This is a genomic window from Natranaerobius thermophilus JW/NM-WN-LF (assembly GCF_000020005.1).
GTDB classification, from domain to species: domain Bacteria; phylum Bacillota; class Natranaerobiia; order Natranaerobiales; family Natranaerobiaceae; genus Natranaerobius; species Natranaerobius thermophilus.
The window spans coordinates 1880001-1937671 of record NC_010718.1 but is presented as its reverse complement, the minus strand read 5'-3'; the positions used below and the strand labels follow the sequence as shown (position 1 = coordinate 1937671).

Below are 57671 nucleotides of genomic sequence, written 5' to 3'. Positions count from 1 at the left end.
TTATCACTCAGGCTCAGCGAGACGTCATTTCAGAGGATTTAATTATGAAGTTTTTCCAAAGTGAATTAGGGCAAGCTATCCTTGAAAGACCTAAAGGACTTAAAAGGGAACTTCCTTTTACCTTAGGTGTGCCTGCTTGGGAAATGTTAGCTGGATCTGAAGAATGTCAAGCAGAGCTTGAAGCGGAAAACATTGAAACAACAGAACTACAAGGTTTGTCTGATGAAACAGTAGTTATCCAGGGAGTTATCGATTATCTGTTTTGGGATGGAACAAATTATTACTTAATAGATTTTAAAACAGATAAATTAAATACAAGCAATATGGATGAAATTGAAAAACGGTTACAGGGAAAATATCGCATGCAAATTCAAATGTATCTCAGGGCAATTACCGAAATATTTAATATAACTCCAACAAAAGCTTATCTCTATCATGTGCCCACTGGGAATTGGATACAAGTAGAATAAAATGTGTTATTACTATTGAATCATCACCTACATTCGCCAATTAAGTGGGTGGTGATTTTTTATTGCTTTTTAGACTTGCATTCATTTTAATATAATATGGTAAATAGTACCATTAGATTTATTTGAAAACTTATGTATAATATAGATATAATCTGACAAAATTTGAGTTTGTTTTTGTATTAGTTTTTACGTAATTAATTGTGCTAATTTTCAAAATAAACAATGCAAATAAGAAAATTTAATAATAGTCCATGCAATAATTTCTACAAAATTAAATAGAAAGGAGGTATACTATTGCATTCTAATATACCAATTGATAGAGAGGAAATTTTGAATCTTGCATTTGAATTGATCAAAATAGAAAGTCACAAAGAAGTGGATTATCAAGAGAATAAGATTGCAGAATGGATTAAATCTAAATTTCAAAAAGAAGGTATTGAAAGTGAAACTGTAGCGGTAGATAATGCCGATGGTCGCCTAAATGTCATGGCTTATTTACCAAAGAAATCGGATCAGATAAGCCTGATGTTTAACGGTCATACTGATACTGTACCCCCCTATGGAATGAGCATTGATCCTTTTAAACCAGAAATAAAAGAGGGCAAATTATATGGTCGGGGAGCTGTGGATATGAAAGGTGGAATAGCAGCTTTTATGGCTACCATGTTTGCCTTAAAAAGGGCGAATATTGAATTACCGGGTGGATTAGCCTTTGCTGGAGTCATTGATGAAGAACAAAGCTGCAGAGGAACTGAGTACATTGTCAAAAATGGTCCAGTACCAGATATGGTCGTAGTAGCAGAACCTACTGACATGAAAGTCTGTCCTGCTCATAAGGGGATGGAGTGGATTGAAGTTACTTTCAAGGGACAAGCTTCTCATGGAAGCAGGCCCAGAGAGGGGATTAACGCAGTCCTATTAGCTTCAGAGTTTTCTCTCAAGGTACAAAATGAACTCTTGCCCAAATTAGAACAGAGACATCATGAAATTGCTGGTCAAGCTTCAATTAATGTCGGTAAGATTCAAGGAGGTGATGATCCTAATATTGTGCCTGATACTTGTGTGGTTCAACTAGATAGAAGATGGCTTCCCGATGAAACTATTGAAAGTATTACAGAAGAAGTAACAGAACTGGCTAACAAAGTGACAAAAAATAATAGTAAAGGCAAATATTCAGTAAGAGGGATGAGAGAAGCAACGGCTGCTTTGTTAAACACTCCTCATTCCACTGATGTAAATAGTTCGCTAGTGCAAGAAGCGTTACACATTGTTAGCCATGTTTTCCCAGACAGAGAGCCAGGTCCTGTGGCATTTAAAGGATGGAGTGATGCTGCACAGCTAAGCAATAATTTAGGTACTAAGGGGATAGTTGTTGGTCCAGGTAATATAGCTCAAGCACACGCAACTTTAGAGTACATTGATGTGGAAGAAATAGTAAAATCCGTGCATGTTTATTATGAGTTAGCTAAAAAATTCTGCACTTAACGAGGTGAAAAAATGTGAAGATAAAAGTACCACACACTTATGTGCTGCTTTTTGTAATAATCTGTATTACTGCTGCATTAACTTATGTTATTCCGGCGGGAGAATTTCAAAGAGAAATAGATCCTGAAACAGACAGAGAAATCGTTATACCGGGAAGTTACGAAACAGTTGAGTCAGATCCAATATCACCTTTTGGAATATTTGAATCAATACACCAGGGGATGGATGAAGTCGGGTTTATTATTTTCTTTGTATTGATTATTGGTGGATCTTTTAAAATGATAAGAGCAACAGGTACTATTGATGCTACAATAGGGGCAATAGTTAAAAAAGCTGCAGGAAAAGAAAAACTTGTTATTCCCATAATTATGTTTGTATTTTCGTTGGCAGGGGCTGTATTTGGTATGGCTGAAGAGTTGTTGCCATTCTATCCAATTATTATTGCCTTGTCCATAGCTCTAGGTTTTGATACTATTACCGGGGTTGCCATGGTACTACTAGGAGCTGGTGCCGGGTTTGCCGGTGCTTTTATGAATCCATTTACAGTAGGAATAGCCCAAGGTATTGCAGGCTTGCCACTGTTTTCAGGATTTGCATTTAGATTAATAGCTTATGTAGTTATTTTAGGTATTGCGATAGTGTATGTTTATAGATATGCAGACAAAATAAAGAAAAATCCAGAACTTAGCGTAACTTATGAAGAGGATAAAGAAAAACAAGGCAGCTTTGATATGGATAATTTACCCGAACTGACTTCAAAGCACAAGCGAGTTTTTGCAGTCTTTGTAGTAGGTCTATTAATTTTAGGTTATGGCCTAATCGAACTTGGATTTTATATTCCTGAACTAGCAGCACTGTTTTTAATAATTGGGGTAGCAAGTGCAATTGTCGGAGGAATCAAGCCAAATGATATTGGTAAGGAATTTGTTAGTGGGGCACAAGAACTTGTGTACGGGGCTCTGATTATTGGTGTTGCACGGGCAATAATGGTAGTTATGACGGAAGGTATGATTATTGATACAGTGATATACGGTATGGCAATGGCAATTGAAGGACTTCCACAAGCGTTATCAGGTGTCGGGATGTTTGTAGTTCAAACCCTTATAAACTTAATTGTACCTTCCGGGAGTGGACAGGCTGCTGTCTCTATGCCTATTATGGCACCTTTGGCCGATATTCTTGAAATTACTAGACAAACTGCTGTACTAGCATTTCAATTCGGTGACGGATTTTCCAATGTAATCAGTCCAACTTCGGGATATTTTATGGCAGCTATAGCTATTGGTGGTATTTCATGGGATAAATGGGCAAAATGGATGCTGCCACTCTTTGCGATTTGGACAGTAGTAGGTGCAATTTTTGTAGCGATTTCAGTTATGATTGGATACGGTCCATTTTAGAAAGTTTAGAATATGTGCTTCTTGAAAGATTCCACATTAACTGTTAGACCCCATATAAAAGGCCTGAGAGGGTTAATTGTTAATTAACTTCTCAGGCTTTTATAATTAAGTAAGTTATAGTAAAGTAACTCCCGGATAATCTCCTGTCAATTCACCATTAAATACTACTGGTTTTCCTTGTACTAATACGTATTCAATTCCAACAGGTGGTTTGACAGGCTCTTGGTATGTGGCTTTGTCAGTTATTTTATCAAAATCGAAAATGGTTATGTCGGCGATAAAACCTTCTTTTAAACGCCCTCGATCTTTTAAGCCAATCCTATTAGCAGGAACAAGTGTCATTTTGCTTATGGCATCTTGCAGGGACAATCGCTTATCTTCCCGAACATATTTACGAAGGACTCGAGGGAAAGTACTACTTGCCCGGGGATGTCCTTTGCCCTGTTGTAATAATCCGTCACTAGCAATCATGGTTAAAGGATGCTCTATTGCTTTACTTACTTCTTCTTCATCCATTACAAAAGCTATTGCCAAAGTATCAGGGTCATTGTTTCTTAAGTGATTAAACAATTTGTGATCACATGTAGTACCAGCATAAGGCCCGTTGCCGATTACTATAGAATCGTAATCTTTATTCCATCTTTCAAAACATCCTGAATCGAAAACGGCACTGCCAATCATGGTACTAAAAGCATCATAAGGGTATACATCTGCCATGATATCGATATTATTTTTCCTGGCCTCAGAAATCATCCGTAATGATTCTTCCATGTATCCAAAAGCCGAACAACTTCCTATATGAGATATTTGTAGTTTAACACCTGTTTCTCTAGCAACTATTATCATTTCAGCTATAGCTTCCAAAGATCTTGAGGCATCAAAACGGTAATGTATTGCCACCATCTTATCGGGATATTCTGAAACAATTTTGCTTAAATAAATAATTTCTTCTAAGGATGTTCCTGGAGCATATTCCAAACCAAACGCAAGTCCTATAGCCCCATCTTTAAGCTCTTTTCGCAGCATTTGACCCATGGATTTTAATTGGGAGTTAGAGGAAGGAGCGTAACAATCATGGTTTCCTACCGCCTCTCGTAATCGAACATTTCCTACAAATCCCAAATAATTGGTTGGTGCACCCTGTTTGTTAATTATGTTGTAATACTTTGAAATATTTAAATCTCCTAAACCGCAATTACCACCAATTGAAGTAGTAACTCCCATTCTGGCCATATGTTTGAATATTTCGTATTTTATTGATTTGACCTCATTCCATTCTACACAGTCTTCTGGCAGATCTTCATGCATGTGGATATCAATGAATCCCGGTGAAATATACTTATCTGTTGCATCAATATAATTGGTGCCTGTTAATTTAGTATTACTGATTGTCATTATGCGTCCATTTTCGATACCAACATTAGCTTTGTAACAACCATGGACCGGATCTACAATTGTACCATTTTTAATAACTATTTCGTACATCCTTGGCTCCCTCCAGTGTAATGTGTAATTATTAACTTTATTTCAATGTTTGAAATTTAAAGTTTATTAAATTATATCATAAAAACAAATCATACTCTTTAATCCATCAATTGAAAATTTTACAGTATTAACAACTTAATATAACAACGAATTTTTATAATATAAGCTGTGTTAAAGTTGAATGTTGATAGTTGAACTCTTCGATTTCAAATCAAATGTTTAGCAAATAACATCCTGTTATTTGACTTTAATTCTACTGTTGGATCGTTAAGATGTAATATCAACCTTACACAAAATTCGTTCAATCGAAGAATTCAACTATCAACAATGGAGTATAAAAGAGCTATAATATAAAGTAAAAGGCCTCCAAAAAAATGGAGGCCTTATTCTAAACATGCTTTATAGATAACCTTGATATTCTTTTTTAACAACGGCTGTAAATACGTGATCTATCATTGTGATGAAATCAAAAACAGGTAAGCCAGTAGCTTCTTGAACTGCTTTACCGTAAGGTGGTAGCATGCTGCACTCAATTAATATAGCCTGAACATCGGGATTTTCTTCTAATAGGTCTTCTACTGCAGAGATGACTTCTTGTTCAACGGCTTCAGTGTCAAGAATTCCCGTTTCTTCAACTCCAAATTTACGGAAGTTTTCTTTATCTTCAAGACCTTTCAGTGCTACTGACGAGCTATCGACATTGACAGCATCAAAGAAAGTCTCATCTAAGCTGCTAGCAACTGCACTTATAATACCTACTTTACTATTTTTTCCTATAATACTGGAGATGAAGGGAACCTGTAATAGACTTGATAAGAAGACAGGCACATCCAGGGCTTCTGCTACTTCTTTTTGAAATAGGGCAAAAAATCCGCAGTCAGCTGTTATCGCACGAACCCCTTGTTGTTCTAGTTCTTTAGCAGCTTTGATTAAGGAATCCAAAGCACTCTTGTCTTTGTTCAACAATCTGTCAAAAGTTAATCCTTCTACTAACTTGAATTTGACCGGATAATCATAGGTTGTGGCATTTCCTACGTCTCCAGGAATGAAAGGTGCATGAAAATCAAGTAATAAGATTCCAATCGGTTCACCATAACTTTTTTGTCCTTCTCTTGCTTTGTAGATCATTTGCAATCCTCCTTTAAAATATTTGTTTTTTATAATGTCATACCTGCTCCTTCTTCAGCAGATCTGCACATCTTGGAGTATAGTCGCATCATTCCTTGTTTTACTTTCGGTTCTGGTTGTTGCCAGTTAGCTCCTCGTCGTTTCATTTCTTCTTCACTGATGTCAATAGTAAGGGTAGCTTCTTTAATATCTACTGAGATGATATCACCATCTTCTACCAAGGCCAGAGGGCCGCCTTCAAAAGCTTCAGGGGTTATATGGCCTACTATGGGGCCGCGGTTAAATCCGGAAAATCTACCGTCTGTCACAAGTCCGACACTATCGTCGAGCCCATGAGCTACTAGAGCATCGGTACTCAACATTATTTCTTTCATTCCTGGGGCACCTTTCGGTCCCTCGTACCGAATAACCATAACATCTCCTGGTTGAATTTTGCCTTCTTTAATGGCCTTAGCACCGTCCTGATCTCTATGAAATACCCTGGCTCGGCCCGAAAACTTCTTCATGCTTTCAGGGACAGAAGAAGATCTGATAATAGCACTGTTAGGTGCTAGATTACCTCTTAAGATAGTTAGACCACCATCTGAAGTGATAGGATTGTCCATAGATCTAATGACATCGGGATTTTTATTGCTTGCTTTATTGATGATTTCTTGTAATGTTTCTCCGGTAATAGCTTTTGAATCTAAATAGAGTAAAGATTGTAGTTCTTTTAACATAGCGGGCACACCACCGGCGTTATGAAAATCTACTATTGTATAATCGCCTGATGGTTTTACACCACAAACACAAGGTACATTTCGGCCAATTCTATCAAAATCATCAACCGTTAATTCTACTCCTGCTTCTCTTGCAAGGGCAATTAAATGCAGGATGACATTAGTAGAACCACCCATGGCAATATCTGTTGTTACTGCATTTAAAAAGGTTTCTCTTGTTAAAACATTACTTGGCTTTAAATCTTCCTTGACCATATCTACTATTCTTTTTCCTGCTAGGCGTGAAGCCCTCTGTTTGTCAGCATAAACAGCAGGGATTGTTGAGACACCGGGTAATGTTAAACCTAGTACTTCCATCATAATTTGCATACTATTTGCCGTTCCCATGGTGGAACAAGCTCCAGGGCACATACAAGCAACATTTTCAATCTCTTTGACCCGTTCACTTTCCGCATCTTTACCCATAGTCATAACACCTACATCGCAGGGCAGAATTTCCTCTCCTTGGTATTCACCGACCAGCATAGAACCTCCGGTTAAAATGATAGAGGGGATGTTCATTCTAATAGCTCCTAGAGCAACACCGGGGATAATATTATCACAGCTTGCCAGTAATATAAGCCCATCAAACTGATGTACAGTTGAAACATACTCGACAGCCTGGGCGACTACATCTCTGCCTGCAAGTTCAAATTTTAATTCTTCTTCACCTACGATCATATCTCCACATGTAGAGGGAGCTCCAAACTCAAAGGGAACGCCCCCTGCAGCCCAAACTCCTTGTTTGATTACTTCGGATAATTGTTTGAGATGGGCGTGTCCAGGAGCACCTTCGTTGTAAGTGTTTACTATCCCAATATGCGGTTTGGTTTTGATATCATCATCACCGAATCCACAACCTTTGAGCATAGCTCGTCTCATAATCGCATCAGTACCGACAAACTTTTCGTTCATATTACTACCTCCCATCTTAGATTTTTATTAATTGTAATAGAGTTTTGGTTTATAAAGTTCTAGCCACTTCATACCCTTCCCAAATTCCATACATGATGTTTTGGACAGTTCTTGCATCTCCAATTAAGTGTGTTTTAGGGTGAATATCTTTAAGTTCTTCATAAAGTTTTGTATCAGACTCGTAACCGATTGCCAGTAGGACTGTATCTGCATTTAAATTTTGCTTTTTAAATTCTTTATTAATTGTCACAATTTCATTCTCTTGTACTTCTAATAGGCTAGTGTCAGTTTTAACTTCAATACCTTCATGTTTTATCATATCTTTTAGCATCATTTCATTAGCATGAGAGACGAATACAGCTCCCATTAATTCCTCTATCATTTCTACGATGGTAATTTGTTTATTTTGTTGAGCCAACCATATAGCGATTTCGCAACCTACAAGCCCTCCACCAATAATGGCTACGTTTTTGCCAACTTTATCTGGATTCATTAAAGCATCACAGGCTGTGAGGACATGGTCTTGATCGATACCTTGAATTGGTGGAATTTTTTCCTTTGCACCAGTAGCTAATATTATTTCATCAGGATTAATTTCTTTTACAAGTTGGCTGTCTACTTCAGTTCCTAAATTTAGTTCTACATCATTCTCTTTTAGTTCTTGTCCGTACCATCTCAATAGCTCTCGTTCATCTTTTTTAAACTCTGGGACAGAGGCTTCAACCACATGTCCACCTAGAGAGTTATTCTTCTCGTAAAGAGAAACTTTATGTCCGCGTATTGCAGCAACTCTAGCAGCTTCCATTCCTGCTATTCCACCGCCAACAACCATGACATCTTTTTGTTTCAATGGCGGATGAAGTTTGTATTCTTCTTCTCTTCCACAAGCAGGGTTGACAGCACATGAGATCACTTTACCGCTTTCCAATCTTCCCATACATCCGTCATGGCAACCGAGGCAGGGTCTGATTTTATCGGTTTCACCTGATTTAACTTTATTGGGCCAATCCGGATCAGCCAAGAGACCTCGACCGAGTAAAGCCATATCGGTTTTTTCGCTAGTGACAGCTTCGGCAGCTACTTCGGGATTGTCCATTCTACCTGCTGTTAAAACAGGAACATCTATTACTTCTTTGAGCTGTTTTGTATAAGGTAGATAACAACCGTGTTCAATATAGGTAGGGGGATGGGCCCAATACAGAGCTTCATAAGAACCTAAATCCGCATTAAATCCGTCATAACCCGCTTCTTCTAGAATTTTGGCAGCTTCTAGACCTTCTTCCAAATCTCTTCCGTGTTCTTGATAATCTTCTCCCGGCAAACCACCTTGATGTGGTGCTTTAATGCAGCTTTTAACACCATATCTTAAAATGACAGGAAAATCCTGGCCTACTTCTGATTTAATAGCTTGTAAGATTTCGATGGGTAGCTGCAAGCGTCCCCGTAAATCGCCGCCGTATTTATCAGTTCTTTTGTTGAAAGCCTTTAAAGTAAATTGATCGAGTAAATATCCTTCGTGCATAGCGTGAACTTCTACACCGTCATAACCTGCAGAAGCTGCAACTTTAGCCGCTTCTGCCATTTTTTCTACCATATATTCTACTTCGTTGGTTGTTAATTCACGACAAGTGACATCTGGCTCCCAAAAATGTGGGATGGCCGAAGGCGCTACAGGATGACTATCGACAAAATCTAGAAACAAAGATCTTCCAAATCCCATTGTCAGCTGTAAGAAGATTTTGGAGCCGTGGGCATGGACTCTTTCTATCATTTCACTGGAATTGAGAGCAAAGGCCACGGGATTTGTGGAGATGTTTTGGAAAATTCCCAGTTTGGTTTGTTCTATTTCATTTTCTACTTCTACTCCACCAGTTATGATTAGTCCGGCTCCACCTCGAGCTCTTTCCACATAGTACTCTGCAGCTCTTTTATCAAAACAGTTGTGAGGGGTTATCATTCCCGAGGCAGCCATAGGAGACATCCCAATTCGGTTTTTGATTTTGGTTTTTCCAATTTTCATTGGTTCGAAAAGACTAGCGTACTTGTTGTTCATACTTGACTCCTCCTTTCGCATTTTGGATAAATTAGAATTAGTTTTATAAATTTGTAAAATTGGAATGCTGAGTGGAAATCAAAATTTAGCTTTTTAATTTCACTTATACAAGTGCAAATTCTGTGCCAATATTAAACCAAGAAATAGGAGTGTAAAAAAATCTAATAAACAATTGAGTTAAGGCCTCTAGAATGCCTTGTGAGTAAAATTTCAAAAAAGATAATTAAAGCTATATCGATAGTTATCATCCTCAACGTGGGTGTAAAAAAAATGTACAACTGTCAAGGGGATTGACAGTTGTACATATGAAGTCAATCATTTAAAATATTGCATCACAAATTGTTCATTTGTTCTATAGCTCAATATTGTATTTTTTGATTTTATTATAAACAGATTGTCTCGGAACTTCTAGTAATTTAGCAGCTTGAGTAATATTGTTTTTTGATTCCTTGAGTGCTTTTTTTATCAAGTTTTTCTCCAAGGTTTCCTGATTCTTTTTTAACGATAATTCATTGTGAGAGAGAAAGTTCTCATTGATTCGGTCTTGAATGTTACTATCGCATTGGTTTTTAGAATTTTCGGCACAGGATCTTGCTTTTTTACTGATATAACTGGGCATGTCTTTTAACTGTATGATAGTACCTTCCACACTGTTAAAGGCGCCTTCTATGCAGTTCTTTAACTCTCTAATATTACCGGGCCAATCATAGTCCATAAAGATGTGTCTAACTTGACTATCTATTCCGTCAACATGTTCTCCGAAAGTAGCGTTAAAATCTTTAATAAAAAAATCATATAGGTATTCTATATCATCTTTTCGTTCCCTTAAAGGAGGAATTTCGACATTGACTACACTAAGTCTGTAAAATAAATCCTCTCTAAGTTTATTAGTTCTTAGCAAATAATCGGGAGCTTCATTTGTAGAGGCAATTATCCTGACATCTGTTTCATATTCGGTTTTGCCCCCAATTCTACGAACCTTGCCATCTTCTAGAACCCTTAATAGTTTTGATTGAAGTGTTAAGGGCATAGAATTGATTTCATCCAAATATATTGTCCCACCGTTTGCCAGTTCAAATAAACCCTTTTTATCTGTGGAGCCAGTAAAACTACCTGCAGTGGTACCAAAAATCAAACTTTCCATCAAAGATTCTGGAATAGCAGCACAGTTCTGAGATATAAAAGGCTTATTAGCTCGATTACTGGCATTGTGTATTGCGTGAACAAATAGCTCTTTACCTGTTCCGGTTTCACCATAGATAAATATATTAGAATTATTCCTGGAAACCTTTTTTAATTTGTTAATAATATTTAAAATTCCTTCATTTTGAGTAATTATATCGTCAAAGGTGTACTTGGCACCGAGCCTCTGTCTTTTTGGCTTGGTGTAGTTTGATCCCGAAGTACTGTTAATAGTGTTGATATTGTTTGATAAAAAAACCACTCCGAGGATTCCGTCTTTATTTTTGAGAGGGAAGGCCGTATTTATTGAATTGACATTTGTCCCATCACTGAGTTCCATAACTTGAGGTTGATTAATAATGGCTTGTCCAGTTCTTAAAACCGTTAAAGCTGTACTAGTCTTCTCAGTCAACCATGGATAAACTTCTAATAAATGCTTTCCCACTACATCTTCTGTTCCTAATTTATTATGAATATCGTTATAATTATTATAATAAAGTATTTTTCCATATCTATCTAAGATACAAATTAAATCTGTTTCTTTAAAGGCCTTTTTAATATGATGCAGATTTTTAGAATGAATGATAACTACCCCTCCTCATATACAGGTTGACTGTCAAAAATATTGACAACTTTATTATATCACAGGAGTATAAAGTGTTAAACTTAACAAGCTATATTAAATTTGAATTTTGATAGCTATAAAATTTTTAATTTTACTTAAAAAGGAAACAATAAAACCTAAACATCAGCGATCGAAAGTGATTTATGTATAGCTAGGAGGATATAAATGAATGACCGAATGGTAGTAGCAGTATATACTGGAAGCCTTTCAGCGCTAGCCGCCAATTTGTTTCTGTACATAATAAATTCATTAATTGCTGTACCCAGAATAAATATGCCACAGCTTACAGTTCAATTAATGTTTGAACAGCCTGATTTAACAAATATTTTTGTGATAATTTTGGGTATTGTTTGGAGTATGATAATAGGAGGAGTGTATACTTTTATATATCTAATAGTTTTAGACTTTACTGGTTGGAATAATTTGTTATTAAAATCCATTGCTGTAATAACTGGTCTTTGGTTGTTAGGGGCAGGTACAATCATGAAACTTTTTAATATTTTACCTGAAGCAAGGGCTGAACCTCTAGCTGTAGCTGCTTTTTTTATTGCTCATCTATTTTTTGCATTTGTATTAAAATATTTAATCCAAGAATTTATGAAAAGTTAATAACATGTTAGATTAAACGCAGCACGCCTAAAAACAAAACATCTAATTGATGTTAAAAAAGGATTTTTACTATAATTACAGAAATTTTATATATTGGATGATTTTTGATTGGAGGGATATTGACATGAAATTGGAGTATTTAAAGACCTTTAAGAATTATCTAGATGAACATGCGGAGCTTCGATTACAACAAAACACATCAGTTTCTTTAGTACTGGTTAATGGAAACTTAGTCAGAAACCAAAAAAACACTTCTAGTGGTATATCTTCTAGGGTATATAATCAAGGTTATTTTGGATTTGCTTCTAGTCCTAAAACAGATGAAAAAACAGTTAAGGATATCATTAAAAGATCAAAGACTAACGCTAGTTTGCTAGCCAAGTTAGAAAACTCCAATAAAGCACAATTATCTGGAGAAAGTTTTGAAGTCATCAAAGACTTTTCTACTGACAAAACTAGAGTATCAAGAAAAGACATGCTGGAATTTTTGAAAGATTTACATGAATATACAGCAAAAAACTATCCAGACATTAAATCAGACACTTTTGTTATCAATAATTTAGATATGGAAAAAAACCTGTTAACTTCTTTCGGAGCTTCTGGTCACACAATGATTCCGCGATCGTTGTTGATAATCAGCCTTTCTGTTGAAAAAGATGGTAACACGTATGATACTTACGACGTTTTTGGTGGATTAGGCCAATATGAAGACTATTTTGATAATCCTGAAGATTTTTACGAAAAGATTGATGAAGTATATCGTAAAGTTAAGGAGAAATCAGAAGGTGTCTATCCTGAAGCTGGCTATAAAGATGTGATTCTCGATTCTAAACTAGCTGGTATTTTAGCTCACGAAGCCATTGGGCATACGACGGAAGCCGATATGGTGAAAAGTGGTTCTGTTGCCAAGGATTATCTTAATGAAAAAGTTGCCAGTGATATCGTGAATTTAGCTGATTTTGCTTATGAGTACAATAATGAAGTTTGTCCCATGCCTGTGTACATAGATGATGAAGGAACGAGACCTGAAGATGCCTTCATTATCGAAAATGGGATTTTAAAGAGGTATATGAATAATAAAGATTTGTCTATAGATTTAAATGAGCAGCCAACTGGTAATGCCAGGGCCTATGGTTACTCAGATGAACCCTTAGTTAGAATGAGAAATACGGCTATCTTACCTGGTTCAGATAGACTAGAGGATATGATTGCATCTATTGATGATGGATATTATTTAGTCAAGCCGAGTAATGGACAGGCTGACTCTACAAGTGAATTTATGTTTGGTGTACCAAATGGTTATGAGATTAAAAATGGCAAACTGGGAAGAGCCATTAAAGATACAACAATTTCAGGCATTGCTTTTGATGTCCTTAAAACAGTTACCATGATTTCAGATGAAATGACATGGTCAAATGCTGGGATGTGTGGAAAAAAACAAGTGATACCAGTTGGAATGGGCGGACCTGCTATAAAGTGTAAAATTAATATAGGAGGTAGGTAATATGGAACTATTAAATAAATGTTTGACTAATTTAAAAGAAAAGGGTGCCGATAAATCTGAAGTATATTTAACAAAAGAAATTAAACAAGAGATGAATATCCACTCCGGTGAGATTAAGCTTTTGAGGACCTTAGAAGAATATAATCTTGAAATGAGCGCTATCATTGATGATAAAAAAGATACAATTAAATTGAGTGAGATAGATGATCAATCTATCGAAGAAGCTGCCAGTGAAGTAATCGAAAATGCCAAGAATTCTCAGCCCGATGAAGCTAATGATATTTCTGAAAATGCACTACAAAAAGAATTTCAAGATGACAAAACTGATGTTGATATAGAGCTGATGCATGAAAGGTTACATAATTTTATCCAGAAAGTTGACCAGGAGTTCCCTGATGTGATTATTGAAGAAGCTATTCTAGTATATAATGATAGATATGATTATTATTCCAATTCTAATGGTGTAAATTTGACATCGAATTCAGACAATTATTCGTTCTTTGTCATGTTTTTTGCTAAAAAAGAGCAAAAGACCTCTTCTTTTAATTATACATTCACATGTACAAAAGATTTGGATAAAGAAATACTCGAGCTAGGGTCTCTGTCTTATTTGTTAGAACAATCCATTGAACATTTAGAACCAAAAAACCTTGAAAACAAAAAAATCACGGGTGATGTGATTATTACTCCTGATTGTATGAACGAATTGCTATCTTTCGTGCTTGCTCACTTGCAAAACCATTATTTGATTTCAGGGATTTCAAAGTTCCAGGACAGGATTGATGAAAAAGTTATTGACGATAAATTTACATTGAGAACCGAACCTGACTCTGGAGTATTGGCCGACAAAAACTATTTTGGTAAAGATGGTATAGTAAATGAAAATGACTACATTTTTGAAAATGGAGTACTGAAAAACTATTTGCTAGATTTATACGGTTCAAAGAAAACAGGTTTTGATAGAGGTCCTTCTACAGGAGTTAACTTGGTTATGGAAAATGGGGAAAGAAGTTTTGAGGAAATGATTGAATCTGTAGATCAGGGTATTGTTTTATCGAGATTTTCAGGTGGCGCTCCTGCACCAAATGGAGATTTTTCGGGTGTGGCAAAGAATAGTTATTATATTGAAGACGGGAAAATTAAATATCCAATTAAAGAGACAATGGTTTCCGGAAATCTTTTCGATATGTTACAGAATATCAAGGGAATTTCCAAGGAAAGGATTAACAATGGCGAGTCTTTACTGCCTTATGTTCAATTCCAGAATGTTACCATTTCATCTAAATAGATTTTGTATTGTCAATTGGGCTGTGATAAAGTTGAATATTGATAGTGTAAATTAATTTCAAATTAAAAAATAAAAGTAAAAAAGTCGTAAACAATAATCACCCCCTGTTCCTTTAGAATAGGGGGTGATTTGTGATTACACTTATTCAAATAAAATATCTGCTAAATCCTTTCCATCAAGGCCTTGTTTATTTCTAAGTATGTTCATATTATACATTATCGAAAGCAGGGTTACTAGAACTACTTTAATATGGTACAATATCAGTTATTATATATACTATTAGATTTAGGAGGTAATAAAAATATGCTATCTGATAAAGCAAAACAAATAACTCCTTCACCAACTTTAAGTATTAATGCAAAGGCAAAGGAGCTTAAGAACCAAGGTATTAATGTAATTAGTTTCAGTCAGGGTGAACCGGATTTTAATACTCCTGATCATATAAAAAAAGCTGCTATCACAGCGATTGAGGATAATTTCACCCGTTATACACCGGCTAGTGGAATGATAGAATTAAAACAGGCAATTTCTGAAAAATTTCTTAGAGACAATGATTTAAGTTATGACCCAAATCAAATAATTATTTCTAATGGTGCTAAACATGCCTTGTTAAACGTTATGACTGCAATTTTGAACATTGGTGATGAGGTTTTAATACCAACACCCTATTGGGTAAGTTATCCTGAACTTGTAAAACTTGTTGACGGGTGTCCCGTTCCAGTTAAAGCTAGTGCTAGCAATAATTTTAAAGTCACTCCAGAGGATCTAAAAAAATACTTGAGTTCAAAAACTCGTGCAATAATTATAAATACACCTACAAACCCGACTGGTCAGATTTATTCTCAAAAAGAATTAGAAAAGATAGGTGAATTTGCCTTAAATAATGGTTTGTATATTATATCGGATGAAGTTTATGAATATATGTCTTATAACGGTCAACAACACATCAGTATTGCTTCACTTAGTGAAGAACTTAAACAACAAACAGTTGTTTTGAATGGCGTTTCAAAAAGTTATGCTATGACTGGTTGGAGAATAGGGTACTCAGCTGCTCCGAAAGAACTGGCTCATGGGATGAGTGCAATTCAAAGTCATGGGACATCTAATCCATCTTCCATTTCTCAAAAGGGAGCCCTAGCAGCTATACGGGGACCTCAAAACTGTGTCAATGAAATGGTTGCCCAACTTGATGAACGTAGAAAGTTCATGTATGAAAGATTATCTCAAATTCCTGGATTCCAGGCTTTAGAACCAGTAGGGTCATTTTATTTATTTGCTAGTGTACGAGAATTGATTGGAAAAAGTTTAGATGAAAAAATTATTAGGGATAGCCACGATTTTGCAGAACTGTTACTTGACAAGGAAAGTGTTACAGTAGTACCGGGTAATGGCTTCGGTTCTCCTGATCATATAAGAATGACTTTTGCCATGCCGATTGAAGAGATATCCCTAGGTTTGGACAGGATTGAGGAATTTATTACAAAATTCAAACTTGCAGCTTAAGGAGAGAAGAGAGAAATAATGGTTATAAGTTTTGAGTATGGTGGGGAAGCTATACAGATTTATATTTTTAAAAGAAACAGAACTAGTTTAGAGATTCAAGTGGAAACCTCGGGTAATGTAAGAGTTCTTGCTCCTAAAGGTGTTTCTGAGAGTCAAATTAGAAAAATAGTTTGGAACAGAGCGGACTGGATCATAGAGCGAGTAAAATATTTTCAAGAGCTAAGGCGATATACCAATAAGCAATTTGTATCGGGTGAGACCTTTTATTATTTAGGTAGGGCCTACAAATTAAAGATTGTAAGTGTAAATTCAATTAAAAAACAGGGGAACAAATTTAGTTCCCCTGATATTCCAATTATAGGCTTGGAATCACATCAAAATGTGTCAATACGCAATGGTTATCTTTGTGTTGTGTCTTGTGATAATGATAGTAATTCAATTCGAACAACTCTATTAAACTGGTACTGGGAACAAACTTTAAACCAGGTGAAACAGCGAGTTAGATATTATCAGCCTTATATTAAATACCGTCCTTCTGGAATTAAAGTCAGAGATCAAAAAAGGCTGTGGGCTAGTTGTACTTCTAAAAATTATCTTCATTTTAATTGGCGTTGTTCCATGGCTCCTGAAGCGGTTTTAGATTACTTAGTAGTTCATGAGATGAGTCATTTGATTCACAAAAATCATTCTTCACAATTTTGGAAGTATGTTGGCAATATTCTTCCTGATTATAAGTGGAGGCGGCAATGGTTAAAAAATCACGGCTTGAAATTAGACTTTTAAATCAATCTATTATTCAAAGTCATTCTGGTAATTTTTAATAACACCGATCATCATAGTTGCTACTATACCACCAGCAAAACCGTTGTTATAAAGGTTAAGTCCACCGTGCAAATATCCTGTGTTCATAACCATTGACATGTGCAAAAACCCTGCTAACATTCCAAGGAGTGGACCAAGAGTCCCAGAGATGGGAGCTAGTGTGGTAGCGAATAATACTCCTAAGACTGGTCCGGGTTCTGTCGGATTCCACTGGAATAAGTATAAAGATAGATAAGCTCCTAACATTAATGGGAGCATATTTTTTATATGCTTTCCAAAGGCTCCGAAGCCAACTATGGTAAATATTCCAGTTAAGGCACCACCATTCAGTTCTCCACCAATTAGTAATACATAACTCATTCCCAAAAATCCTACAACTCCCATATTTATCAAAGAAGAACCTAATCCCTTATGAGTGACCGTATCTGTAACTAAGGCGCCACTCAACTCATGAATTTCAATGTAATTTTTGAGTTTACCTCTTGTTAAAAATAAACCGAGAATAATCATAGATCCTAAATAAACCATCAAAAATGGAAAGACAATGTCATTATAGCCTTCGCCCCAGTATGTGACTAGTTCTTTTGCATTTCCAATACCCCTGAAAATTCCAGTGAAAAGAGTTCCGATAAAACCTGCAGTAAAGCCAATATTATAGAGATTCAACCCCTGATGGGTTGCTAAGAGATGTCCTGCTAAGGGCGGAACTATAAATCCTGCTATCACACCTCCAATGATTCCTCCGGTGACACCTAAATCTGAAGTAATTGAAATACTAGAAACCAAAGGAGCTAAAGCAGTTCCAAATAAAGCATTTAAAATATAGTTATTTAACCCTTCTTTTTGAGTTAAAGAGTATAAATAGACACCCAAAAACACGGGCCAAATATTTATTATATTTTTTCCCAAAAATGAAAATCCCGCCATTGTAAAAATAGCTGCAATAATTGGTCCTTTTACTTTAACTTTAGAAACTTTGGTCAGTAAAATCCCTATCAAACCTACAAGCCCAGCATTAACCATTGCAGCTCCTAAACCACCAACTACAAAGTAATCAGTAATTAAAACAGAAGGGGCTTTAACTATTTCGTACAAATCAACTAACAAACTGTGTTCAAAACCGACTATAAATCCCATAATTATAAAGGCTAGCATATAAAGTGATAGAATTACTGCCGAAACATCTTCTTTAATTATTCCAAGAACTTTGATTTTAATTCCCTCCCCTATGTGATTTTAAATACAAGCGATTTAAGCATAAGCTATTTTAGCATAAATTTGCCCTGTTTTTCCCTTATTCAAAATAGTAAGTTATTTTAAACAATTAAAAACAAATACTTTTATAAAAAAATATGGAAAATTTATCAAAAATAGGAGGAGTTATCAATAGAAATGTTGAAATTTTCATATAAAGAATCTCAATATCGTTATATACGATTATATATAATTAAACTTAAAGCTTATCAAAGCAAGGGGGGGTTGTTATTCCTGAGGTAACAGAAGAAGAGGAACATTATAGTAAAAGTGAGTTACTTGGGGAGTATGAAACCGTTTTTGAGCACTCATATGATGCTATATTTTTTGTGAGTGTAGAGAAAAATGGAACTTTTTGTTACTTAAAAAACAATAAGAAGCATCAAAATTTAACTGGAATATCTTTAGAGGAACTTCGAGGAAAAACTCCTTATCAACTTTTTGAAAAAGAACAGGCAGACTATATAGTAAGTAAGTTTTTAACATGTTGTCAGCTTAAAGATACAATTAACTTCCAAGAGAGTTTAGAATTCCCCACAGGTAAGGGTACTTTTCAGACAATCTTATCGCCAATATTAAAAGACGGAGAAGTAGTTAGAATTGTGGGAATTGGACGTGACATTACAAATCAAAGACAAAGTCAGGAAGGTTTATGGTCCAGTGAGAAAAAACTCAGTACATACCTTGATAAAGCACCTATTGGAGTATTTATTATCAATAGTCTAGGGAATTTTATTGAAATAAATCAAAAAATTTGTACAATGACGGGATATTCAAAGAAAGATTTACTGGAACTATCTCTTATAGATATTACGACATCAGATAATTATAATTTTAATACAAAAGTATTTAACAATCTAATTAATGATGGTCAAGTAGATGAATTTTTTGAAATTAACCATAAAAATGGAAATAAATTATGGTTACATTTTCAGGCTTCCAAAATTGATAATGACCAATATATCTGCTTTGTTGGTGATATCACAAAATTAAAAGAATCAGAAAAGAGCTTGAAGAAAACTCGTAAAATCTTTAATCATTTCCTGGATGCTATTGAAGATGGGTTTTGGTATTGGGATATACAGACTGGAGAATTTTTTTTAAGTGACAATTTTTATTCTATGTTGGGATACGAGCCCAATGAATTGAAATTAAACTATAATGACTGGCATAAGTTAATCCATCCTGATGATTTAGAATCGGTAAAGAAAGAGATTTCACAGAAACTTCTAAGGGAAAAAGAAGGGGCTAATATTGAATTTCGAGCAAAAACAAAATCGGGTAGCTATAAGTGGATTAATGGTAAAGGAAATGTAGTAGAGTTTGATAATAATAGAGTCCCTATAAAAGCAGCAGGTATTCAGATTGATATTAATGCAAGAAAAGAATACGAGGAATTATACAAATCAATTGTAAATGCAGCCAAAACAGTTTCCTTGATAGTTACTGATCTTAATGGGATTATCAGAGAGTTCAGTCCCGGAGCTGAAGCTATCTTTGGTTATACAAGGGATGAAATGATTGGTAAGCATGTTAGAAAAATAATAGTGTCTTCTGATTTAAAGAAAATTCCAGACTTTTTAAACAAATTAAAGCGGGAACGAGAAGGATTTACCTTTGAAACTGAACGGATAAGAAAATCCGGTGAAAGATTTCCTGTTCGCCTGACACTGCAACCTTTATTCGATAATGAAGGTAATTTTCATGGTACTTTGGCAATCATTGTAGACATTTCAGATTTAAAAGAAACGGAGAAAAGACTTCGAAAGAGTGAGCAGCGCTTTATACTCTTATTTCTCAAACTCCAGCAGTTATTTATTCATTTAAATTGGTTGATAATAGACCAATAGCAACTTATGTAAGCCAAAATATTAAAAATATTCTCGGTTATGATCCCGACAAATTTTTGGGAAAAATGGACTATTTTTGGAAAAAATTAATCCACCCCGAAGACATAGACAATATAAAAATAGTAGGTCAGATCGGTGAAGAAATTATTAATGAATATAGAGTGAAAGATCGTAGAGGTGAATATCATTGGATTTACTCTCAACATAAAATTATGGAAAATGATGAATGTGGGTTAGAGGCAATCGGATCTTTTTGGGACATTACCGAGCGCAAACAGGCTGAAGAACAACAGCGGATGATAGATAAAATTGACACAACTGCATTAATGGCAGGTGGGATTGCCCATGACTTTAACAATATCCTTACTATCTGTAAAGGGAATGTATCTTTAGCTAAATTTTATTTAAAATCATTAGGAGACAAACCTTTAAAAACAATCAAGTTGTTAGAAGATGCCGAACAAAGCTTTGATCAGGCGGGATATTTAACTCATCAACTATTGACATTGTCTAAAGGTGATTCACCTGTATTAAAAGCAACCAGTCTAAAAAATTTATTGACTGAGTCGGTTTATTTTGCATTAAGAGGATCAAAAGTAGACTGTCAATGGGAAATAGAAGAGAATTTATATCCTGTGGAAGTTGACGAAGGACAAATAAATCAAGTAATCAATAACCTAGTTATCAATGCTATTCAATCTATGCCTGAAGGAGGCACCTTAACTGTCAGAGCACAGAATATTACTTTCCATGGACAGAATCCCAAGATTCCCTTAGAAAAAGGAGCTTATGTTAAAGTATCATTTGCAGATCAGGGGTGCGGGATATCAGATGAAGTTATTGAAAAAATATTTGATCCATATTTTTCAACTAAGAAACATGGTCGTGGTTTAGGCTTGGCTACTAGTTTTTCAATAATAAATAAGCATGGAGGTTACATAACTGTAGATTCGAAAGAAGGAGTAGGAACAACTTTTCATATTTATTTACGAGCTTCTACTAAAAAGATGGTTAAAGAGGAAAGCAATATCCCCAAGGAGATTTATAATAGTATGCAAACAAATAAAAAAGTTCTCATAATGGATGATAAAGATAAAGTACGGCGGGTTTTTTACGAATTACTAACATCTATGGGATTTGATGTAACATGTACACGAAATGGGGAAGAAGCTGTAAACATATATAAGCAAGCAAATAAATCATTTGATATTGTCTTTTTGGACCTGACAGTTCCTGGTGGCATGGGTGGTAAGGAAACTATTAAAAAACTTAAGGCCATGGACCCAAGTGTAACTGCAATAGCCGCTAGTGGTTACAGTGAAGATCCGATACATTTAAATTATTCAGATTATGGTTTTGCGGCCGCCATAACCAAACCCTTCAGTATGGCAGAATTACATAAAGTATTACATTCAGTGATATGTTAAAATTGAATTTGATAAACTATCTTAACATAAGGAGTGATAGACAGTTATGCAAGTCGGTGACAGAAATGAAATAGTCAAGGAAGTAAGTAAAGAATTTTCAGCCAAGGAATTTGGAAGTGGTTCGGTAGATGTTTTAGCCACACCTGCCATGATAGCCTTTATGGAGGAAGCTGCTTTAAAGCTTGTAGATTCTCAACTAGATGAAGACAGGGCTACGGTGGGTTCTTTAGTAAATGTTAAACACTTGGCGCCTACTCCTGTGGGAGATAAAGTTAAGGTTAATGCCGTTCTCAAAGAAGTTGATGGTAAAAGATTGGTTTTTGAAGTAACTGCTCATGACAGCAACAATAAAATCGGGGAAGGTGAGCATGAGCGTTTTATCATTAATCTATCCAAATTCATGAATAAACTGAGCTAAAATGAATAGCTAAAAGCTAAAACAAATATATGGAAATAAATACATTTACCTGCATTTCCTGTAAGAGAGGAAGTGCAGGTTTTTTTATTTTTTCTTGAGTCATCTGATATGTCAGCTTTTAGTCATAGTGATATTTTCACAGAACATTCTTATGGTGACAATATCACAGAACAATTACATCAATGTAACTCAATGATTGATTTTTTTAAATTCAATATATTATAATTAATTTGACGCCTAAAAAAATTTAGGCTAAACAAGTTTCAGGTTTTAGGGGGAATAAAATTGAAAGACTATCAGCTATTAAACAATCCAGAAGCAATTAAAGCATTAGGTCATCCCCTTCGAATGAAAATAATTGATTTACTAACTCAAAAAAAGGCTTCAGTTGGACAGATTTCTCAGGAACTTGATCTGGCTCATGCTAAAGCTTTTTACCATGTAAAAGAACTCAAAAAGCTAGGTTTGATAGAACTAGTAGATACCAGAATGATTCAAGGTATTCAGGAAAAATATTATCAAGCCGTTGCGCAAACTTTTTTCTTAGGGCAATCCTTGGGTCAGGGTCCCTCTGAAAGCATTGACAATGCTAGTCAGGCAGTTCAAGGAAGTTTAAGAGAATGGCGGAGAAGGCAGATATTAAACGTTGATTTAGAAAATCTGGCTCAGAAGGTTATAACAGACGTATTGGCACTTAAACCCGGGGAAAAAGTACTTTTTAGTGGTGAAGCGGAAGTGATGGATTTTTGTCACGCTATGACTGTGAGTTGCCGTAAAGCAGGAGGAGAAGGAATGGTCCATAATATTGATTTAGAAACATTTGCAACCATGATATCTGAAACACCATTGGAAATATTGAAGGAAACCCCACCTTTAACCGAAGCTTTATACCGAGAGTTAGATTACTGGGTTGTTTTTGTACCTTTAATACCAGAAGATTATTTGAAAGAAGTATCCTTAGAGAAAATAGAAACTTTAAAAAAAGTAGATGCTCAATTACATTATAAATATTGTACCGATTTAAAAACCGTCTTTGTCGCTTATCCTTTACCACAGCTTTCGCATCGTTATTTAGTAGATTATCAAGTTTTATATGATGCCTTTTGGAAAGGCATGAACGTCAGTAGGCAAAGAATAAAAAATGAAGCTAAAAATATTGAAGAAATTTTAAAAACTGGAAAAACATACTCAATTTGGAATGAACTAGGTACACATTTACAATTTAAACTTAAAGCTGATTCACAACCAGCTTTAGATAGCGAGTTATTTCAGGATAAAAAAAATGGCGGTGAAATAACCTTACCTGAAGGTGTTATCTTTTCATTTCTTGATGAAGAAACAGTATCTGGTCAGATTGTAGTGCCGCGTAAAGAGTTTCGGGGAAAGCTAATTTATAATCTTAAAATATTTATTGAGAGCGGTCATGTAACAGCCATTGAAGATTCGTCTTCTTGTCCTGAAGGTTTACTACAATACTTAAAAGAAATGCCTGATTTAAAAAAGGTGACCGCTTTAGGCATTGGTGTTAATCCAGAAATACAAGGTGATGAGTTACCAGAAAACTTATTACTTAGAAGTCCAGGGCAATTCCAGGTTATTTTAGGAGATAACTCCAGACTTGGAGGGACAGCCAGGGCATCCACCTGGTTGTCTATGCCTATTGGTAGAGTGGAAATAGAACAAACAGACGGATCCTTCGCATAATCCGTTCAATTGAAATTTTACAGTATCAACAACGAAATTTAACATCGCCTAAATAAAAATGAAAGGTGTTGAGCCTGTGAAAGGTTTAGGTGGCTATAGCTGGGTACTTGAGAACAGGTTGTTTTACTGGTTTTGGTTGGCTAAGGCCATAAGTTCATTGGGAGCAGTATTTTTTAGACTGACAATTTTAATTACTATTACAGAAATGACCGATTCGGCCATGGCATTAGGTTTGGTTTTAGGTGTTCAGGCACTGCCCTCCTTATTTATGTCTCCTCTAGCCGGAGTATTGGTAGATCGCTTAAACAAAAAAATAGTTTTAATAGTTCTCGATATCTTAAGAGCATCTTTAATGCTTTTGGCAATTTTCATAGTAAATGATCTGATACCTGTGATAATAATAGTTGCCATAATGGGTGTATGTACAACAGTTAGACAGGCGACAGATATGGCAATACTTCCGGCTTTGGTTGAACAAAAAGATTATATGGCAGCTACAGGTCTGTTACGTGGAACATTACAAATTATGCAGTTAGTTGGCCCAGGGATAGCCGGTATACTTATAGATATATTTGGACTGCAAACTGTTTTTGGTGTTAACTCTCTGGCATTTCTTTTTTCTGGTTTGTTTTTATTGTTTTTGCCTATATTTTTAGAGCAGGATTCTCGGGAAACATTTAATTTGAAAAAAGAAATAACAGAAGGTCTAGTAGCTATTAAGGGTTCTCGAGTTTTGATTAGTATGTTGGCTTTATACTGCGCTGTCAGTATCTTTGCCGGAGGAACAGGAGTACTAATGGTAGATTATATTCAAAATATCCTACAGGCAAGTCCCTATCAACTAGGAGTCGTACAAAGCGTCTTGGCTTTAGGAGCTATTTTAGCTAATCTGGTAGCTGGTTACTTCGGTAATCAGGCTCCGCGGTTTCATTTGCTGTTGGGAGCAACTTTTGGAATTGGTATTGTTAATTTAATTTTCTTTACTGATCCAGGTATGATTATTTTAGGAATCTGGGCTTTTATTATAGGAGCTTGTGATGGTATGAATGAAGCGCCGTTCTATAGTCTCATTATTGATTATTCGCCAGATGAAGTAAGAGGTCGTATCATGAGTTTTGTCAATGCTTTAATACGACTAACAGCTATTATCAGTTTAGGATTAGCAGGAATATTTGCAGGATGGTTTGGATCAGCCAATGTTATCGGGGCAAGTGGTATAATTCTATTATTACTTGGAATGGTTATTTTAATGGGTGATGGACGAAAAGTACTATCTAGGAAGGATGAACAGTTAGATTCTAGATGAACAGTTTGAACAGTTATATTCTAAAGGAAAAGATAGGGGGGTGCAAATCCTGAAAAAATTTTTCAGGTAGATTATGAAAATTTTAGTAGATGCAGATAGTTGTCCTGTGAAAGATATAGTATTTCAAGTAGCTCGCGAGTATTCGGTCAAAGTGGTTGTGGTAAAAGATCTCTCCCATGAAATTGATAGTAATTATGCCGAAGTTATTACTGCTGACCAGGGAAGAGATTCTGTAGATCTGATTATTGTTAACAATACGGACAAAGGAGATATTGTTATAACTCAAGATTACGGCCTGGCAAGTTTAGCATTGACCAAACAAGCAATTGTTCTTCATCCCAACGGATGGAAATTTACGGAGGAAAATATTGATGGCTTACTACTCAACAGACATATCAACCAACAGATTCGTCAACGAAATGGCAGACACACAAAAACACCTAAACGAAAGTCAAAGGATGATAACAACTTTAAAAACTTATTAAAAGAGATAATAGTTCAGATGAAGAGTTCATGATATGGTGTTTTAAAAAAAATTTAAGAAATAATTGTCAAGATAGCCGAGCTCGGGTATAATATGTAACCGTGTGTATACTTGTAAGGAGGTAGAAATTATGCAAATAGGTATTGTAGGACTTCCCAATGTAGGAAAATCGACTCTCTTTAATGCAATTACTCAAGCAGGTGCTGATTCGGCTAATTTTCCCTTTTGCACCATTGATCCGAATATAGGAGTTGTTGATGTACCCGATGGACGGCTTGAAAAATTAACAGAACTTGTTAATCCTAAAAAGACCACTCCTACGGCAATTGAATTCGTCGATATTGCGGGGCTGGTAAAAGGCGCAAGTAAAGGAGAGGGTTTAGGAAATCAATTTCTGTCTAATATCCGTGAAGTGGATGCCATTGTCCACGTAGTGAGATGTTTTGAATCCCAGGACATAACTCATGTTGATGGTTCTATAGATCCCATTAGGGATATTGAAACTATAAACCTAGAATTAGTTTTTTCCGATTTAGAATTGGTTGAAAGGCGAATAGAAAAAACGGAGAAATTAATGAAATCTGGCGGTAAAGAGTATCAAAAAGAACACAATCTATTAAAACGTTTACAAGAAACTTTAAGTGAAGGACGTTCTGCAAGAAGTTTGACTTTTACTAACGAAGAAAAAGAAATTTTGAAATCCATGCCTTTATTATCGACAAAACCAATTTTATACGTTGCCAATGTAGGAGAAGAAGATTTGATTGGAGATTCCAATGATTTAGTAAAACAAGTAGAGGAATATGCTCGGGAAGAAGGTTCGGAAGTAATCAAAGTTTGTGCTAGTATTGAATCAGAGATAGCAGAACTAGATGATGATGAAAAAGACGAATTCTTGAATGAAATTGGCCTTGAAGAGCCAGGTTTAAATAGAGTTATTAAAGCTGGGTATAAATTGTTGGGTTTGATAACGTTTTTTACAGCGGGAGAAAAAGAAGTGAGAGCTTGGACGGTGAAAGAAGGGGCCACAGCACCACAGGCTGCTGGAAAAATCCATAGTGATTTAGAACGAGGATTTATTAGAGCAGAAGTTATAACTTTTGATGATATTCTAAAATACGAAAGCTATGCAAAAGCAAGAGAAAATGGTGTCTTAAGACTAGAGGGTAAAGACTATATAGTCAAGGACGGAGATGTGACCCACTTTAGGTTTAATGTATAGTTTTTCACCTTGATTAAAAACAGATTAGTTACTGTTCATTAGAAGGGGGATTACCCCTTCTTTTTTTATTTTAATCTCAAAAATCTTAAACTAATTAAAATAAAATATTTGGGATAGATTTATAAAAGATTAGATTAACTGTTGACGACATCATTATAGTTATATATCATGTACTGTATAATATTTAATCATTTAATACATAACAGTGTTAAAATGTTTGATAGAAGGAGGTTTCAATATGAATAAGGAGCATGGGAGGTCCCCGTCATTTTTAGAAGCTCTTATCGGTCTAATTTTAATAATTACAGTGATAGTGGGAACTATTAGAATCGAACTTGTTTTAGAGACGCCACTGGTATTAGGTTCAGTTACAGCAGCTTTATTTGGCTTGTATTTGGGTTATAGTTGGGACAGTATTCAGGAAGGCATGATAGATGGTATTAGAAACGGATTGATTGCCTGTTTAATTTTAATCATAGTCGGGATGGTAGTCGGGACTTGGATTCTTGGAGGCACAATTCAAACCTTAATTTACTATGGTTTACAGTTCTTATCACCGACGATTTTTTTGCCGGCAACGTTTTTATTATGTGCTATCACTTCTCTATTTATAGGAAGTTCCTTTGGAACTATTGCAACTATGGGATTGGTTCTTTTAGGAGTAGGTGGAGGACTTGGTATCCCAGCGGGAATGACTGCAGGTGCCATCGCATCTGGCGCAATTTTTGGTGATAAAATGAGTCCATTATCGGATTCAACGAATTTAGCATCAGCAATGACTGGAGCAAATCTATTTGATCATATTGGGTCAATGTTGTGGGTGACAGCTCCTGCCACAATTATTTCCTTGATCCTATATACTATTATTGGTCTGGGTCAAAGTGGAGGAGCAGTAGACTTACAGGAAGTAAATACGATTTTGGAAACTTTACAATCCAATTTTAATATTACACTTTTAACTTTAATTCCACCTGTGTTAGTATTGATACTTTCAATTAAAAAAGTACCAGCTCTAGCTACTCTTATGATCAGCTTTTTCGCTGGTTCTTTAATAGCGGTGATTACCCAGGGAGCAAGTTTGAGTTCTATCATTACAGTCTCTGCTTCAGGTTATGAAGCAAGTACAGGAGTAGAATTTGTAGATGAATTATTAACCCATGGTGGCATTAATATGATGATGGGTACCGTAGCTATGATTTTGGCAGGAACTGCCATGGGCGGTATATTAGAACGGTGTGGTGTTTTAAAAGTATTACTCAATGGAATGCTTCAATATGTAAAAACACCCAGGGGATTAATTTTATCAACACTGGCTTCGGCTTATATTATGTTACTTGCATCAGCGGAAATGATGGTATCGATTATTGTACCTGGAAGAACTTTTCAGCCTGCTTATAATGATATGAATGTGGAATTGAGTGTCTTGTCAAGAACCCTGGAAAGTGCAGCTACTTTAGGATGTATAGCCCTACCTTGGGGAGTTGCATCTGTTTATTTACAAGGAGTATTAGATGTGGGTTTTGAGTTTATTCCCTATACCTTTATAAGCTTTTTAGCACCCGTCATTGTCATAATTTATGCAGTCACTAATACAGGTTTTGGTCATGGTAAGAAACTGGAGAGACATTAATCTTAAATCTAAAACGAGAATAGATCCTTGATAGAATTACACAATTCTGAGTCTATTTATCTGTAGAGATAAGACTTGGAATTGTGTTTTTTTTATTTTATCCATAACAGTTATGCTTAAAATATTTATTTTTGCATACTCCCACAGTAAAGCAGTGAGTTTCTCTAATATTTTTTGTAGTAAATTATTTAAGCAGGTAATTTTTAGTCGATTGTGGAAATATGAAAATAAACATCTAAATATTTAGGAAACTTTAAACATAGTTTTAAAATATACCTAAAAATTACAGAAATATCAAAAAATTAAAGGGAGGGAGTGCATGTGATTTTTAACTTATTACCCAGACCTCCAGTTATTTTTGGGAATGGAGCGTCTTATCGAACAGGGATGAAAGTTAAAGAACTAGGCTGTGATAAAGTTCTGTTAGTTTTTGATCAAGGCATAAAAAATGCAGGTATTGCAGATAAAATCCATGATAATTTATCAAAAGCTGGTATTCAGGTGATTACCTTTGATGGAGTTGTATCAGACCCTTCCGATGATGTGGTGGAAGAGGGGGCAAAACTAGCACGTGAAAACAAGGTTCAAGGAGTGATCGGTTTAGGTGGTGGGAGTAGTTTAGACGCAGCCAAAGCTATCAATATTTTATTGACCAATTCATCTCCTGTTTCTCAGTATTACGGTATAAATCCACCCATGAATAAAGTGAAGCCTCTAGTACTAATACCGACAACAGCGGGAACAGGCTCGGAAATGACCACAGTATCTATGGTTAGTGATACTGAAAAGAACCTCAAGATGAATATTTTATCTCCTAACTGCCTTCCTACAACTGCAATTGTGGATCCGGAACTTACTTTGAGATTACCTTCCCAGGTAACTGCTGAGACGGGAATCGATACTTTATCCCATGCCGTGGAATCATATCTATCTAATCAATCTAATTACATGACAGATTTGTTAAACGAGCAATCAATAAAATTAACCTTTGATAATTTACCTCAGGCCGTAAAAGATGAAAATGATTTGACTGCACGAGAAAACATGAGTTTTTCGTCAATGATAGCCGGGATAGCATTTAGTAATTCCATGGTTCATCTAGGTCATGCCATAGCTCATGCCCTTGGAACCGCTGCTAAACTTTCCCATGGTCTTGGCTGTGCCCTGGCTCTACCACTGACTATTGAATATTTAAGCCAAGAAGTACCTGAAAGAGTAAAGAAAATCGGTGATATTATGGGGTTAGAGTTAGACGAAGGACTTTCTTCTGAAGATCTCGGTCAAAATGTTGGTGATAATATTAGATATTTCATTAGGGACCTGGGTTTACCGGGAACTATAGTGGAAGCTGGACTAGATGAAGAGACTCTCAAGCAAGTTGCCAAGTTGACAGCTATAGACAATAGTCAGATTTTTGCTCCCAAATCAGCGAGTTCTCAAGAGGTGATGGAGTTATTTGGTAAGCCCTAGTGTTATTTAGCCCAAGTGAGTATTTTGTAAAGCCTTCTAAGACTTAAGATGAATACAAATATTAAGGGTGCCTATAGGAGGGGAGTTTTTATGAATCAAGAAGTTAGGGCAAACACAAGGTTCGGTGAGATTTATTATCAAGAGGAGTTGGGCCATGAATATTTGATGTTTGGTAATCGAGGTTTGGTTGCCAAAATGATGAATGAAGAAGTTGATCCTCGTTCCGACCCACTGGGTCCTGATAATAAATTATTTATAACTACTGGAATATTTGCAGGTACCCCTGTTAATACAGGGCATCGTCTATCTTTTGGCGGCAAAAGTCCTTTAACTGGAACAATAAAGGAATCTAATGTTGGTGGCAATGCTGCTTATCATTTAGCCGGTCATGGAATAAAGCTGTTGGTAATTGAAGATACACCTAAAGACGATAATTGGCGGATAATTAAAATCTTACAGGATGGACAGCTTGAGTTCGCTGATGCTAATGAATTTGTAGGCTTAAATACTTATGAGTTTACGGCTAAGGCACAAAAAGAGCATGGTGAAGAAGCGGCTATTATTTCTATTGGCCAGGCGGGAGAAAGAAAATATAATCTATCAGCAATAATGGTTACAGAAGATAAGACAGGTTATCCCTGCAGAGCTGCAGCCCGGGGAGGATTGGCGGCAGTTATGGCTACTAAAAAAATTAAGGGAATTGTCATTGAAAAACCTGATAAGCGGGTCAGTCCCAATTATTATGACAGAGAACAATTTGTTGAAGCTAATAAGCGGTTTACCCGTCATCTACAATGTGATGATTCCTGGCTAACTGCTTCCTTGAGAGATGTGGGGACAATCGGAAATATTGATGTAACTGCTGCCACGGGAATTTTACCTGTGAACAATTTTAGGGGAGATTTTTTTGATAAATTAAATCAGCTTAATTCCAAAGCTTTCCTTACCAAACTTGAACAAAACGGCGGTAGAAATAAAATTGCCTGTCAACCAGGTTGTGCTATTAGATGTTCAAATGAGTATCGCGACGAACAAGGAGAAATAGTGACTAGTTCCCTTGAATACGAAACAATATCTATGCTGGGACCTAATTGTGATATAGCTGATTACGATTTCCTGGCAGAGATTGATAGAAAATGTGATGATTTTGGTATCGATACAATTGAGTTTGGAAATACCGTGGCTATGTGTATGGAAGCGGGTAAAATAGAGTGGGGAGATAAGGACGGTGTAAAAGCTTTATTAGAAGAACTGGAAAAGGGAACTGAATTTGGAAAACTGTTAGGTCGTGGTACAAAGGCAGTAGGTGAAGAGTTTGCCGTAAAACGAATTCCAACAGTAAAAGGGCAGGCAATGTCGGCTTATGATCCCAGAAATTTAAAAGGTATTGGTGTAACCTACGCGGTAACCCCTATGGGAGCAGATCACACCTGTGGTGTCACAATGATGCCTGGTTTAGATCATATGAATAAAGCGGGTCAGGTGCAACTGTCATCAAAGATTCAGATGGTTTCAGCAGCTGCTGACAACTGTATGTGTCTATTTGCCTTTCAATCAGCTATCTTGGAAGGATTGTTACCAGATATATTTGCTGGTTATTTTGGAGGGGAGTGGACCACGGAAGAAATCATAGAACTTGGAGCAAAAACTATTGCCATGGAGAAAGAATTCAATACACAAGCGGGATTTAGCGAAAAAGATGATCTCCTCCCGGAATTTTTCTATCATGAAAGGTCACAAGCAACAGGTGAAGTTTTTGATATTACAGCAGAAGAACTAAAAAAGACTTTTCCATTTTAAAAAAGATTCTCTATGTAAAGGATAAAACTCTGTAAAATTTTGGAAACACAGGATACAGTAATCCAAATTTGAAATTTTGCTCTTTTAAAACTAAATTAAGCAGCGTGTTTTTCTCTAGCTTTTATGAACTTGCTTTCGTTGTAGGGCTCTTTGTTTACCCACATAGCAAAGAGTATCCTAACCCAAATATTAGCTAGAGTCCTTACAGCTTCATGATGCTGTTTACCTTCTTTGCGCTTTTTGTAGTAATAGTCTTTGGCCCAGGGGATCCACCTTGTAGTTTGTAGAGCGAACTGATGTAAAGCGTTTCGAAAAGGCTTAATACAAGAGTGTCGCCTTTTTACAATACGCATTTTGCCACTTTGATGGAGTACTGGTGAAGTTCCCGCAAGGGCCTGTACCACCGAGGCGTCAGCATAACGGCTGCGATCGTCTCCCCACTCTGCCAGCAGCCTCGGTGCAATTCGCTTACCGGCACCTGGTATGCTGTCGAAAATTTTACTGTCAGAGTGGGACTTAAAAAGTTTCTCGATTTCCTTGTCGTACTCATCAATATGTTCTAATAAAGGCTCTAGCTGATCTAGGATAGTAAATAAAAACTTAGACTTGGCAGAACAAATGGCTCTGTTTCCTTCTAAATTAGGTTTTTGAAGCTTTGTGAAGATCTCATTAGCTTTAGACGTAGGGTTAGGATGTTTTTGCTTTTTTAAAAACTTAAAGATCTCATCTCTACTAGCTTTTCGAGCCTGTTTTGGAGTAGGATATTTCCTTAAAAAAGCTAGAGAAACAGGTAGAGTTATTTTAGAAAACAATTCAAGAGCAACAGGGTAATATTCTTTCAGGGTTGAAATCAGTCTATTTGTTAACCTAGCACTTTCTTGTATAAGAGCTTCTTGATCTCTGGTGAGTACTTTAAGTTCTTGGATGTGTTCAGAATCAGGCTCTAGCTTATGTAAGTCATGGAGCTCTGATCTACCCATATTAGCTAGTATTTTAGCATCAATAAAGTCAGTTTTAGCCCCAGAAGCTTTTCTTCTAGCATCAACTAGTTTGGGGTTAACAGAATAAACAGTGAAGTTATTTTCTAAAAGATATTGGGTTAAAAGTCCATGTTTAGTTTCAATTAAGCAATAGAAGTTTTCAGGATCGTCATCATGTTTTAATAGCTTGTTTTTTAGAGTTTCAAAACCATCTTTAGAATGTTGAATAGTGAAGTTATCTAGTTCTCTACCATCGCCACTCATGACCAGGATATCATGTTTTGTATCAGCCCAATCAATCCCAACAAAGTACATTCTAAGACCTCCTTAAGGTGATGGTATTTAGTAGCAGAGGTAAGCCTTGTCTAGCATCAGTGCTCGAGGCACAACTTCTCTATAGTCCGTAACTGCTACTTATGATATCCGGGGAAGACAGTTCTTTTTTAAGTAGTCGTACTAACTAGGGGTGTTTGGTCTTTCCCCGGATGGCCACCTTTACTTTATTATTACGTGATCCAAGAGGGGCTTTCCTGCCCTTCTATAAATAACTATAACAGACAAGGGGTGTTTGGTCTTTCCCCGGATGGCCACCTTTACTTTATTATTACGTGATCCAAGAGGGGCTTTCCTGCCCTTCTATAAATAACTATAACAGACAAGGGGTGTTTGGTCTTTCCCCGGATGGCCACCTTTACTTTATTATTACGTGATCCAAGAGGGGCTTTCCTGCCCTTCTATAAATAACTATAACAGACAAGGGGTATTCTATTATATTTGTTGATGCGTTAATTTAAATAGTGAATTAAATTTACTACTTTGGTGGAGGTGGGTTTTTGATAAAAGTCAATCATAAGGAATTTGAATGGGAGCAGGGTATTACTGTGGAATCTTTACTTATTAAATTAAAGCATGATGAAGACTTTGAAAATCTGATTGGGGAGACTGCGACTGTTATTGTAAATCGGGAAGTGGTTCCTAAAGAGAATTATAGAAGCCATGAAATAGAGGATGGAGATGTGATATTTATATACCCTCCAATTGCCGGAGGAACGTAAAAACCCGCGGGGTAATACCCCGCGGGTTTTAATGGTGATGTGCCCGCCATGGGCAAAAAACAGATCGTTACATCCAACAGGCAATAGCCCAGCAACTATCTTTACTATTCGACGAGGATAGAACCGCTATGGATTTTATTGAGGATCAAAAAGACAGGGAAAAGCAAAGGAAAACTTTGATCGTGCCCTAAATGGTGAAAGTTTCACAGTTATTGATCAATATGGTGATGAATTTAATCCCAGATGGAACAAAAAAATATAACTCTCTTTGCGATGATAATGGCGAAATTATTGGCTTAACAAAATTTCATAGTAAAAAGTCCATCCTTGACAATAAATATTAAACCCTTATAATAATTATTAGTGTTCAAATTGTTTAAAACTATTTGAACGACTTGAATAACATGAACAACTTTAAATATAAAATTATACATAAAAAATTATGGGGAGTTTTGTATTATGAATAATGATTTAGAAAGAATAGAAGAAGCTAGAGATATAATTATTAGTGCTATAGCACAAACAATGGTGATGTATGGTTTAACTCCTTCTGTTGGCCGCATTTACGGAGTATTGTATTTTGCTAAAAAACCTATGTCATTAAATGAAATAAAAGATGCTGTTGCTATGAGTAAAGGCAGTGTGAGTAACGGCCTCCGTGACCTACTAGAGTCAGAGATGATCATTAAGGTTTGGCAAAAAGGTGATAGAAAAGATTACTATATTGCAGAACGAGATTTCGCTAAAAACTTTCTTAATTTCCTAATTAAAAATATGAGGCTTGAAAGGAACTTGATTTTAAAGGCCAATGATAAGGTTCAGCCAGTGTTAGAGGATATTGCGGAAAACCCTGATTCAGCTGAAGCAAAAGAAGAAGCTAAGAATGACTTAAAATTACTTGAACAAAGCAGAGAATATTTTGATTGGACTAAAAGGATAATCGATGCACTAGAAAGCGGGGAAATATTTGAGTATTTTCCCATGGATAAAAAGTAAATTTAATTGGAAAGGAGGTGCAAGGCGATATGGATCTAAATAAATCAGCTCTTTGTTTAATAGATATCCAAAAAGAAAGTAAGTTTGGAATTGAAAACATAGACAGTGTTGTGGAAAATTCAAAACACTTAATTGAACAATGCCGCAAGTTAAATATACCCGTTATCTATACCCGCCATATCAATAGGGCAGATGGTATTGGACTATCTAATAATGATCCGTTAGATAGCAGTGGAAAACCTATTTTTTATTGTACTGGTACAGAGGCAATTGAAGTCATTGACGAAATTGCTCCCAAGGAAGAAGATGTGGTGATTGACAAATTTCGCTGGAGTGGCTTTTATGAAACAAGTTTGGACATTATCCTAAAGAGTTTAAAGGTAAAGCATTTGATGATTGGCGGATTAGTTACAGATGGCTGTTTAATGACATCTGTTTTTGATGGGTATTTTAGAGATTATGAAATTAATCTCATAAAAGATATATGTGCAACTTCAAATGAAGGAGCACATATGGCTGCCACCCTGATTATGGCAAACTGGGTATATGGAATTAAAATATATGATTCAAGTGAATTAATTAAGAAATTACAGGGCAAAGATTATTATGTCTGGGAGTCCGAGGGGCCAGACCAATTACAATTTACCCCTGAGAATATGAGAGAAGTTTATGGAAAATTAAATCAAGATGCTAACTTGATTAAACAAAAATCTTAATAATTATTTAACAAGGAGGTTATAATTTAATGCGAAAGCTGAAATTAGTACTAGTGACAATGATAACAATTGTTTTATTAACTGCCTGTACCAATGGAGGAGGCGGTGTTACAGCTGGAGAAGAATCAAAAGAAACCATAAAATTTGGAATGACAGATTGGACAAGTACAGCAGTTCCAACAGAAATTGCCAGACAAATTTTAGAAGAAGCAGGTTATGAAACAGAAACAACTAATGCAGATCAGCCAGTAATTTTTGTAGGATTAGTGGATGAAGAAATTGATTTCTTTATGGATGCATGGTTACCCTATACAGAAGAGGCCCTTTGGGACGAGCATGGAGAAGATCTACAGAAAGTATCTGCAAGTTATAAAGAAGCTCCCTTAGGTTGGGTTGTTCCCGAATATGTGGAGGAAGACACTCTAGATGAGTTTTTGGCTAATCTAGATAAGTATAATAATGAAATTGTAGGTATTGACTCTGGAGCAGGCATATCAGAAATCTCTAAAGAAATGATAGAAGATCTTGGAATAGGTGATGAACTTGAATTTGTCCCTTCAAGTGAAGCTGCTATGATGGGTGAAGCCATGAGTGCCATGGACAATGAAGAACCAATAGCTTTCCTTGGATGGAGACCTCATTCTATGTTCACTCAATATGATATCAAATTTTTAGAGGGTCAAGAGGAATATTTTAAGGCAGATAATGTATATGTAATTTCTTATGAAGGTATTGAAGACAAACATCCGGAAGCTTATGAAATATTATCAGACTGGAGTATGCCCATTGAAGATTTAGAGGAAATGATGTACGAGCATGAAGAAAATGATGTAGAATATGAAGTACTTGCTGAACAGTGGATTAAAGAAAACCGTGACAAAGTTGATGAAATGTTGGGCAATTAAGTCTTCTTAATAGCAATCTTCTTATATAAGGTTAAAATATTGGTAGAACTCTTAGATATTTTGTGCAATTTACAAAAAATGACAGGGTCTAAAAACCCTGTCATTACTGTATTATGGTTGGTGGGTCTGGCAGGGATTGAACCTGCGACTTCTTCCGCGTCAAGGAAGCGCTCTCCCACTGAGCTACAGACCCGCGCTTTCGATTGCACATATTAATATAGCACATTGAAGAGGAATTATCAAGGGGAAATTGAAACTTTTGAAACGTGGTCATGCTTTAGTTCATATACTATTTATCGAAGGAGAGGAGAGCATGACCACAAAAATCCTATTAATGTCTAAAAATTATAAAGCACAATTGGATAAATTTGTGGAGTCTTTAGAATTTCCCCGGGCCAAGAAAGAGGACAGCGAGTTAAGTTTGTGGGAACTAAGATTAACCCAGGAGGACTATCAAGACTTTTTAAAACAAGTTTCGCGCTGGCTCACTGATAGCTTGAGTAGAGTATTAATGCGGGAACTGACCCATAGAAAACACTGGCACTTGACTGAACTAGAATATCGCGAAATTATTAATTCAGCCAGTCACACCTTAACTCTTGATGGGAAACAAATCAGAGAAGGGCTTGATAAGTACTTTGATGACTACTCCTTGCTGATTTTAGAAGGATATCTTACATTTCGGCTATCCTGGTTCCTGCGCAAATTAGATGATTTACTAGAAGATCTCATTGATGAATATTTGATAGATAGAGAATTCAATGAATATCTGCAAGTGTTAAAGTATTTTATCGATGGGCAGCCCATAAAGATCGATACAATTCATATCGTGGTTAAACAGGGAGGAATTGAGCTCAGGGATCGATCGTGGAGGCCATTTAGCCGCAATTATTTAGAACAGATCCTAGGAGAGCCGATAGAGAAGGGTACAATGCAGAAAGAACTATTAATTTCAGTTTTAATCTCGATAGTGCCAGCTGAGATAGTAGTTCACGGTGTTCAAGAGCCTTCATATTCTGTGATTGATAATTTATCTCGAGATTCAGGAGTGTTTGAAATATTATCATATATCTTTTCAAACAGGATAAAATATTGTTTTCAGTGTAAATATTGTCAAGACTAAAGTATAGCTTTTGAAAATTTTTATAATAATAGTTACAATATTAGTGATAGCAATATTTAAGAATTATAAATATTGTATCTTAACTGAGTGTATTGTTGTATCTAGTTTCCGTTATGTTAATAGAGGAGTTGTAGAAACCATGGTTTCACCGGATTTGAAACTATTACTTATCCCTATATTATCAGGCTTAATCGGCTGGTTTACAAATTTTTTGGCAATTAAGTTATTATTTTGGCCCCATGAGGGTATAATTGTTCCTAAAACAAACTTTAAAATTCAAGGTCTATTATCACGGAGAAAAACTGAAATCGCCAGGGCTGTTAGCCGAGTAATTTCCGAAGAACTTTTATCTAGTGGTAAATTAGCTTCAGGAATTGACCGGGACATGGCTATAAAAGATATCAGAAAATCAGTAGATAGTCATGTTACTGAAAGAATGGATGATAAATTGAGATTTCTTCCAAACAATATTAGGCGAAGAGTAACTGAAATAGTAAAACAGGCAGTGGGACGGGGAGTCTCAACATCCCTGTCTCAAAATTTTGATTCTATTGTAGACAACCTTACATCTAGTATCGATGTTGCTAATCTAATTGAACAAGAAATCATGAGTCTCAATACTCGTGAAGTAGAACGGCTTAGTTTTGAAGTAGCCCAGCGTGAACTAAAATTTATTGAATATTTGGGTGGAATACTGGGCTTTACTATAGGAATTATTCAAATACTCTTTGTTTGGCTAGTCTATTGACAATGTCGGTATAAAACCATATAATATAATTTAACAATATCGTTTACTATGTAAAAGCGATGAAGAGGACAGTAGAGCATTGCCACCGGAAGCAGAGAATACCCGCCGCGGCTGAAAGCGGGTAATGCCGGAAGTTGCTCGAACACCACCTCGGAGCTTGCAGCCGAACTTACAGTAAGCTGGCAGGTGACCCGGCCTTAACGGGTAGAGTGGACCGGCTAGGCGATTAATTTCAGCCAATATTTTTGAAATTTAAATGCCGGTCAACTTGGGTGGAACCGCGAGATACTCTCGTCCCTTGTATAGAGGATGGGAGTTTTTTTAGTTTTAAAAGTTATACCTTGAAAATAAACGAGAGGGAGGTCTAAGAATGCTTAAAATCACCCTAAAAGACGGTTCGGTTAAAGAAATTGAAAAGGGTAGTAATGTACTGGACCTGGCCAAGTCGATTAGTAATCGTCTGGCTAAAGAAGCTGTTGGTGCAAAGGTAGACGGAAAGACTGTGGGCTTGAATAAAGAGCTAAATGAGAACTGTGAAGTTGAAATTTTAAGCTTTGAAGATGATGAAGGCTGTGATATTTATCGTCACACTTCGTCACACATTCTGGCTCATGCAGTTAAACGCTTGTATGATAATGTTAAACTAGGTATTGGTCCTCCAATCAAAGATGGTTTTTACTATGATTTTGATTTGGAACATTCATTGTCAGATAAAGATCTGGAAGATATCAAAAAAGAGATGAAGAAAATAATCAAAGAGGATTTGCCCATTGAAAGAAAAGTATACAAAAGAGATGAAGCAATTGAAATGTTCAAGGAAATGGGTGAAGATTACAAGATTGAATTGATCCAAGACCTTGGTGAAGATGAAGAAATTTGTTGCTATCAACAGGGAGACTTTATAGATCTATGCCAAGGACCTCACTTGCCATCAACAGGAAAGATAAAAGATACTGCTCTAGACTTGTTAAAAGTAGCAGGAGCCTATTGGAGAGGCGATGAAAACAGGGCTATGCTGCAGAGGATATATGGTACTTCTTTTATAAAAAAATCTCAGCTTGAAGAATACATTCAAAGATTAGAAGAGGCCAAGAAACGAGAACATAGAAAACTTGGAAAAGAACTGGATCTTTTCAGCTTTCATGAGGAAGCGCCTGGTTCTCCTTTCTTCCATAACAATGGTATGATAGTTATCAATGAATTGATTGATTTTTGGAGACGGGAGCATCGTAAAGCGGGATATCAAGAAATTAGTACACCTATAATTTTGAACAGGGGACTGTGGGAACGCTCAGGTCACTGGGATCACTTTCAAGAAAATATGTACTTTACTGAAATCGATGATGAAGATTTTGCTGTGAAGCCTATGAATTGTCCTGGTGCCATGTTAGTTTACAATAATAATATGTACAGCTACCGTGATTTTCCCTTGCGCGTAGCAGAGCTTGGTAAAGTACATCGGCATGAACTGTCAGGGGCTCTTCATGGATTATTAAGAGCTCGAAGCTTTACCCAAGATGATGCCCATATATTTATGCTCCCTTCCCAAGTGGAAGAGGAACTGGAAAATGTCATTAATTTGGTAGATAGATTTTACAGTGTTTTTGGCTTTAATTATTATGTTGAGTTATCAACTAAACCGGAAAAAGCTATGGGCTCAGATGAAATTTGGGATCGAGCTATCAATGCTTTGAAATCCGTACTAGAAAAACGTGGTATTAAATACATTGTCAACGAAGGTGATGGAGCGTTTTACGGACCCAAAATTGACTTCCAATTGGAGGATGCCATCGGAAGGTCATGGCAGTGTAGTACCATTCAACTTGATTTCTTGTTACCTGAACGCTTTGATTTGACCTATATAGGAGAAGATGGGCAGAAACATCGGCCAGTTATGATACACAGAGTTATTTACGGAGCAATTGAACGATTTTTCGCTCTGTTAATAGAGCACTATGAAGGTAAATTCCCACTTTGGCTAGCTCCAAGGCAGGCAGTAATTATTCCCATTGCCGATAGGCATATGGAATATGGAAAGGATATTACCAAACAGTTAGAATCTGAAGGTATCCGAGCTGATTTGGACCAACGCAATGAAAAAATTGGTTACAAAATTAGAGATGCTCAGCTTAAAAAAGTTCCCTATATGTTAATTGTGGGTGACGACGAAGTGGAGAATAAAACTGTTTCCGTAAGGACCAGAGAAGATGGCGACATTGGCTCAAAAAGCGTTGCCGAGCTAGTGGATGAAATAAAAGTTGAAATTGACGATATGGACTAAATTGGCTGATTTGATATGAAATATAGAGCATAGATAGTATAAAAAGCATCGATAAATAGCAAATAAAGATTATGTATTATAATTGACTTTTATCCCTGTAAATGATATACTACTCATGAATTTAATAGGGAAGAAGCAGAAGCTACTCGCTTCTCACCTTACAACGTCTAAGTTCGTAAGGTTGTGCTGATTAAAACCAATTGTTTTGCTGTCTAGATCGTCAAGAGCATGTCAACTGATAAGTTTATGTTTTTGGCGTATTGGAATGATTAGATTGGTAGACCGAGCGAGTAGTGATACTCGCTCTTTTTTATTTTGAATAATTATCGAACTGTTTTAAAATTCCCAGGAGGTGAACAGATATTAGCAAAGAGCTACCTGTTAATGAGCAAATTAAGGCTCGTGAAATTCGAGTGGTTGGTAAGGATGGAAAACAATTAGGTGTCATGTCCCCTAAGGAAGCTTTGAAAATCGCTGAAGAAAACAATTTAGACCTGGTCACAGTGGCTCCTAAAGCCAAGCCACCAGTATGCCGAATCATGGATTACGGTAAATTCAAGTATGAGCAAAATAAGAAGGAAAAGCAAGCCAAGAAAAAACAAAAGACAATTAATGTCAAAGAAGTTAAGTTAAGACCTAATATTGAGGAACACGACTTTAATACTAAACTTAATAATGCTAGGAAGTTTTTAAAAAAGGAAGATAAAGTAAAAGTGACAATTATGTTTAGGGGCAGGGAGATTACCCACCCAGAAAATGGTAAAGAGTTGTGTCAGAAAATGGCAAAAGAAGTAGAAGACATAGCTGTAATTGAAAAAAAGCCCAGTGTAGAAGGTAAAAATATGATTATGGTTCTTGCACCAAGGCAAGAGTAATTAAACAGAAATTAGCTAACTGAAGGGAGGACTATTGCAATGCCTAAAATGAAAACTCATAAAGGTGCAGCTAAACGGTTCAAGAAAACTGGTAAAGGTAAAATCAAGAGAAGAAAGGCTTTCAAGAGTCATATTTTAACCAAGAAAACACCAAAAAGAAAAAGAAATCTAAGAAAGCCTACTGTAATGAAAAATAAAGCTGAAGAGAAGCGAATTAAAAGGCTTCTTCCCTAACTAATAAGTAAATTCGAGTATGATAAGGAGGTAATTAAGATGCCAAGGGTTAAAACTGGAACCAATAGGCGTAGACGTCATAAAAAGGTATTAAAACTTGCTAAAGGGTATCGAGGTACAAAAGGAAATTTATTTAGAATTGCTAATCAACAGGTGATGAAATCTCTAACCTATGCTTATAGAGATAGAAAGCAAAGAAAACGAGAATTTCGTCGATTATGGATTAGCAGGATTAATGCCGCTTGTAGACAAAATGGTATATCTTATAATAAATTTATCAACGGCTTGAAAAAAGCTGGTGTTGAAATTAACAGAAAAATGCTTGCTGACATGGCAGTAAATGATGAACAAGCATTTGGAGAATTAGTGGACCTTGCTAAGAAAAGCGTATAGGAAAGATTGCTATAAAAGGAACCTAGATATAACTGGGTTCCTTTCTATTGTGCGCCATGCATGACGATTAGCTAGGTGGTGTAAGTCCACTATGGGGGTTTGTAGTTACCAACCATTAGCCAAGAGCAAGGGTGCCCATCGTGAGGTGGGATCTGAAGGAAGCTTAAGGCAAAATTCCGACCCAAGGCACACGAACATCATCAGGCATAAGGTATGGGATGAGTTTGCAATACAAAACGAAGTCCAATCAACTACACGGACATACCAGTGTAAATGATGTGGGTACATGGAATGAAAGTTAATCGTCTTACCGTGGGAGGTCTCATGGACGTGGCAAGATGAACTTCGAACCACGGTTGAAATAAGATTTGTCATGAGAAGTCAGCAGATTCCATAGTACTTGATGAGGTCGACATCATTAAGGAAGGGATGAACCTAGGAGGAGATCAGTAAATGACTGTTACCAATAAAGGAATGAAGTGCCGCCAACTTCTGACAGGCGAAAGCTGCAAAGAAGGCTCACCGCAGAAGAATAGTGCGGAACACGAAGGATATGCGGGAGTGCACAGTTCTTTAAGGATAACTGAAAACAACATCTCCAATGCAAACTTGTCGAAGGGGAATTTGCTAGAGGAAATTTTGGATAGAGACAACATGAATAAAGCATTCAAGAAAATAAAATCCAACAAAGGCTCTCACGGGATTGATGGGATGGGAGTAGATGAACTTCTACAATATCTCAAAGAAAACGGGGACCACCTCAGGCAAAGAGTCCTGGACGGTAAATACCGCCCTAATCCCGTCAGAAGGGTAGAGATACCTAAAGAAGATGGGAAGAAAAGAAAATTAGGCATACCTACAGTGGTAGACAGGGTAATCCAACAAGCAATAGCCCAAGTACTATCTCCAATATATGAGGAGCAATTCTCAGATAACAGCTATGGTTTTCGCCCTGGACGCAGTACTCATGATGCAATTAAGAAAAGTCAACAAAACATAAATGAAGGATACAAATATGTAGTAGATATGGACTTGGAGAAATACTTTGACACAGTAAACCAGAGCAAATTGATAGAAGTGCTATCTAAGACAATAAAAGACGGTCGAGTAATATCTCTTATCAACAAATATCTAAGAGCAGGAGTAATGATCAAACACACCTATAAGGATACAGAAGTTGGCGTGCCCCAGGGCGGGCCTCTTAGCCCTATCCTCAGTAACATAATGCTCCACGAATTGGATAAAGAACTTGAGAAAAGGGGGCACGAATTCGTCCGCTATGCGGACGACCTGCTAATCTTTTGTAAAAGCAGAAGAAGTGCCGGACGCACCTTGAAGAACATACTACCCTTCATCGAAAATAAACTATTTCTCAAAGTAAATAAAGATAAAACTGTAGTTGCCTATGTAGGAAAGGTAAGATTTCTTGGGTTTGGCTTTTACAGACATAAAGGAAAAGCCAGATTAAGAGTTCATCTTAAATCAGTTACAAAGATGAGAACGAGAATAAAAGAACTCACATCTAGAAGTTATGGAATAAGCAACGAAGCCAGAGCAAAGAAACTTAGCCGATACATTATGGGTTGGGTTAACTACTTTAAACCAGCTGATATGAAGAATCTGTTAATAAATACTGACAGTTGGATGAGAAGGCGTATTCGCATGATTTACTGGAAACAATGGAAGAAAGTGAGAACAAAATTTAAAATGCTCAAGTTCTTTGGAGCCAATAAATACAAAGCATGGGAATATGCAAACACAAGAAAGGGCTACTGGAGAATTTCCAATAGCCCCGTCTTATCCAAATCCCTTGGAAATGATGTAATCAAAGGATTTGGTTTCCTATTCTTTTCGGAATATTATCGACAAGTTAAAGCGTAAACTAGGAACCGCCGTGTACCGAACGGTTTGCTCGGTGGTGTGAGAGGTCGGTAGATAAAATAATTATCTACCTCCTACTCGATTAATTAGAAGATTGTAAAATATAAAATTTCGCTTAAATGCTTTGGAAGGCGGTGCCATTCGACATGATTACCGGTGAAAACAATTCTTTAATTAAAAAATACCGTAAGCTCAAGTCTAAAAAATGGAGGCAAGAATATCAACTAGTACCTTTAGAAGGTTCTTTGCTTATAAAAGAAGCCTTGCATAGCGGAGTCAAATTTGATTTTGTATTATATTCTGCTGATCAAGAAGTCATAAATGCTAATGAAGACCTGCTCTTAGAAATACATAATCAGCAAATACCTGCTTATTCTGTGGACCCTTCTCTGTTTCAAAAAACTGCCTTTACAGAAACGCCTCAGGGTATACTAGCAGTTTGTACTTTCAATGAAGGTGATCTTGAAAGCCTGACCAGTGAGAAAAAAGATATTTTAATTTTATATCAAGTACAAGATCCGGGGAATATGGGTACTTTGATCAGAAGTGCTGATGCCTTTGGATTTCAGGGTGTAGTATGTTCAAAGGGTTGTGTTGATCCAACAAATGACAAAGTCGTTCGAAGTAGTATGGGATCTTTATTTCACATACCTGTTGTGATGAATTCAGAAATTGACCAACTATTTCAAGTTTTGCAAAGAGAACAGTACTTTATCCTTTTTGGAGACAAATCAGGTAGTAAGCCAATTATGACAATTGACTTGTCCAACACTGCAGTAGCCTTATTTGTCGGCAATGAGTCCCGGGGTTTACAGGATTTAAATTTTGATCAAAAGTTCAATCAGGTTAGACATCAAAAAGTGGAAATTCCCATGTTTGGGAAAGCTGAATCTTTAAATGCTGGAATTGCTGGTTCTATTATGATGTACGAACTGTCTAAAAAACGATTTTATTAGGTGCTTTACTTGTTTTGCCGGGGCCTATGTGGTATAATTTACGTAAACCAATTGAAGGGTGGGGTCCCAAAAATGATTGATGCAAACTTTTTTTGGCGAATGTTTGAACTTACGGGATCCATAACGGCTTATTTAGCCTATCGCGATTTAGTAGGGCGAGTGGAATCAAGAGACAGAAAATTTGTATAAGAACAGGATTATATTAATTCGGTCTAATATATGTTTGTTAATTTTTATTACTTTCTATAACTATAATAAAGACAATAAAGGCGAAGAAGGAGAGAGTAGGCTAAGAACAGCTTCTACAGGGAGGGTGATCATAGACTGGAAGTCACCCGTGGCTGCTTAGCTGAAGTTCGCTCCGGAGCTTCCTGATTGAATACTAGTAGGTCAGGACGGTGCTACCGTTATTGCTATTAAGAGGGTATTATACCAAATTTGGGTGGTACCGCGGAAGTGTAGCTTTCGTCCCATTGTGACGAAAGCTTTTTTGTTTGGATAAATTTTCTATAGTTCCAAGAGATAAATTATTTTAAATGAGAGTATGACAAGGAGGTTGTTGTAATGCAAGAGGAATTAAAAGAATTAAAAGAAAAAGCCCTGGTAGACATAAGTGAAGCCTCTAGTTTGGATAAATTAAAGGATGTACAGGTAAAGTATTTAGGTAAAAAAGGCGAATTAACAAAAATATTAAGAGGAATGGGCAATTTATCGCCTGAAGAACGACCTGTGGTAGGAAAATTAGCTAATGAAATTAGGGATGATTTAGAACAAGCTTTTGAAGAGCGAGAAAACAATTTGAAAGAAGCTGAAATGCAAAAACGCTGGGAAGAAGAAAAAATCGACGTAACATTACCTGGAAGAGTCATTAGTCGAGGTGCGAAACACCCTTTAAAAAAAGTCCTAGATGAAGTTCATGATATTTTTCTAGGCATGGGATATAACATAGAGGAAGGCCCTGAAATTGAAACCGATTATTACAACTTTGAAGCGCTAAACATTCCTAAAGGGCATCCAGCCAGGGAAATGCAAGATTCTTTGTATATTACCGAGGAAATTTTACTCCGGACACATACTTCACCAGTACAAATCCGAACAATGGAACAAGTGGCACCAGAAATCCCTGTAAGAATTATTTGTACAGGCAAAGTTTATCGTAAAGATGATGATGCTACTCACTCTCCTATGTTTCACCAAATCGAAGGACTTGTAGTTGGTGAACGGATTACATTGGGGGACCTAAAAGGTACTTTACTTAACTTTGCAAAACAAATGTTTGGTCCAGAAGTTGACATCAGATTACGTCCTAGTTATTTCCCTTTTACAGAGCCAAGTGCCGAAGTTGATATTTCTTGTGTGATATGTGAAGGAAGTGGATGTCGTGTTTGTAAAGGAACAGGGTGGCTCGAAATATTAGGTTCTGGAATGGTTCATCCTAAAGTTTTTGAAATGTCAGGCTATGATCCGGATAAAGTTACTGGTTTCGCTTTTGGAATGGGAGTAGAACGGATAGCCATGCTTAAATACGGTATCCAAGATTTACGTATTTTCTTTGAAAATGACAAGCGAATGGTTAATCAATTTAAATAAACTGTTATCGCGAAATAGACGGATTACTTAAATCAAATTAAATTCTAATGTAAGGGGTAAATTAAAGTAAAAAATTGGAGGGTGTTGTAATATGCAAGTTTCTTATAACTGGTTGTGTGAATACTTGGATTTAGATATATCGCCACAAGAACTGGCAGAGAAGCTTACCAACGGTGGAGTTGAAGTTGAGGGCATAGAACAGTTGAACCCTGATCTTGATGATATCGTAGTAGGTGAAGTCAAGGAAGTTACTGAACATCCCAATGGAGATAAATTATCTGTTACAAAAGTAGATGTTGGGGATGCTAGTGATTCCTCTGAATTACAAATAGTGTGTGGTGCTCCTAACGTGGCAGTTGGGCAAAAGGTGCCGGTAGCCCTGGTAGGCTCAATGCTTCCAGATGGTTTCATTATTGAATCTTGTTCAATCAGAGGAGAACGATCATATGGAATGATTTGTTCCTGTGAAGAGTTAGAACTTCTCTCACCAGAAGAAGAAGAGGGAATAATGGTTTTGGATGATGATGCCCCTATTGGTGAATCAATAGTGACATACTTGGAATTGGATGATACGATTCTAGAATTTGATTTAACACCAAACCGGGCTGATTGTTTAGGGATGCTAGGGGTGGCTAGAGAGGTTGCCGCTTTATTAGATATTCCCTTTCATGAGCCGGAAGTAACTGATTATAAGCAGAATAAAACTTTGGATGAAATTAATATTAACATAGAGGATTCGAATCTAAGTGAGCGTTATATAGGCATGCTTATTGAAGATATCAATATTGAAACATCTCCTATGTGGCTTCAACAAAAACTCAGGTCTTATGGCATCAGACCTATTAATAATCTCGTAGATATTACAAATTTTATTATGATTGAGTACGGTCAACCATTACATGCCTTTGATTACGATTGGATTAAAGGGAAAAATATAAGCGTTAGATCTGCTCAAAAAGATGAACAGATAAAAACTTTAGACGAAAAACAGAGAACCCTGACTCCACAAGATATAGTTATTGCCGATGAAGAAAGACCTATTGCCATAGCTGGAGTTATGGGAGGATATGATACGGAAGTTAGCTTAAATACCAATAGAATTCTATTGGAGGCGGCATCTTTTAATAATATTAGTGTACGTAGAACCGCCAATCGCTTAAACTTACGTTCGGAAGCCTCTCTACGCTTTGAAAAAGGTGTGGATCCAAATAATACATTAAAAGCCGCTTTTAGAGCAATTGATTTGATAGAACAACTTGATGTAGGAAAAGTGAAAATTGGAGCTGCTGACGAATATCCACAAATCAGAGAGTGTGTGGAGGTTGAACTACGAACTTCACGAGTTAGAGCTCTAACGGGTCTGGATATATCTGATGATGAGATTAAAGATATATTTAGACGTTTAGATTTCGATATAGACGGAGAAAAATCGCTTAGTAATACAGACTCTGAACGAGGACTTAAGTTGACTGTTAAGGTTCCAACTAGAAGGAATGATATCTCTCTAGAAGTTGATTTAATTGAAGAGATTGCCAGAATCTATGGTTACGACAGGATTCCGACTTCCATGCCTCAAGGTAAGATAACTCAGGGCCGAAAGACCCATAGCCAAAAAGTTGCGGATATTTCAAGGGAAACATTGTTAACTGCCGGATTCTCTGAAATTATTTCCTATACTTTTATTTCACCAGATGATTTCGATAGGATAAAACTGACAGAAGATGACCAATTCAGAACAGCAGTACCTTTAGCTAATCCAATGACTAAAGAACAAAGTATAATGAGAACTACCATGATACCATCCATATTAAAGATTTTAGAGCATAATTCAAATCATGGAGAAAAAGACTTTCAAGTATTTGAGATCGGAAAAGTTTATTTTCCTAAAGAGTTACCTTTAAAAGAATTACCAAGAGAACAGACTAATTTGATTTTTGGCGGTATGGGAAAACTAACTCCTAAAACATGGATGGAACAACCAGGGGAGATAGATTTCTTTCATTTAAAAGGTGTCTTTGAACTTCTTATAGAAAGGTTAAATCTTAATATTAGTGACTTTGATTTTATGCCAGAAAAACACCCTTCTTTCCATCCTACCAGGACTGCCACAATAAAATACCGAGGTGAAAGAGTTGGTCTCATGGGAGAAATTCATCCAGAACTAGCGTCAGAATTCAATCTAGATAATGCGGTGATTGCCGAACTTAATTTCGAAAAAATTATTGGGTCTGCTAATCTATTTGACAGTTATCAACCGCTACCTAAATATCCAGCTGTATTACGAGATCTAGCTGTATTAGTACCTGAAGACACACCAGAAGAACATGTGGCTGGAAAGATTGCTGATACGGGCTCTGGCTTAATTGAAAACATCCAATTATTTGATTTATACCAAGGTGACCGAATTCCAGAGGGTATGAAAAGTTTAGCGTACTCTATTAGTTTCAGAGATCCAGAAAGCACCTTGACAGATGAGTATGTAGATAATATTTTCGAAGAAATTGAACGGCGATTAGAATCTGAACTTGGTGCCAAGTTGCGTAAATCTTAGTATTTTAGGGCGTCCCGCCGTGGACGCCCTCTTATTACATATTGCAGCAGGAATTTTAGTTTCTAAGGAGAAATTAATTGGGTGTAAAGGGGGTAGCTAGATTGAGATCTGATAGAAGACATCGCATTGAAGTTAATATTTTTGGTGAAGAATATACTTTAAAGAGTTCTTCAAATCCAGAGCATATGAAAAAAGTGGCTTCTGTAGTCGATGAAACCATGAACAAAATTGCAGAAAGCAAACCTAGAATTAGCCTACATCAGATAGCTGTGTTGGCGGCTTTAAACTTAGCCGATGAATACTTAAAGCTTGAAGACGAACATACCGATCTATTGGAAATGTTAGACGAGAAGGGTGAAACTGATAAGGGTGATAATTGATGACTAATACGGAAATATCTTTAATATTAAAGGAAATAGCTGAAATATTAGAACTTAAAGGCGAAAATTTTTATAAGATAAGGGCTTATAGAAGGGGGGCAAGAAATGTTGAAACCCTTTCAGAAGATATGACTAGGCTAGTCCAAGAAAATCGTCTTAGACAGATATCAGGTATTGGTAAGGGAATTGCTTCACAAATAGAAGAGATTGTTAGGACGGGTAGATCTTCATTATTAGAAGAGCTGCGAAGCGAAGTGCCAACAGGACTGAGAAGAATTTTGGGGATTCCTGGTGTAGGTGTTAAATCTGCTCAAAAACTATACTATCAATTGGGAATAAGCTCGTTAAATCAGCTCAAAGAGGCTTGTGAACAGGATCAAATCAAAGAATTACCAGGGTTTGGAGAAAAAATTCAAGAGAAGATTTTACAGGGGATTTCCAAAGTTGAAAGTTCTGAACGCGAAACTTTATTGGGAATAGCTCTGCCCATGAATGAGAATATTATCGCGACTTTGGAAAAGTTCCCTGAAATTGAAAATGTGGAAACCTCGGGTAGTGTTAGAAGGAGAAAGGGAATGGTTCAAGATATTGACCTTGTAGTTAAAACACAAGAACCGAAAACAGTAAAGGAAAAAATTATCGATTTACCGGCTGTTTATCAGGTTTTAGAAGAACAAAAAAATGTTCTAAGTGTTTTAAATACAGTTGGTATAAGAATAGATTTTTATTTAACCAGTGAAAAAAACTTTTATTACTATCTATTTTTGGCTACTGGTAGTGAGGACCATATTGAAGAAGTAGCGAATCTAGCTTTTCAGAAAGGTTATGAATTAAAAAAAGCGGGTTTAATTGATAAAGAAACAGAACAAGGAGTAGAATTATATTCCGAATTTGACTTGTATAATAAGCTGGATTTACCATATATAGCGCCTGAACTTAGAGAAAATCGTGGTGAAGTAGAAAAGGCTCATAAAGACAAATTACCTTCATTAATTAATGTCAAAGATATTAAAGGTGATCTTCACATTCATACTAACTGGACCGATGGTGCAGGAGACTTACAAGATATGGTTGATGGAGCTAAAAATATGGGTTATGAATATATTGCTATTACTGACCATTCTAAATCTTTAAAAATTGCCAATGGGCTATCAGAGTTTCAGCTTGAAAGACAGGTGGAGGAGATCCAAAAACTTAATCACGAATTAAAAGACTTTACTATATTCACTGGTACAGAAGTTGATATTTTGAAAAACGGCGAACTGGATTTTTCTTCAGATATATTACGTGAATTAGATTTTGTGATTGCTTCTATCCATCAAGGATTTAATGATCCTGGAGATGTGATTACGAACAGGATTTGTAAAGCCATGGAAAACCCTTATGTAAAAGCTATCGCTCATCCTACGGGTAGATTACTGGGAAAACGACAAGGTCATGACTTAGATTTTGAACGCCTTTTCGATACTGCGGTAGCTACTAATACCGCTTTAGAAATTAACTCCTCAATTGACAGATTAGATTTACCAGAGGAATTAGTTCTCCAAGGAATTAATAAAGGGGTTAAGTTTTTAATTAGTACAGATGCCCACAGTACTGAATCTTTTAAAGATATCCAATATGGTGTTTTTATTGCTAGACGAGGTTGGCTCTCTAAGGAACAAGTGATCAATACTTACGGACTAGCAGAATTTACGGAAAGTTTTTTAGGTTAAGCTGTATTAAAGTTGTACGTTGATAGCTGAAGAGCTCAACTATCAACAACGGAGTATAACAGCACCTAGCTTAATTATAATAGTAAATGTTAAACTATCCATTAATCTCGGGAGGAATTTAACTTGACGTTTAAAAAATCTATGGATACTTTGGAATTACCTAAAATAATAGACCAGTTGAAGAAAGAAACTGTTTCAACTATGACTAAGGAAATTTGTGACGACCTGGACCCTAGTGTAAATTATAATGAGATAAAGACCTGGTTAAAGGAGACAAGTGAAGCTAAAGAACTATTAGCAGAACGAGACATCTCTCTTAGAGGGTTGCGGGATATCAGAAAGCAACTTCAGTTAGCTGCTAAAGATGGCACCTTACAGGGGCCCGAACTCTTTCAAATATCTGAAATTATTGGTGTGTCTAATAGAGTAAGAAAAATAACTGATGATAATTTTCAAGCTAATTATCCGATTTTATCTTCATTAATATCTAAATTGCCTGAATTAAACCATCTTAAAAAAGAACTTGATGATAAAATTGATGAAAATGGTGAAGTAAAAGATTCAGCTAGTGTCAACTTGAGAAATATCAGGCAAAAAATTAAAAAGCTTCAGTCCCAGGTTAAAACCAGCGTTAACCGGATACTGCAAAGTGGGGAAAAATACCTTCAAGATAAAATTGTTACTATGAGATACGATAGGTACGTGGTACCTGTTAAAGCGGAATATCAAAATATGGTACCAGGAATTATTCATGATCAATCATCTAGTGGGATGACTGTATATATAGAACCCAAAGAAGTAGTTGAAAAAAATAATGAACTAAGGCAGGCAAAGCGCGAAGAACATAGTGAACTCGAAAAAATATTACAGGGGTTAAGTCAGAAAATAAAAGGATATCATTATCAGCTTCATGATTCATTACAAATTCTTGTTGAGTTAGATTTTATTTTGGCTAAAGGTTCGTTATCTCGGCGTATGAACGCCCGAGAAGCTGAACTTAATCAAGAAAAACGATTGGAGATTATTAAAGGAAAACACCCTTTATTGGGAGAAGATGCCATACCTGTAGATGTAAAATTAGGCGATGAATTTAATACTATGGTGATCACCGGTCCAAATACAGGTGGTAAGACGGTTAGTTTAAAGATGGTAGGTCTGTTTACTTTAATGACCCAATCTGGACTTCATATTCCAGCAGAACGCGGTACGGAAATGGGTGTTTTTGAACAAGTCTTTGCTGATATTGGAGACGAACAGGATATTGAGCAATCTCTTAGTACATTTAGTTCTCATATGTCCAATATTGTAAAAATAGTTGACCACGCAAATAGTGAGTCTTTGATACTTTTAGATGAGTTAGGTGCAGGCACTGACCCAACAGAAGGGTCGGCCTTGGCTATGTCATTGTTAGAGCATTTTCATAATTTGGGTTGTCGAAGCATAGCTACTACACATTATACTCAATTAAAAAGTTTTGCTCATGCCCGAGAAGGTGTGGAAAATGCTTCGGTAGAGTTTGACGAAGAAACTTTGGAACCGACTTATAATTTGTTAATAGGAGTGCCAGGCAAAAGTAATGCTTTCGTAATTTCAAGAAGACTGGGATTAAGTGACAAAATTATAAGCAATGCTAAAAGCTTTTTAGCAGACGAAGAGATTGAAGTGGAAGAACTTATCACTTCTCTAACAGAAAAAGAAAAGTCAAGCCAGAAAATGAAAGAGGAATTAGAACGGGAGCGGGCTAAAGTCGAGCAAGTAAAAGCCCAGCTAGAACAAGAACGAAAAGAAATTTCCAGAAAAAAAGATGAAGTTTTGCAAAAAGCCAGAAGACAAGCTGAGGAAATTATTTCTGATGCTAAAAGAGATGCTGAAGAGTCTCTCAAAGAAGCTAGAAAAATAGCTGAGAAAAAGTCCCATAAAGAAATGGCGGAAGTTAGCTCTAAAGTTAGAGATAAACTATCGGGACATCAACAAAAGTTACGAGAAGAGTTGATGGATTCGGCAGACTCGGTACCTTTATCACCTGAAAAGTTAAAGCCTGGATTGACGGTATATATTTCTAATCTTGATAAAGAGGGTCAAATCTTACAAGTTAATCATGATAAAGGTGAAGCAGAGGTTCAGGTAGGGATAATGAAAGTAAACGTAAATTTTTCAGATATATTTCCTTCTGAAGAAGAAAAATCTGGCTCAACCTTTTCCGGGAATGTTAACTCTTCCTCCTCTTCAACTGGTAGAGGCAATGTTTTTGCCGGTAAAAAGGAAAGAATTTCAACTGAATTAGATATTAGAGGAGAGCGGGTTGAAGAAGCCATAAATCAGGTTGATAAATATCTTGATGATGCTTTAGTTGCTGGATTGGCCGAGATTAGAATAATCCATGGTAAAGGAACTGGTAACTTAAGAAAAGGAATCCAATTTCATCTAGAAGGCCACCCAATGGTTTCTCAGTACAGATTGGGAAACAGACAAGAAGGGGGAGAAGGAGTGACTGTGGTCAAGTTAAACAATTGATCACATTAACCCCTAAAAATCACTTTAAATATAGTCCTTTGAATAAAAAACTCTTCCCGCGCAGTTTAGGGAAGAGTTTTTTATTGGTACTGTTTTAATTAATTCTGTTTTTTACATCATTTTTAAAACCTAATCATTCTGGTTATTGCCATTTTCTAAATCATCGGTAGGATCAGTTGAATGACCATTTTCTTCTTCTTCGGGCTCATGTTCATTCTCTTTAGTTTCAGTTTCTTCGTCCTCTTCTGGGTCATCTGTGTCTTGATTATTTTCTTGTTCTTGGTCTGGAGGTGTTTCGTCCTCAACCTGATCTTCTTGTTCAGTGGATGTATCATCAGTAACAACACTGATGGTAACTGTTTGTGCAAAAGTAGATTCATTTCCTTCTTCATCAATTTCTGTTAAGCGATAGGTATAGGTTTCACCTTCACTGATATCGTTGTCAACGAAAAAGGTATTGGCTGTATTTTCCTTAATTAAAACAAATTCATCATCTTGGGGACCTTGTTTGTATAGGTTATAGCCAGCTATATCTTCTCTTAAAGAAGACCATCTAAGTCTAATCGCTCTACCATCATGAATTACATCCCCTCTTAATCCTGGTGAAACACCTTCTTCACCGTCTCCGTGAATTTCACATGACTCTTCCGGTGCCATCAATTCAGTATCTGCCGGTACTCTACCTGGACCACCAGTCCAACGATCATCAGTTGTCATATATGACCGATCTTTTAAGAATACTTTCGTTTCTAAAGTGTGTTCTGGGCAATCTTCAGTAGCTAACTGTTCGCTTTCCAAACAAATTTCAACTTCTTCAAAGGCATTATCTTCTTGAGTTGGGACCATATTATTCAAAAAATAATCTGAAGTTATATAGTCATCAGGTGTTATATCGCTTGGTAATAATCCCGATTTGGTGCTAATTGATATTGGACCTTGGATACCTGAAGGTCTCTGAAAATTTCTTATTTCCATTCCTTCTAGAGAAGGGCCCATAATTTGATTGACCATACTAGTAGTATATCTCCACGGATTGGAGATGGAACTACCTTGTGCATCATGTCGGTCATAACCAATCCAAACCGTCATAGCAAGGTTAGGTGTATAGGTTGATAGCCATCCATCTCTTTGATTTTGGGAAGTTCCTGTTTTAGCGGCTGCCGGTCTTCCCAAGTTTACTTGGCTGGCAGTTCCCCAATTAACTGTATCTTTTAACATATCGGAAACTAACCAGGCTGTTTCTTCAGATAATACTGGTTTTTTCTCGGGTACTGCTTCATATATGATGTCACCATTTCTGTCCTGTATTTCCCTAACAGCATATGGTTCCACCCTTACTCCTTCATTTGCCAAAGTAGCAAAGGCTGCATTCACCTCTATTGGTTTAACACCATGGTCCCAGCCACCGATAGCAGCAGCTGGATTCCTTTTATCAGATTCTGTCATGGTAGTAATTCCAAATTGTTCAGTGTATTCAGCGGCTTTATTTGCTCCTAATTCATTAACATATAAATCGACAGCTGGTACATTTAAAGACCGTACTAAAGCTGTTCTAGCTGTTACTAATCCTGCAAAACTGCGGTTAAAGTTCTCAGGAGTATAAGTTCTATTGGTGTCTGGTATATCAAAAACCATTGGGGCGTCATCTAAAACAGATCCTGGTGAAATAATTCTTTCCTCAATTGCTGGTGCATAGATATTTATGGGCTTCATTACTGAACCAGGTTGGCGGCGACTGAGAGTTCTGTTAACCATATTATTAATTCCGTAATTACGTCCTCCCACAAGGGCTCTTAATTCACCACTTTCCGGATCCGCAAGCACCACTGCAGATTGTGGTTGAGTAACACCAGATGCATCTTCACGGGTAGTTGGATAATTATTTGAGTCATTGACCACGTTTTCAGCAGTTTGCTGCATACTTTTGTCCATAGTAGTATAGATAGTCAATCCACCATGATACAGAAGGTTTTCTGCTTGACCCCTGGCCTCTTCAGAACTCCCACCTGTAATTTCTGTTAAAATAGGGATAACTTCTTCGTTTATTACATAATCGACAAAATGTGGATTAGGATATGTCCTTTCCGGTAGCTCTGTTAACATGTCATCTATACCAACGCTTTTCGCTGTTTTGTATTCATCTTTTGTAATGAAATCTTGCGATTTCATAGATCTTAGAACTAATTCCTGCCTTTGTTTTGCATCTTCTGGGTTATTAAATGGAGACAATCTGCTAGGGTGTTTAATTACACCTGCTAATAGGGCAGATTCTTCTACTGTTAGTTCTGAGACATCTTTATCAAAATAAACTTGGCTGCCAGCTTGAATGCCGTAAGCATTATGGTTAAAATAAACTGCATTATTTAAGTAAAATTCCAGGATTTCATCTTTAGTGTAAACTCTCTCAACTTGAATTGCCAACCATAATTCCTGAATTTTGCGCTCTAATTGTTGTTTTGGTGACAGAAAAGCATGTTTGACAAGCTGTTGTGTAATAGTACTTCCACCCTGTGGCCCTCTAAAAGGATTCCCAGTTGTTCTAAAGTTGGTGGTAGCAGCGCGCATGATCCCCCTAGGATCGAAGCCTCTATGGTCGTAAAAATTATCATCTTCGATGGCTATAAAAGCCTGCTGAGTATGTTCGGGGACATCATCTAAATCAGTTTCAACCCGGTACTGCTCTCTATCTAACCTGACAATTAAATTACCATTGCGGTCTCGGATTTCCGACGGTAGAGCTGAACTCATCCTTTCCGGGTCGAAATCGGGAGTGCCTTGTAATGCTGCAATTGTCATGCCAAAGGCAACTCCACCAGATAAGAAAATGATAACTAAAATTGCAATACCCGCGTACTTTAATATATTTCTCATAGAGTTATTGCTGAACTTAAAAGTTTTTTTGGTCTTCTTTTTATTTGACCGGGACCTAGTTACGGTTTTCTTGTTTTGACTCATGTAAACCCCCTCCTTAACGAATAATATTATAACATAAATTTTGTAAAAAAGGTGATTAATTGCTTTGCCAAAAATAGTTTATTGTGTTAAAATCACTAATAAAATTTGTCAAATATAATATCCTGCGGGAATTCCTTTGATAATAAAATTAATTTATCAAAAGTTAATAAAATTTACAGTAGGGGGATTGGAAAGTGGTGCTACAAAACTATAGTTTAGAACGACAAATGGAAATCTTTTCCCATGGTACCGAAGAAATAATTTCTAAAGAAGAATTGCAGAATAAGATTCAAAAGTCCATTGATAGTAATGAGCCATTACGGTTGAAACTAGGTTTGGACCCTTCGGCTCCTGACATTCATTTGGGGCACACTGTAGTATTGCGTAAACTAAAACAGATTCAAGAGATGGGACATAATGTTACCATTATTATTGGTGACTTTACTGGTAAAATTGGTGATCCTACAGGAAGAAGTGAAACAAGAAAACAAATGACAACAGAAGAAATATTGGAAAATGCCGAAACCTATAAGGAACAAATTTTTAAAATTTTGTATTCTGATAAAACCGACGTAAGATTTAACTCAGAATGGCTATCTAACTTGAAGTTTGAAGATATCATAGAACTATCTAGCAAGGTAACAGTTGCACGAATGTTAGAAAGAGAAGACTTTAATTGGAGGTATAAGAAAAATCGTCCAATTAGTTTACATGAATTCTTTTACCCAATTATGCAGGGTTATGATTCAGTATTCTTGGATTCCGATGTGGAATTTGGAGCAACAGAACAAAAGTTTAATTTATTAATGGGAAGGCAACTGCAAAAAGAAAAAGGTAACACACCTCAAATTGCTCTGATGCTTCCTATATTAGTGGGGACTGATGGCGAGAAAAAGATGAGCAAAAGTTTGGGTAATTATATAGGTATAGAAGAAAAACCATATGATATGTACGGAAAAACTATGTCTATCCCTGATGAATTAATAATTGATTACTTTACACTAACTACCGATCTATTACCAGAAGAAGTT

General features: G+C 36.4%; 45 protein-coding genes, 1 tRNA gene and 2 other annotated features (2 of these 48 cut by a window edge). Of the genes, 37 read left to right on the top strand and 9 right to left on the bottom strand.

Features of this window, described 5'->3' with window-relative positions; all coding sequences use genetic code 11:
• The 3 genes from addA to NTHER_RS09365 all read left to right on the top strand — a co-directional run.
• Nucleotides 1-470, top strand: the 3' portion of a protein-coding gene (addA, locus tag NTHER_RS09375) for a helicase-exonuclease AddAB subunit AddA (RefSeq protein ID WP_012448292.1). The gene continues 3379 nt to the left of window position 1, outside the view; only the last 470 of its 3849 coding nucleotides appear in the window; its start codon lies off the left edge, out of view; the stop codon is at nucleotides 468-470.
• A gap of 294 nt (nucleotides 471-764) precedes the next feature.
• Nucleotides 765-1955: a M20 family metallopeptidase gene (locus NTHER_RS09370; RefSeq protein WP_012448291.1), complete on the top strand. Its 1191-nt coding sequence runs from the start codon at nucleotides 765-767 to the stop codon at nucleotides 1953-1955.
• A gap of 14 nt (nucleotides 1956-1969) precedes the next feature.
• Nucleotides 1970-3355: a YfcC family protein gene (locus NTHER_RS09365; RefSeq protein WP_012448290.1), complete on the top strand. Its 1386-nt coding sequence runs from the start codon at nucleotides 1970-1972 to the stop codon at nucleotides 3353-3355.
• Nucleotides 3356-3469: 114 nt separating this feature from the next.
• Here NTHER_RS09365 and NTHER_RS09360 read toward each other — a convergent pair whose 3' ends face one another.
• From NTHER_RS09360 to NTHER_RS09340, 5 genes are all read right to left on the bottom strand, one after another.
• The gene (locus NTHER_RS09360) at nucleotides 3470-4840 is read right to left on the bottom strand and encodes an N-acyl-D-amino-acid deacylase family protein (RefSeq protein WP_012448289.1); all 1371 of its coding nucleotides are present in this window, start codon (nucleotides 4838-4840) and stop codon (nucleotides 3470-3472) included.
• Between the two features lie 399 nt (nucleotides 4841-5239).
• Nucleotides 5240-5968: an aspartate/glutamate racemase family protein gene (locus tag NTHER_RS09355; protein WP_012448288.1), complete on the bottom strand. Its 729-nt coding sequence runs from the start codon at nucleotides 5966-5968 to the stop codon at nucleotides 5240-5242.
• 29 nt (nucleotides 5969-5997) lie between these two features.
• A complete protein-coding gene (gene ilvD / locus NTHER_RS09350; RefSeq protein ID WP_012448287.1) occupies nucleotides 5998-7641 on the bottom strand; it encodes a dihydroxy-acid dehydratase in 1644 nt (547 codons plus the stop codon).
• Nucleotides 7642-7690: 49 nt separating this feature from the next.
• Nucleotides 7691-9694, bottom strand: a complete 2004-nt coding sequence (locus NTHER_RS09345; RefSeq protein WP_012448286.1) for an oxidoreductase — start codon at nucleotides 9692-9694, stop codon at nucleotides 7691-7693.
• Nucleotides 9695-10046: 352 nt separating this feature from the next.
• On the bottom strand, nucleotides 10047-11399 hold the full coding sequence (locus NTHER_RS09340) for a sigma-54 interaction domain-containing protein (protein WP_083762764.1): 1353 nt from the start codon (nucleotides 11397-11399) through the stop codon (nucleotides 10047-10049).
• A gap of 267 nt (nucleotides 11400-11666) precedes the next feature.
• On the opposite strand from NTHER_RS09340, the gene NTHER_RS09335 reads away from it, so the two are divergent.
• The 5 genes from NTHER_RS09335 (at nucleotide 11667) to NTHER_RS09315 (ending at nucleotide 17188) form a co-directional block, all read left to right on the top strand.
• On the top strand, nucleotides 11667-12110 hold the full coding sequence (locus tag NTHER_RS09335; RefSeq protein WP_012448284.1) for a hypothetical protein: 444 nt from the start codon (nucleotides 11667-11669) through the stop codon (nucleotides 12108-12110).
• 124 nt (nucleotides 12111-12234) lie between these two features.
• A complete protein-coding gene (locus tag NTHER_RS09330; protein WP_012448283.1) occupies nucleotides 12235-13614 on the top strand; it encodes a TldD/PmbA family protein in 1380 nt (459 codons plus the stop codon).
• Between the two features lies 1 nt (nucleotide 13615).
• Entirely contained in the window at nucleotides 13616-14902 is a 1287-nt protein-coding gene (locus tag NTHER_RS09325; RefSeq protein WP_012448282.1) for a TldD/PmbA family protein, read from the top strand.
• A gap of 303 nt (nucleotides 14903-15205) precedes the next feature.
• Complete coding sequence (locus tag NTHER_RS09320; protein WP_012448281.1) at nucleotides 15206-16405, top strand: pyridoxal phosphate-dependent aminotransferase; 1200 nt, start codon at nucleotides 15206-15208, stop codon at nucleotides 16403-16405.
• 18 nt (nucleotides 16406-16423) lie between these two features.
• On the top strand, nucleotides 16424-17188 hold the full coding sequence (locus NTHER_RS09315; protein ID WP_012448280.1) for a M48 family metallopeptidase: 765 nt from the start codon (nucleotides 16424-16426) through the stop codon (nucleotides 17186-17188).
• Between the two features lie 9 nt (nucleotides 17189-17197).
• Here the strand turns inward: NTHER_RS09315 and NTHER_RS09310 are convergent, their stop codons facing one another.
• Entirely contained in the window at nucleotides 17198-18382 is a 1185-nt protein-coding gene (locus NTHER_RS09310) for a DUF1576 domain-containing protein (protein WP_012448279.1), read from the bottom strand.
• A gap of 329 nt (nucleotides 18383-18711) precedes the next feature.
• Between NTHER_RS09310 and NTHER_RS09305 the strand changes: the two genes are divergently transcribed.
• The 10 genes from NTHER_RS09305 (at nucleotide 18712) to NTHER_RS09260 (ending at nucleotide 31792) form a co-directional block, all read left to right on the top strand.
• Nucleotides 18712-20331, top strand: a complete 1620-nt coding sequence (locus tag NTHER_RS09305; protein WP_274377072.1) for a PAS domain-containing protein — start codon at nucleotides 18712-18714, stop codon at nucleotides 20329-20331.
• Complete coding sequence (locus tag NTHER_RS09300; protein ID WP_012448277.1) at nucleotides 20310-21758, top strand: hybrid sensor histidine kinase/response regulator; 1449 nt, start codon at nucleotides 20310-20312, stop codon at nucleotides 21756-21758. The genes NTHER_RS09305 and NTHER_RS09300 overlap by 22 nt, the downstream gene beginning before the upstream one ends.
• Nucleotides 21759-21804: 46 nt before the next feature.
• On the top strand, nucleotides 21805-22176 hold the full coding sequence (locus NTHER_RS09295) for a thioesterase family protein (RefSeq protein WP_012448276.1): 372 nt from the start codon (nucleotides 21805-21807) through the stop codon (nucleotides 22174-22176).
• 285 nt (nucleotides 22177-22461) lie between these two features.
• On the top strand, nucleotides 22462-23880 hold the full coding sequence (locus tag NTHER_RS15250; RefSeq protein ID WP_012448275.1) for an aminopeptidase: 1419 nt from the start codon (nucleotides 22462-22464) through the stop codon (nucleotides 23878-23880).
• A gap of 58 nt (nucleotides 23881-23938) precedes the next feature.
• Complete coding sequence (locus NTHER_RS09285) at nucleotides 23939-25186, top strand: MFS transporter (protein ID WP_012448274.1); 1248 nt, start codon at nucleotides 23939-23941, stop codon at nucleotides 25184-25186.
• A 73-nt stretch (nucleotides 25187-25259) separates the two neighbouring features.
• Nucleotides 25260-25703: a YaiI/YqxD family protein gene (locus tag NTHER_RS09280; protein WP_012448273.1), complete on the top strand. Its 444-nt coding sequence runs from the start codon at nucleotides 25260-25262 to the stop codon at nucleotides 25701-25703.
• Nucleotides 25704-25800: 97 nt separating this feature from the next.
• Complete coding sequence (ychF, locus tag NTHER_RS09275; RefSeq protein ID WP_012448272.1) at nucleotides 25801-26892, top strand: redox-regulated ATPase YchF; 1092 nt, start codon at nucleotides 25801-25803, stop codon at nucleotides 26890-26892.
• A 238-nt stretch (nucleotides 26893-27130) separates the two neighbouring features.
• A complete protein-coding gene (gene nhaC, locus NTHER_RS09270) occupies nucleotides 27131-28522 on the top strand; it encodes a Na+/H+ antiporter NhaC (protein WP_012448271.1) in 1392 nt (463 codons plus the stop codon).
• Nucleotides 28523-28843: 321 nt separating this feature from the next.
• Entirely contained in the window at nucleotides 28844-29992 is a 1149-nt protein-coding gene (locus NTHER_RS09265; protein WP_012448270.1) for an iron-containing alcohol dehydrogenase, read from the top strand.
• Between the two features lie 90 nt (nucleotides 29993-30082).
• Nucleotides 30083-31792, top strand: coding sequence for an aldehyde ferredoxin oxidoreductase C-terminal domain-containing protein (locus NTHER_RS09260; protein WP_012448269.1), 1710 nt, complete (start codon nucleotides 30083-30085; stop codon nucleotides 31790-31792).
• Nucleotides 31793-31887: 95 nt separating this feature from the next.
• Here the strand turns inward: NTHER_RS09260 and NTHER_RS09255 are convergent, their stop codons facing one another.
• Nucleotides 31888-33087 carry an IS110 family RNA-guided transposase gene (locus NTHER_RS09255; RefSeq protein WP_012446659.1) on the bottom strand — a complete coding sequence of 400 codons (1200 nt, stop codon included), beginning with the start codon at nucleotides 33085-33087 and terminating at the stop codon, nucleotides 31888-31890.
• A gap of 518 nt (nucleotides 33088-33605) precedes the next feature.
• On the opposite strand from NTHER_RS09255, the gene thiS reads away from it, so the two are divergent.
• From thiS to NTHER_RS09235, 5 genes are all read left to right on the top strand, one after another.
• Nucleotides 33606-33827, top strand: a complete 222-nt coding sequence (gene thiS, locus NTHER_RS09250) for a sulfur carrier protein ThiS (protein WP_012448268.1) — start codon at nucleotides 33606-33608, stop codon at nucleotides 33825-33827.
• 191 nt (nucleotides 33828-34018) lie between these two features.
• Nucleotides 34019-34171: a hypothetical protein gene (locus NTHER_RS15940; protein ID WP_158438246.1), complete on the top strand. Its 153-nt coding sequence runs from the start codon at nucleotides 34019-34021 to the stop codon at nucleotides 34169-34171.
• Nucleotides 34172-34286: 115 nt separating this feature from the next.
• Nucleotides 34287-34823: a GbsR/MarR family transcriptional regulator gene (locus tag NTHER_RS09245; RefSeq protein WP_012448267.1), complete on the top strand. Its 537-nt coding sequence runs from the start codon at nucleotides 34287-34289 to the stop codon at nucleotides 34821-34823.
• Nucleotides 34824-34852: 29 nt separating this feature from the next.
• Nucleotides 34853-35539 (top strand): cysteine hydrolase family protein, encoded by a 687-nt coding sequence (locus tag NTHER_RS09240; protein WP_012448266.1) that lies wholly within the window; start codon nucleotides 34853-34855, stop codon nucleotides 35537-35539.
• 29 nt (nucleotides 35540-35568) lie between these two features.
• Nucleotides 35569-36444, top strand: a complete 876-nt coding sequence (locus tag NTHER_RS09235; RefSeq protein WP_012448265.1) for a glycine betaine ABC transporter substrate-binding protein — start codon at nucleotides 35569-35571, stop codon at nucleotides 36442-36444.
• A gap of 118 nt (nucleotides 36445-36562) precedes the next feature.
• Here NTHER_RS09235 and NTHER_RS09230 read toward each other — a convergent pair.
• Nucleotides 36563-36637 (bottom strand) — tRNA-Val (locus NTHER_RS09230).
• 57 nt (nucleotides 36638-36694) lie between these two features.
• Here NTHER_RS09230 and ytxC point away from each other — a divergent pair.
• From ytxC to NTHER_RS09160, 13 genes are all read left to right on the top strand, one after another.
• On the top strand, nucleotides 36695-37567 hold the full coding sequence (gene ytxC / locus NTHER_RS09225; protein ID WP_158438244.1) for a sporulation protein YtxC: 873 nt from the start codon (nucleotides 36695-36697) through the stop codon (nucleotides 37565-37567).
• A 10-nt stretch (nucleotides 37568-37577) separates the two neighbouring features.
• Nucleotides 37578-38315 (top strand): DUF445 domain-containing protein, encoded by a 738-nt coding sequence (locus tag NTHER_RS09220; RefSeq protein ID WP_158438242.1) that lies wholly within the window; start codon nucleotides 37578-37580, stop codon nucleotides 38313-38315.
• 50 nt (nucleotides 38316-38365) lie between these two features.
• Nucleotides 38366-38617 (top strand) — a binding site (T-box leader).
• A gap of 68 nt (nucleotides 38618-38685) precedes the next feature.
• Nucleotides 38686-40596, top strand: a complete 1911-nt coding sequence (gene thrS, locus NTHER_RS09215; RefSeq protein ID WP_012448262.1) for a threonine--tRNA ligase — start codon at nucleotides 38686-38688, stop codon at nucleotides 40594-40596.
• Between the two features lie 362 nt (nucleotides 40597-40958).
• Nucleotides 40959-41471, top strand: coding sequence for a translation initiation factor IF-3 (gene infC, locus NTHER_RS09210; RefSeq protein WP_041367063.1), 513 nt, complete (start codon nucleotides 40959-40961; stop codon nucleotides 41469-41471).
• A gap of 39 nt (nucleotides 41472-41510) precedes the next feature.
• Nucleotides 41511-41705: a 50S ribosomal protein L35 gene (rpmI, locus tag NTHER_RS09205; RefSeq protein WP_012448260.1), complete on the top strand. Its 195-nt coding sequence runs from the start codon at nucleotides 41511-41513 to the stop codon at nucleotides 41703-41705.
• Nucleotides 41706-41744: 39 nt separating this feature from the next.
• The gene (rplT, locus tag NTHER_RS09200) at nucleotides 41745-42098 is read left to right on the top strand and encodes a 50S ribosomal protein L20 (RefSeq protein WP_012448259.1); all 354 of its coding nucleotides are present in this window, start codon (nucleotides 41745-41747) and stop codon (nucleotides 42096-42098) included.
• 453 nt (nucleotides 42099-42551) lie between these two features.
• The gene (ltrA, locus tag NTHER_RS09190) at nucleotides 42552-43979 is read left to right on the top strand and encodes a group II intron reverse transcriptase/maturase (RefSeq protein WP_012446632.1); all 1428 of its coding nucleotides are present in this window, start codon (nucleotides 42552-42554) and stop codon (nucleotides 43977-43979) included.
• A 119-nt stretch (nucleotides 43980-44098) separates the two neighbouring features.
• A complete protein-coding gene (locus tag NTHER_RS09185; RefSeq protein WP_083762761.1) occupies nucleotides 44099-44935 on the top strand; it encodes a TrmH family RNA methyltransferase in 837 nt (278 codons plus the stop codon).
• A 263-nt stretch (nucleotides 44936-45198) separates the two neighbouring features.
• Nucleotides 45199-45411 (top strand) — a binding site (T-box leader).
• 88 nt (nucleotides 45412-45499) lie between these two features.
• The gene (gene pheS, locus NTHER_RS09180) at nucleotides 45500-46525 is read left to right on the top strand and encodes a phenylalanine--tRNA ligase subunit alpha (RefSeq protein WP_012448256.1); all 1026 of its coding nucleotides are present in this window, start codon (nucleotides 45500-45502) and stop codon (nucleotides 46523-46525) included.
• A 91-nt stretch (nucleotides 46526-46616) separates the two neighbouring features.
• Nucleotides 46617-49076, top strand: coding sequence for a phenylalanine--tRNA ligase subunit beta (pheT, locus tag NTHER_RS09175; RefSeq protein ID WP_012448255.1), 2460 nt, complete (start codon nucleotides 46617-46619; stop codon nucleotides 49074-49076).
• Between the two features lie 101 nt (nucleotides 49077-49177).
• On the top strand, nucleotides 49178-49456 hold the full coding sequence (locus tag NTHER_RS09170) for a cell division protein ZapA (protein ID WP_041367676.1): 279 nt from the start codon (nucleotides 49178-49180) through the stop codon (nucleotides 49454-49456).
• Nucleotides 49456-51171 (top strand): DNA polymerase/3'-5' exonuclease PolX, encoded by a 1716-nt coding sequence (polX, locus tag NTHER_RS09165; protein WP_012448253.1) that lies wholly within the window; start codon nucleotides 49456-49458, stop codon nucleotides 51169-51171. The genes NTHER_RS09170 and polX overlap by 1 nt, the downstream gene beginning before the upstream one ends.
• 123 nt (nucleotides 51172-51294) lie before the next feature.
• The gene (locus tag NTHER_RS09160) at nucleotides 51295-53685 is read left to right on the top strand and encodes an endonuclease MutS2 (protein WP_012448252.1); all 2391 of its coding nucleotides are present in this window, start codon (nucleotides 51295-51297) and stop codon (nucleotides 53683-53685) included.
• A 129-nt stretch (nucleotides 53686-53814) separates the two neighbouring features.
• On the opposite strand, the gene NTHER_RS09155 is transcribed toward NTHER_RS09160, so the two are convergent.
• Entirely contained in the window at nucleotides 53815-56640 is a 2826-nt protein-coding gene (locus NTHER_RS09155; protein WP_012448251.1) for a transglycosylase domain-containing protein, read from the bottom strand.
• 227 nt (nucleotides 56641-56867) lie between these two features.
• On the opposite strand from NTHER_RS09155, the gene tyrS reads away from it, so the two are divergent.
• Nucleotides 56868-57671, top strand: partial view of a tyrosine--tRNA ligase gene (gene tyrS, locus NTHER_RS09150; protein WP_041367673.1) — the 5' portion only. It continues 402 nt past the right edge of the window; the window shows 804 of its 1206 coding nt (coding positions 1-804); the start codon lies at nucleotides 56868-56870; its stop codon lies beyond the right edge, outside the window.

What these genes read in the sequence shown, in the direction of transcription:
- NTHER_RS09360 (WP_012448289.1), bottom strand. Translation starts at nt 4,840, where the DNA reads ATGTACGAAATAGTTATTAAAAATGGTACAATTGTAGATCCGGTCCAT.
- NTHER_RS09355 (WP_012448288.1), bottom strand. Translation starts at nt 5,968, where the DNA reads ATGATCTACAAAGCAAGAGAAGGACAAAAAAGTTATGGTGAACCGATT.
- ilvD (WP_012448287.1), bottom strand. Translation starts at nt 7,641, where the DNA reads ATGAACGAAAAGTTTGTCGGTACTGATGCGATTATGAGACGAGCTATG.
- NTHER_RS09345 (WP_012448286.1), bottom strand. Translation starts at nt 9,694, where the DNA reads ATGAACAACAAGTACGCTAGTCTTTTCGAACCAATGAAAATTGGAAAA.
- NTHER_RS09335 (WP_012448284.1), top strand. Translation starts at nt 11,667, where the DNA reads ATGAATGACCGAATGGTAGTAGCAGTATATACTGGAAGCCTTTCAGCG.
- NTHER_RS09330 (WP_012448283.1), top strand. Translation starts at nt 12,235, where the DNA reads ATGAAATTGGAGTATTTAAAGACCTTTAAGAATTATCTAGATGAACAT.
- NTHER_RS09325 (WP_012448282.1), top strand. Translation starts at nt 13,616, where the DNA reads ATGGAACTATTAAATAAATGTTTGACTAATTTAAAAGAAAAGGGTGCC.
- NTHER_RS09320 (WP_012448281.1), top strand. Translation starts at nt 15,206, where the DNA reads ATGCTATCTGATAAAGCAAAACAAATAACTCCTTCACCAACTTTAAGT.
- NTHER_RS09315 (WP_012448280.1), top strand. Translation starts at nt 16,424, where the DNA reads ATGGTTATAAGTTTTGAGTATGGTGGGGAAGCTATACAGATTTATATT.
- NTHER_RS09310 (WP_012448279.1), bottom strand. Translation starts at nt 18,382, where the DNA reads ATGCTAGCCTTTATAATTATGGGATTTATAGTCGGTTTTGAACACAGT.
- NTHER_RS09295 (WP_012448276.1), top strand. Translation starts at nt 21,805, where the DNA reads ATGCAAGTCGGTGACAGAAATGAAATAGTCAAGGAAGTAAGTAAAGAA.
- NTHER_RS09285 (WP_012448274.1), top strand. Translation starts at nt 23,939, where the DNA reads ATGAAAGGTGTTGAGCCTGTGAAAGGTTTAGGTGGCTATAGCTGGGTA.
- NTHER_RS09280 (WP_012448273.1), top strand. Translation starts at nt 25,260, where the DNA reads ATGAAAATTTTAGTAGATGCAGATAGTTGTCCTGTGAAAGATATAGTA.
- ychF (WP_012448272.1), top strand. Translation starts at nt 25,801, where the DNA reads ATGCAAATAGGTATTGTAGGACTTCCCAATGTAGGAAAATCGACTCTC.
- nhaC (WP_012448271.1), top strand. Translation starts at nt 27,131, where the DNA reads ATGAATAAGGAGCATGGGAGGTCCCCGTCATTTTTAGAAGCTCTTATC.
- NTHER_RS09260 (WP_012448269.1), top strand. Translation starts at nt 30,083, where the DNA reads ATGAATCAAGAAGTTAGGGCAAACACAAGGTTCGGTGAGATTTATTAT.
- NTHER_RS09255 (WP_012446659.1), bottom strand. Translation starts at nt 33,087, where the DNA reads ATGTACTTTGTTGGGATTGATTGGGCTGATACAAAACATGATATCCTG.
- NTHER_RS15940 (WP_158438246.1), top strand. Translation starts at nt 34,019, where the DNA reads ATGGTGAAAGTTTCACAGTTATTGATCAATATGGTGATGAATTTAATC.
- NTHER_RS09245 (WP_012448267.1), top strand. Translation starts at nt 34,287, where the DNA reads ATGAATAATGATTTAGAAAGAATAGAAGAAGCTAGAGATATAATTATT.
- NTHER_RS09240 (WP_012448266.1), top strand. Translation starts at nt 34,853, where the DNA reads ATGGATCTAAATAAATCAGCTCTTTGTTTAATAGATATCCAAAAAGAA.
- NTHER_RS09235 (WP_012448265.1), top strand. Translation starts at nt 35,569, where the DNA reads ATGCGAAAGCTGAAATTAGTACTAGTGACAATGATAACAATTGTTTTA.
- thrS (WP_012448262.1), top strand. Translation starts at nt 38,686, where the DNA reads ATGCTTAAAATCACCCTAAAAGACGGTTCGGTTAAAGAAATTGAAAAG.
- rpmI (WP_012448260.1), top strand. Translation starts at nt 41,511, where the DNA reads ATGCCTAAAATGAAAACTCATAAAGGTGCAGCTAAACGGTTCAAGAAA.
- rplT (WP_012448259.1), top strand. Translation starts at nt 41,745, where the DNA reads ATGCCAAGGGTTAAAACTGGAACCAATAGGCGTAGACGTCATAAAAAG.
- ltrA (WP_012446632.1), top strand. Translation starts at nt 42,552, where the DNA reads ATGACTGTTACCAATAAAGGAATGAAGTGCCGCCAACTTCTGACAGGC.
- NTHER_RS09185 (WP_083762761.1), top strand. Translation starts at nt 44,099, where the DNA reads ATGCTTTGGAAGGCGGTGCCATTCGACATGATTACCGGTGAAAACAAT.
- pheS (WP_012448256.1), top strand. Translation starts at nt 45,500, where the DNA reads ATGCAAGAGGAATTAAAAGAATTAAAAGAAAAAGCCCTGGTAGACATA.
- pheT (WP_012448255.1), top strand. Translation starts at nt 46,617, where the DNA reads ATGCAAGTTTCTTATAACTGGTTGTGTGAATACTTGGATTTAGATATA.
- polX (WP_012448253.1), top strand. Translation starts at nt 49,456, where the DNA reads ATGACTAATACGGAAATATCTTTAATATTAAAGGAAATAGCTGAAATA.
- NTHER_RS09155 (WP_012448251.1), bottom strand. Translation starts at nt 56,640, where the DNA reads ATGAGTCAAAACAAGAAAACCGTAACTAGGTCCCGGTCAAATAAAAAG.